The sequence below is a fragment of the Pseudomonas thermotolerans DSM 14292 genome (genome assembly GCF_000364625.1).
GTDB classification, from domain to species: Bacteria; Pseudomonadota; Gammaproteobacteria; order Pseudomonadales; family Pseudomonadaceae; genus Aquipseudomonas; species Aquipseudomonas thermotolerans.
Map to the genome: position 1 here is coordinate 1 of NZ_KB822614.1, position 54,376 is coordinate 54,376.

At 66.5% G+C, this 54,376-nt stretch carries 56 protein-coding genes and 2 pseudogenes (1 of these 58 cut by a window edge); 42 read left to right on the plus strand and 16 right to left on the minus strand.

Translation table 11 applies throughout. From position 1 onward, the window contains the following. Positions 1–626: NAD(P)/FAD-dependent oxidoreductase (locus H165_RS0112485; protein ID WP_040640643.1), on the minus strand; the 626-nt coding region annotated here is incomplete at its 3' end. Between the two features lie 318 nt (positions 627–944). Between H165_RS0112485 and H165_RS0112490 the strand changes: the two genes are divergently transcribed. After that, positions 945–1,694 carry an electron transfer flavoprotein subunit beta/FixA family protein gene (locus tag H165_RS0112490; RefSeq protein ID WP_026146598.1) on the plus strand — a complete coding sequence of 250 codons (750 nt, stop codon included), beginning with the start codon at positions 945–947 and terminating at the stop codon, positions 1,692–1,694. A gap of 1 nt (position 1,695) precedes the next feature. Then, positions 1,696–2,625: an electron transfer flavoprotein subunit alpha/FixB family protein gene (locus tag H165_RS0112495; protein WP_017939270.1), complete on the plus strand. Its 930-nt coding sequence runs from the start codon at positions 1,696–1,698 to the stop codon at positions 2,623–2,625. Positions 2,626–2,692: 67 nt separating this feature from the next. Here H165_RS0112495 and H165_RS0112500 read toward each other — a convergent pair whose 3' ends face one another. Continuing rightward, positions 2,693–3,619, minus strand: coding sequence for an alpha/beta fold hydrolase (locus H165_RS0112500; RefSeq protein ID WP_026146599.1), 927 nt, complete (start codon positions 3,617–3,619; stop codon positions 2,693–2,695). Positions 3,620–3,766: 147 nt separating this feature from the next. Between H165_RS0112500 and H165_RS0112505 the strand changes: the two genes are divergently transcribed. The 3 genes from H165_RS0112505 to H165_RS0112515 all read left to right on the plus strand — a co-directional run bounded on the left by H165_RS0112505 (position 3,767) and on the right by H165_RS0112515 (position 5,758). Then, positions 3,767–4,588, plus strand: a complete 822-nt coding sequence (locus H165_RS0112505; RefSeq protein WP_026146600.1) for a substrate-binding periplasmic protein — start codon at positions 3,767–3,769, stop codon at positions 4,586–4,588. 94 nt (positions 4,589–4,682) lie between these two features. Continuing rightward, positions 4,683–4,955, plus strand: coding sequence for a DUF4398 domain-containing protein (locus H165_RS0112510; protein WP_169333530.1), 273 nt, complete (start codon positions 4,683–4,685; stop codon positions 4,953–4,955). Beyond that, complete coding sequence (locus H165_RS0112515; RefSeq protein ID WP_017939274.1) at positions 4,952–5,758, plus strand: OmpA family protein; 807 nt, start codon at positions 4,952–4,954, stop codon at positions 5,756–5,758. Before H165_RS0112510 ends, H165_RS0112515 begins: the two co-directional genes overlap by 4 nt. A gap of 169 nt (positions 5,759–5,927) precedes the next feature. On the opposite strand, the pseudogene H165_RS19610 reads toward H165_RS0112515, so the two are convergent. The 4 genes and pseudogenes from H165_RS19610 to H165_RS0112535 all read right to left on the minus strand — a co-directional run. Beyond that, positions 5,928–6,364, minus strand: a pseudogene (locus tag H165_RS19610) (integrase core domain-containing protein); the annotation flags it as partial. A gap of 51 nt (positions 6,365–6,415) precedes the next feature. Beyond that, positions 6,416–7,636: a beta-ketoacyl-ACP synthase I gene (fabB, locus tag H165_RS0112525; protein ID WP_017939276.1), complete on the minus strand. Its 1,221-nt coding sequence runs from the start codon at positions 7,634–7,636 to the stop codon at positions 6,416–6,418. A gap of 11 nt (positions 7,637–7,647) precedes the next feature. Then, positions 7,648–8,166, minus strand: a complete 519-nt coding sequence (fabA, locus tag H165_RS0112530) for a 3-hydroxyacyl-[acyl-carrier-protein] dehydratase FabA (protein WP_017939277.1) — start codon at positions 8,164–8,166, stop codon at positions 7,648–7,650. Positions 8,167–8,382: 216 nt separating this feature from the next. Next, positions 8,383–10,299 (minus strand): response regulator, encoded by a 1,917-nt coding sequence (locus H165_RS0112535; RefSeq protein ID WP_017939278.1) that lies wholly within the window; start codon positions 10,297–10,299, stop codon positions 8,383–8,385. A 289-nt stretch (positions 10,300–10,588) separates the two neighbouring features. On the opposite strand from H165_RS0112535, the gene H165_RS0112540 reads away from it, so the two are divergent. The 10 genes from H165_RS0112540 to H165_RS0112585 all read left to right on the plus strand — a co-directional run bounded on the left by H165_RS0112540 (position 10,589) and on the right by H165_RS0112585 (position 19,224). Then, positions 10,589–11,611 (plus strand): NAD(P)H-dependent glycerol-3-phosphate dehydrogenase, encoded by a 1,023-nt coding sequence (locus H165_RS0112540; RefSeq protein WP_017939279.1) that lies wholly within the window; start codon positions 10,589–10,591, stop codon positions 11,609–11,611. A 12-nt stretch (positions 11,612–11,623) separates the two neighbouring features. Next, positions 11,624–11,968 (plus strand): DUF4389 domain-containing protein, encoded by a 345-nt coding sequence (locus H165_RS0112545; protein WP_017939280.1) that lies wholly within the window; start codon positions 11,624–11,626, stop codon positions 11,966–11,968. Beyond that, complete coding sequence (sixA, locus tag H165_RS0112550; protein WP_017939281.1) at positions 11,965–12,423, plus strand: phosphohistidine phosphatase SixA; 459 nt, start codon at positions 11,965–11,967, stop codon at positions 12,421–12,423. The genes H165_RS0112545 and sixA overlap by 4 nt, the downstream gene beginning before the upstream one ends. Positions 12,424–12,574: 151 nt before the next feature. Further along, positions 12,575–14,242 (plus strand): AMP-binding protein, encoded by a 1,668-nt coding sequence (locus H165_RS0112555; protein WP_026146601.1) that lies wholly within the window; start codon positions 12,575–12,577, stop codon positions 14,240–14,242. Positions 14,243–14,251: 9 nt separating this feature from the next. Beyond that, the gene (locus H165_RS0112560) at positions 14,252–14,692 is read left to right on the plus strand and encodes a hotdog fold thioesterase (RefSeq protein WP_017939283.1); all 441 of its coding nucleotides are present in this window, start codon (positions 14,252–14,254) and stop codon (positions 14,690–14,692) included. 135 nt (positions 14,693–14,827) lie between these two features. Next, positions 14,828–15,619, plus strand: coding sequence for an alpha/beta fold hydrolase (locus H165_RS0112565; RefSeq protein ID WP_017939284.1), 792 nt, complete (start codon positions 14,828–14,830; stop codon positions 15,617–15,619). Beyond that, entirely contained in the window at positions 15,616–16,479 is an 864-nt protein-coding gene (locus H165_RS0112570; RefSeq protein ID WP_017939285.1) for an alpha/beta fold hydrolase, read from the plus strand. The genes H165_RS0112565 and H165_RS0112570 overlap by 4 nt, the downstream gene beginning before the upstream one ends. Before the next feature lie 52 nt (positions 16,480–16,531). Next, positions 16,532–17,194, plus strand: a complete 663-nt coding sequence (locus tag H165_RS0112575) for a glutathione S-transferase family protein (RefSeq protein WP_017939286.1) — start codon at positions 16,532–16,534, stop codon at positions 17,192–17,194. 8 nt (positions 17,195–17,202) lie between these two features. After that, positions 17,203–18,009 carry a DUF4892 domain-containing protein gene (locus H165_RS0112580; RefSeq protein WP_017939287.1) on the plus strand — a complete coding sequence of 269 codons (807 nt, stop codon included), beginning with the start codon at positions 17,203–17,205 and terminating at the stop codon, positions 18,007–18,009. Positions 18,010–18,147: 138 nt separating this feature from the next. After that, a complete protein-coding gene (locus H165_RS0112585) occupies positions 18,148–19,224 on the plus strand; it encodes an AI-2E family transporter (protein WP_017939288.1) in 1,077 nt (358 codons plus the stop codon). Between the two features lie 271 nt (positions 19,225–19,495). Here H165_RS0112585 and H165_RS0112590 read toward each other — a convergent pair whose 3' ends face one another. Continuing rightward, positions 19,496–20,545 (minus strand): patatin-like phospholipase family protein, encoded by a 1,050-nt coding sequence (locus H165_RS0112590; RefSeq protein ID WP_017939289.1) that lies wholly within the window; start codon positions 20,543–20,545, stop codon positions 19,496–19,498. Positions 20,546–20,710: 165 nt separating this feature from the next. Here H165_RS0112590 and H165_RS0112595 point away from each other — a divergent pair, with 165 nt between their 5' ends. Together H165_RS0112595 and H165_RS0112600 are read left to right on the plus strand one after the other, a co-directional pair. Next, entirely contained in the window at positions 20,711–20,989 is a 279-nt protein-coding gene (locus tag H165_RS0112595) for a hypothetical protein (RefSeq protein WP_017939290.1), read from the plus strand. 7 nt (positions 20,990–20,996) lie between these two features. Then, on the plus strand, positions 20,997–21,605 hold the full coding sequence (locus H165_RS0112600) for a flavin reductase family protein (protein ID WP_017939291.1): 609 nt from the start codon (positions 20,997–20,999) through the stop codon (positions 21,603–21,605). A 10-nt stretch (positions 21,606–21,615) separates the two neighbouring features. Here H165_RS0112600 and H165_RS0112605 read toward each other — a convergent pair whose 3' ends face one another. Together H165_RS0112605 and H165_RS0112610 are read right to left on the minus strand one after the other, a co-directional pair. Then, the gene (locus H165_RS0112605; RefSeq protein ID WP_017939292.1) at positions 21,616–22,413 is read right to left on the minus strand and encodes a hypothetical protein; all 798 of its coding nucleotides are present in this window, start codon (positions 22,411–22,413) and stop codon (positions 21,616–21,618) included. A 56-nt stretch (positions 22,414–22,469) separates the two neighbouring features. Beyond that, the gene (locus tag H165_RS0112610) at positions 22,470–23,444 is read right to left on the minus strand and encodes an alpha/beta hydrolase family protein (RefSeq protein WP_017939293.1); all 975 of its coding nucleotides are present in this window, start codon (positions 23,442–23,444) and stop codon (positions 22,470–22,472) included. Positions 23,445–23,561: 117 nt separating this feature from the next. Here H165_RS0112610 and aroC point away from each other — a divergent pair, with 117 nt between their 5' ends. The 5 genes from aroC to pdxB all read left to right on the plus strand — a co-directional run bounded on the left by aroC (position 23,562) and on the right by pdxB (position 27,902). Next, on the plus strand, positions 23,562–24,653 hold the full coding sequence (gene aroC / locus H165_RS0112615; protein ID WP_017939294.1) for a chorismate synthase: 1,092 nt from the start codon (positions 23,562–23,564) through the stop codon (positions 24,651–24,653). Positions 24,654–24,723: 70 nt separating this feature from the next. Beyond that, positions 24,724–25,887 (plus strand): MFS transporter, encoded by a 1,164-nt coding sequence (locus tag H165_RS0112620; protein WP_017939295.1) that lies wholly within the window; start codon positions 24,724–24,726, stop codon positions 25,885–25,887. After that, entirely contained in the window at positions 25,884–26,429 is a 546-nt protein-coding gene (locus H165_RS0112625; RefSeq protein ID WP_017939296.1) for a 1,2-dihydroxy-3-keto-5-methylthiopentene dioxygenase, read from the plus strand. The genes H165_RS0112620 and H165_RS0112625 overlap by 4 nt, the downstream gene beginning before the upstream one ends. 77 nt (positions 26,430–26,506) lie before the next feature. After that, on the plus strand, positions 26,507–26,698 hold the full coding sequence (locus H165_RS0112630) for a PLDc N-terminal domain-containing protein (RefSeq protein ID WP_017939297.1): 192 nt from the start codon (positions 26,507–26,509) through the stop codon (positions 26,696–26,698). Between the two features lie 73 nt (positions 26,699–26,771). Continuing rightward, positions 26,772–27,902, plus strand: coding sequence for a 4-phosphoerythronate dehydrogenase PdxB (gene pdxB, locus H165_RS0112635; RefSeq protein WP_017939298.1), 1,131 nt, complete (start codon positions 26,772–26,774; stop codon positions 27,900–27,902). 24 nt (positions 27,903–27,926) lie between these two features. Here the strand turns inward: pdxB and H165_RS0112640 are convergent, their stop codons facing one another. Further along, complete coding sequence (locus H165_RS0112640) at positions 27,927–28,106, minus strand: PA1571 family protein (RefSeq protein ID WP_017939299.1); 180 nt, start codon at positions 28,104–28,106, stop codon at positions 27,927–27,929. 159 nt (positions 28,107–28,265) lie between these two features. Between H165_RS0112640 and H165_RS18585 the strand changes: the two are divergent. Both H165_RS18585 and H165_RS0112650 read left to right on the plus strand, forming a co-directional pair. Next, a pseudogene (locus tag H165_RS18585) lies at positions 28,266–29,400 on the plus strand (ATP-NAD kinase family protein). An 82-nt stretch (positions 29,401–29,482) separates the two neighbouring features. Continuing rightward, complete coding sequence (locus tag H165_RS0112650) at positions 29,483–31,246, plus strand: ABC transporter transmembrane domain-containing protein (protein ID WP_017939300.1); 1,764 nt, start codon at positions 29,483–29,485, stop codon at positions 31,244–31,246. A 4-nt stretch (positions 31,247–31,250) separates the two neighbouring features. On the opposite strand, the gene rhtA is transcribed toward H165_RS0112650, so the two are convergent. The 3 genes from rhtA to H165_RS0112665 form a co-directional block, all read right to left on the minus strand. Further along, complete coding sequence (gene rhtA / locus H165_RS0112655) at positions 31,251–32,126, minus strand: threonine/homoserine exporter RhtA (protein WP_017939301.1); 876 nt, start codon at positions 32,124–32,126, stop codon at positions 31,251–31,253. A gap of 77 nt (positions 32,127–32,203) precedes the next feature. Beyond that, complete coding sequence (ppnP, locus tag H165_RS0112660; RefSeq protein ID WP_017939302.1) at positions 32,204–32,485, minus strand: pyrimidine/purine nucleoside phosphorylase; 282 nt, start codon at positions 32,483–32,485, stop codon at positions 32,204–32,206. A gap of 73 nt (positions 32,486–32,558) precedes the next feature. Beyond that, positions 32,559–33,101, minus strand: a complete 543-nt coding sequence (locus H165_RS0112665) for a 3'-5' exonuclease (RefSeq protein WP_017939303.1) — start codon at positions 33,099–33,101, stop codon at positions 32,559–32,561. 105 nt (positions 33,102–33,206) lie between these two features. On the opposite strand from H165_RS0112665, the gene H165_RS0112670 reads away from it, so the two are divergent. Beyond that, positions 33,207–34,079, plus strand: a complete 873-nt coding sequence (locus tag H165_RS0112670; protein ID WP_017939304.1) for an NAD(P)-dependent oxidoreductase — start codon at positions 33,207–33,209, stop codon at positions 34,077–34,079. Between the two features lie 34 nt (positions 34,080–34,113). Here the strand turns inward: H165_RS0112670 and H165_RS0112675 are convergent, their stop codons facing one another. Next, positions 34,114–34,455, minus strand: coding sequence for a DMT family protein (locus H165_RS0112675; protein WP_017939305.1), 342 nt, complete (start codon positions 34,453–34,455; stop codon positions 34,114–34,116). Between the two features lie 199 nt (positions 34,456–34,654). Here H165_RS0112675 and H165_RS0112680 point away from each other — a divergent pair, with 199 nt between their 5' ends. The 3 genes from H165_RS0112680 (at position 34,655) to H165_RS0112690 (ending at position 36,604) form a co-directional block, all read left to right on the plus strand. Next, positions 34,655–34,909, plus strand: a complete 255-nt coding sequence (locus H165_RS0112680) for a zinc/iron-chelating domain-containing protein (RefSeq protein ID WP_017939306.1) — start codon at positions 34,655–34,657, stop codon at positions 34,907–34,909. Between the two features lie 34 nt (positions 34,910–34,943). After that, positions 34,944–35,552: an START domain-containing protein gene (locus H165_RS0112685; RefSeq protein WP_017939307.1), complete on the plus strand. Its 609-nt coding sequence runs from the start codon at positions 34,944–34,946 to the stop codon at positions 35,550–35,552. A 167-nt stretch (positions 35,553–35,719) separates the two neighbouring features. Next, entirely contained in the window at positions 35,720–36,604 is an 885-nt protein-coding gene (locus H165_RS0112690) for a universal stress protein (RefSeq protein ID WP_017939308.1), read from the plus strand. 57 nt (positions 36,605–36,661) lie between these two features. Here the strand turns inward: H165_RS0112690 and gltA are convergent, their stop codons facing one another. Beyond that, positions 36,662–37,948 (minus strand): citrate synthase, encoded by a 1,287-nt coding sequence (gene gltA / locus H165_RS0112695; RefSeq protein WP_017939309.1) that lies wholly within the window; start codon positions 37,946–37,948, stop codon positions 36,662–36,664. Positions 37,949–38,299: 351 nt separating this feature from the next. On the opposite strand from gltA, the gene sdhC reads away from it, so the two are divergent. The 11 genes from sdhC to H165_RS0112750 all read left to right on the plus strand — a co-directional run bounded on the left by sdhC (position 38,300) and on the right by H165_RS0112750 (position 52,290). Beyond that, on the plus strand, positions 38,300–38,686 hold the full coding sequence (sdhC, locus tag H165_RS0112700; RefSeq protein WP_197020064.1) for a succinate dehydrogenase, cytochrome b556 subunit: 387 nt from the start codon (positions 38,300–38,302) through the stop codon (positions 38,684–38,686). Beyond that, positions 38,680–39,048: a succinate dehydrogenase, hydrophobic membrane anchor protein gene (gene sdhD / locus H165_RS0112705; protein ID WP_017939311.1), complete on the plus strand. Its 369-nt coding sequence runs from the start codon at positions 38,680–38,682 to the stop codon at positions 39,046–39,048. Before sdhC ends, sdhD begins: the two co-directional genes overlap by 7 nt. 3 nt (positions 39,049–39,051) lie before the next feature. Next, complete coding sequence (sdhA, locus tag H165_RS0112710; protein ID WP_017939312.1) at positions 39,052–40,824, plus strand: succinate dehydrogenase flavoprotein subunit; 1,773 nt, start codon at positions 39,052–39,054, stop codon at positions 40,822–40,824. Between the two features lie 11 nt (positions 40,825–40,835). Then, positions 40,836–41,555 (plus strand): succinate dehydrogenase iron-sulfur subunit, encoded by a 720-nt coding sequence (locus tag H165_RS0112715; protein WP_017939313.1) that lies wholly within the window; start codon positions 40,836–40,838, stop codon positions 41,553–41,555. A gap of 238 nt (positions 41,556–41,793) precedes the next feature. After that, positions 41,794–44,625, plus strand: coding sequence for a 2-oxoglutarate dehydrogenase E1 component (locus H165_RS0112720; protein WP_026146603.1), 2,832 nt, complete (start codon positions 41,794–41,796; stop codon positions 44,623–44,625). 65 nt (positions 44,626–44,690) lie between these two features. Continuing rightward, a complete protein-coding gene (odhB, locus tag H165_RS0112725; protein ID WP_017939315.1) occupies positions 44,691–45,917 on the plus strand; it encodes a 2-oxoglutarate dehydrogenase complex dihydrolipoyllysine-residue succinyltransferase in 1,227 nt (408 codons plus the stop codon). 79 nt (positions 45,918–45,996) lie between these two features. Then, on the plus strand, positions 45,997–47,433 hold the full coding sequence (lpdA, locus tag H165_RS0112730; RefSeq protein ID WP_017939316.1) for a dihydrolipoyl dehydrogenase: 1,437 nt from the start codon (positions 45,997–45,999) through the stop codon (positions 47,431–47,433). Positions 47,434–47,659: 226 nt separating this feature from the next. Further along, a complete protein-coding gene (gene sucC / locus H165_RS0112735; RefSeq protein ID WP_017939317.1) occupies positions 47,660–48,826 on the plus strand; it encodes an ADP-forming succinate--CoA ligase subunit beta in 1,167 nt (388 codons plus the stop codon). Continuing rightward, positions 48,826–49,713, plus strand: coding sequence for a succinate--CoA ligase subunit alpha (gene sucD, locus H165_RS0112740; protein ID WP_017939318.1), 888 nt, complete (start codon positions 48,826–48,828; stop codon positions 49,711–49,713). Before sucC ends, sucD begins: the two co-directional genes overlap by 1 nt. A gap of 340 nt (positions 49,714–50,053) precedes the next feature. Next, a complete protein-coding gene (brnQ, locus tag H165_RS0112745) occupies positions 50,054–51,367 on the plus strand; it encodes a branched-chain amino acid transport system II carrier protein (protein ID WP_026146604.1) in 1,314 nt (437 codons plus the stop codon). 194 nt (positions 51,368–51,561) lie between these two features. After that, on the plus strand, positions 51,562–52,290 hold the full coding sequence (locus H165_RS0112750) for a DUF599 domain-containing protein (RefSeq protein WP_017939320.1): 729 nt from the start codon (positions 51,562–51,564) through the stop codon (positions 52,288–52,290). A gap of 146 nt (positions 52,291–52,436) precedes the next feature. On the opposite strand, the gene H165_RS0112755 is transcribed toward H165_RS0112750, so the two are convergent. Beyond that, positions 52,437–52,739, minus strand: a complete 303-nt coding sequence (locus tag H165_RS0112755) for a hypothetical protein (RefSeq protein WP_017939321.1) — start codon at positions 52,737–52,739, stop codon at positions 52,437–52,439. Between the two features lie 163 nt (positions 52,740–52,902). Between H165_RS0112755 and H165_RS0112760 the strand changes: the two genes are divergently transcribed. The 3 genes in view from H165_RS0112760 to H165_RS0112770 are tightly spaced (at most 42 nt apart) and all read left to right on the plus strand, a layout consistent with a single transcriptional unit that may run on beyond the window. After that, entirely contained in the window at positions 52,903–53,364 is a 462-nt protein-coding gene (locus H165_RS0112760) for a PaaI family thioesterase (protein ID WP_017939322.1), read from the plus strand. Beyond that, positions 53,361–53,804: a PaaI family thioesterase gene (locus tag H165_RS0112765; RefSeq protein WP_017939323.1), complete on the plus strand. Its 444-nt coding sequence runs from the start codon at positions 53,361–53,363 to the stop codon at positions 53,802–53,804. Before H165_RS0112760 ends, H165_RS0112765 begins: the two co-directional genes overlap by 4 nt. 42 nt (positions 53,805–53,846) lie before the next feature. Continuing rightward, a protein-coding gene (locus H165_RS0112770) for a hypothetical protein (protein WP_017939324.1) crosses the window boundary here: on the plus strand, positions 53,847–54,376 show its start. The gene runs 703 nt beyond the window's last position; only the first 530 of its 1,233 coding nucleotides appear in the window; the start codon lies at positions 53,847–53,849; its stop codon lies off the right edge, out of view.

The window sequence follows — 54,376 nt, forward strand, 5'->3', positions numbered from 1 at the left end:
TCGGCTTCGGCATCCAGCTTGTAGCGCTTGATCAGCTGCTTGCCGATGTGGCCGCGGCAGCCTTCGGCGAACAGGGTGTACTTGGCGCGCAGCTCCATGCCGGGGGTGTAGTAGCCCTCCTTGGGATTGCCCTCGCGGTCGACGCCGAGGTCGCCGGTGATGATCCCGCGGACGATGCCCTGCTCGTCGATCAACGCTTCCTGGGCGGCGAAGCCGGGGTAGATCTCCACGCCCAGGGCCTCGGCCTGCTGGGCCAGCCAGCGGCACAGATTGCCCAGGGAGATGATGTAGTTGCCTTCGTTGTGCATGGTCTTGGGCACGAAGGCGTTGGGGATCTTGGTGGCGGCCTGGGCGTTCTTCAGCAGATAGATGTCGTCGCGGGTGACCGGGGTGTTGAGCGGGGCGCCGAGTTCCTGCCAGTTGGGGAACAGTTCGTTGAGCGCACGGGGCTCGAAGACTGCGCCGGAGAGGATGTGGGCGCCGACTTCGGAACCTTTCTCGACGACGCAGACGCTGATTTCCTGGCCGGCCTCGGCGGCCTTCTGCTTCAGCCGACAGGCGGCGGACAGGCCGGACGGCCCGGCGCCGACGATGACGACGTCGAATTCCATAAATTCGCGTTCCACAGGCAATCTCCTACTCAGGCTTCTTTTATTCAGGGAATGGTGCATTCCAGGAGCGGTGCGCGCGGCATTATATCCACAGCCTCCGCGGGCTCCAATACAAACGTTTGTTTGAATTTTGTAGAGCCCTGCTAGAATCAGGCGTCCGAGGCTCATGAGTGGCAATTCTGTCGTATTGACCGAGGTGGGGGATGCGGTCAAGATACGGGCGGTTTTGCGCCTGCCATTTCATGGTCTGACCGCCGGTTCCGGCCGGCGAGCATCACCCGCCAGGCTCCCCCTTGGCGACATTCTTATTCACCGGAGAGTAACGAGGAATCCATGAAGGTTCTTGTAGCTGTCAAGCGAGTGGTCGACTACAACGTCAAGGTCCGGGTCAAGTCGGACAACTCTGGCGTTGACCTGGCCAACGTCAAAATGTCGATGAACCCCTTCTGCGAAATCGCCGTGGAAGAAGCGGTACGTCTGAAAGAGAAGGGTGTCGCCAGCGAAATCGTCGTGGTGTCGGTCGGCCCGAGCGCTGCTCAGGAGCAACTGCGGACCGCCCTGGCCCTGGGCGCTGATCGTGCGATTCTGGTGGAAACCAACGAGGAGCTGAACTCTCTGGCCGTGGCCAAGCTGCTCAAGGCGGTGGTCGACAAGGAGCAGCCGCAGCTGGTGATCCTTGGCAAGCAGGCCATCGACAGCGACAACAACCAGACCGGCCAGATGCTGGCGGCGCTGACCGGCTTTGCCCAGGGCACCTTCGCCTCCAAGGTGGAAGTGGCCGGCGACAAGCTCAACGTGACCCGCGAGATCGACGGCGGCCTGCAGACCGTCGCCCTGACCCTGCCGGCGATCGTCACCACCGACCTGCGCCTGAACGAGCCGCGCTACGCCTCGCTGCCGAACATCATGAAGGCCAAGAAGAAGCCGCTGGAAACCGTTACCCCGGACGCCCTGGGCGTGTCCACCGCTTCTACCGTGAAGACCCTCAAGGTCGAGGCCCCGGCCCCGCGTCAAGCCGGCATCAAGGTCAAGTCGGTAGCTGAACTGGTCGAGAAACTGAAGAACGAAGCGAAGGTGATCTGAGATGGCAATCCTGGTAATCGCTGAGCACAACAATGGCGTCCTGGCCGGTGCCACCCTGAATACCGTGGCCGCCGCCCAGAAGATCGGTGGCGACGTCGCCGTGCTGGTCGCCGGCCAGAACGTCGGCGCCGTGGCCGAGGCTGCCGCCAAGGTGGCCGGGGTGAGCAAGGTCCTGGTTGCCGACAATGCCGCCTTCGCCCACCTGCTGCCGGAAAACGTCGCGCCGCTGATCGCCGAACTGGCCAAGGACTACAGCCACGTGCTGGCGCCGGCCACCACCAACGGCAAGAACTACCTGCCGCGCGTGGCGGCCCTGCTGGACGTGGATCAGATCTCCGAAATCATCGAAGTGATCGACGCCGACACCTTCAAGCGGCCGATCTACGCCGGTAACGCCATCGCCACCGTGCAGTCCAGCGCGGCGGTGAAGGTGATCACTGTCCGGACCACCGGCTTCGACGCCGTGGCCGCCGAAGGTGGCAGCGCCACCATCGAGCCTGTCAGCATCGGTGGCGACGCCGGCAAGTCCGCCTTCGTCGGCGAGGAACTGGCCAAGAGCGACCGTCCGGAACTGACCGCCGCCAAGATCGTGGTCTCCGGTGGCCGTGGCATGCAGAACGGCGAAAACTTCAAGCTGCTCTATGCCCTGGCCGACAAACTGGGCGCCGCCGTGGGCGCGTCCCGTGCCGCGGTGGACGCCGGCTTCGTGCCCAACGACATGCAGGTCGGCCAGACCGGCAAGATCGTCGCGCCGCAGCTGTACATCGCCGTGGGTATCTCCGGTGCCATCCAGCACCTGGCTGGCATGAAGGACTCCAAGGTCATCGTCGCCATCAACAAGGACGAGGAAGCCCCGATCTTCCAGGTGGCCGACTACGGCCTGGTCGCCGACCTGTTCGAGGCCGTGCCGGAACTGGAGAAACTGGTCTAATCGACCGGTCTCGCCCGTCCATGAAGAAGCCCGCTTATCCACGGGCTTCTTTTTGTCCGGTGTTCGCTCAGTGCTGGCTGGCGAGGAAGGCCAGATAGTGCCGAGCGGTTTCCTCCGGGCGTTCGACCATGGGTGCATGGCCGCAGTTCGCCATGATCACCACGCTGGGCTTCTTCAGCAGTGGTCGCATCACCTCGATGCTGGACACGTCGAGCAGGCGGTCGCGGTCGCCCCAGAGCAGCAGGGTGGGGGCCTGGATCTTCGGCAGCTCGGGCTCCAGAGGGATATAGCGCTCGACCAGTTGCTGGAAGATCCGCCGGTTGCTGGCGCTGCTGGCCACAGCCCGCTCGGCCAGGTAGCCCTTGACCCGTTCCGGCAGGGCCGGCGGCTCGACGAAGACGAAGTCCAGCAGGCGCTGGAAGTCCTCGGCGCTGTCGACCAGCAGCGGGTTGGCCTGGCCGTTTTCCAAGCGCTGGCGCAGCTCGCTGGGTCTCGGTGAGGTGACTCCGGCATTGGCGAACAGCGCCAGGCTGAGTATCTGACTGGGGTAGCGAGCGGCGTACAGGGCACCGATGTGGCCGCCCATGGAGTTGCCCACCAGGTGCAGGCGCTGGATGCCGAGGGCCCGGATAAAGGCGGCGAGGCGTTCCACCTGGCTGCCCACGTCATAGCTGGCGTCCGGTTTGCTACTTTCGCCGAAGCCGGGCAGGTCGATGGCGATCACACGGTAGCGGTCGGTCAGGTAGCGGGCGAAGCGCGGCCAGTTGTCCTTGTTGGCGGCGAAGCCGTGGATCAGCAGTATGGTCTCGGCCTCCCGCGGGCCGCCTTCGTAGTAGTGGATGCTCAGTCCGGCCACTTCCTGCTGCCGTTCGGAGAGGCCGGCCAGTTGCAGGTCGAGGAGTCGGATGCCGGTGAGCAGGGCGGCAGGGGAGAAATACAGCACCGCAGCGACCAGAATCATGCTGGCCAGGAGTGCGGAAAGCAGTTTCCTCATGCGTCAGGCCTTATAGTGAGCAGTTATTATGTTGAGCATAGAGTGTTCGCTGTTTCGCCGCTGCGGCGACGTAACAGCGAAGGACCCTAGCATGAAGTCCGCTGTGCGGACCTGAACCGCTTCATGGACCTGTTCAGAGAGAGCCCGATGCGAAAATATTCCTCTTGGCGTAGCTGGTTGCTGGGCCTGGGGCTGCTGCCCCTGCTGGCCTCGGCGGCTGGCAAGTGCGAGCGGCTGGTGGCCACCGGCAATCCGGAATATCCGCCGTATCTGTGGCGGGACCCGGCGAATCCGGATAGGTTGATCGGCGCCAATGCCGATCTGCTCGAGGAGATCGCCAAGGCCCTCAAGATACAGATCGACGTGCTCTACACCGGCCCCTGGTCCCGCGCCCAGGACGAGGTGCGCACCGGTCGGGTCGACCTGATCGCCGGCGCCTTCATCACTCTGCCGCGTCTGGAGCAGATGGACTACGTGCATCCGGCGATCTTCCATACCGCCAGCGTGGTCTGGGTGCACAAGGACCGCGTCTTTCCTTATGCCGGCTGGGACGACCTGCGTGAGCGGCGCGGCGGAGTGGTGCTGAACAACAGCCACGGTCGGGCGTTCGATGCCTTCGCCAAGGCCAACCTGACCCTGGAGTCCGTGCCGTCGCTGACCCAGGCCTTCCAGAAGCTGATGCTCGGGCGCAGCGACTACGTGGTCTACGAGCTCTATCCCGGCCTGGCGGTGGCCGACACCCTGGGCATGCTCGGCGACCTGCAGGCGCTGGAGCCGGAGGTGTCCAGCGAGGGGCTGTACCTGACCCTGTCCCACAACTCGGCCTGCAACGACGCCTGGCTGCGCGGACAGCTGGCGAAAAAGATGACAGAATTGGTCTCCGCCGGCGTGCCAGACGCCATCCTGCAGCGCAACCTAGAGCGCTGGAAGCAGCAGCTGCTGCAGCCTTCCACGGAATCGACCCAGTAGGAACTGCCAGGTGATCGACAAACGCATTTTGGTAACCGGCCTTGCCCTGTTGGCCCTGGCCGGCTGCGCTAACGATCCCGCCCCCCACGAACAGATGCGCCTGACCGAGCAGGCCGTGGAGCAGGCGCGGGCGATAGGTGCGACCGAGGAGATCGAAGCCATGCGCCTGGCCGAGCAGAAGCTGGCCCGGGCCCACAAGAACATGGCTGAAGAGGATTACAAGCGGGCGCGGGTGCTGGCCGAGCAGGCCGAACTGGATGCGCGCCTGGCCGAGGCGCAGGTGCTGACCGGCAAGAGCGAGGAGCAGCTCGCCGAGTTGAAGGCCCGCATCACCCGCCTGCGCAAACAATTGGGGGACATGCAGTGAAGCGGATCGGTTTCGTTGGCACCCTGCTGACCCTGGGCGTGCTGAGCGGCTGCGCCACCCACCAGGGCGGCGAGAGCCTGGAAGCGGCCCGGGAGGCCTTCCAGAAGGTCAAGGAGGATCCGGACGTACTGCGCGTGGCGCCCAAGGACGTGATCCGTGCCGGCGAGTCGCTGGCCCGCGCCGACCGCCTGTCCAGCTACTGGGGCAGCGGCGATGACGTCGAACACTACGCCTACCTGAGCCGGCGCTACAGCGAGATCGCCACCCAGCACACTGCGCTGAAGCTCAACGAGGAACGCCGCGCCAAGCTGGAGCTGGAGCGCGCCCGCCTGCAACTGGCGCTGCGCGAGGCCCGCCTGCTCAACGTGCAGGAGCAGGGCAGGTGGCTGGAGGAGCAGATCGTCAGCCTGTCCACCGGTGACGAGAACCGCGGCCTGGTGATGACCCTCGGCGACGTGCTCTTCGACGCCGGCAAGGCCGAGCTCAAGCCGGCGGCCAGCCGTACCATCCTCAAGCTGGTGCAGTTCCTCCAGCTCAATCCGCAGCGCATTCTGCGCATCGAGGGTTATACCGACAGTACCGGGGAGCGCCAGGACAACCTGATCCTGTCCCGCGAGCGGGCCCAGGCGGTGGCCGACGCGCTGATCGACTTGGGTATCGATCCCAAACGTATCCAGGTGGAGGGCTACGGTCCGGACTTTCCGGTCGCCGACAACGCCTCCAGCCGCGGTCGAGCCCTGAACCGCCGGGTGGAGATCGTCTTTTCCGACGAGCAGGGCCAACTCGGCGCTGCCCGGCGCTGAGTGGACGATCTGCGATACCCGCCGGCAGGGCTCGGAGTTATGGTCTTGCACCCCGCTGGATGGAGATGAGGTCATGTCTGCACCGATTCGGGGTACTGGATCGACGACGATGCCGAGTTCTGTGGGCTGCTCCAGGACACACGGTCAAGGTGACGGTGGCCGTCGGTGTCTAGCCCTGAAATAGGTTTACACCTATCAGACCAAGCCGCAGAGCTCGAAACGCCCGATGCACCGCATCGGGCGTTTTGTATTCCAGAGTCTGGTGAGGGCGCTCCCGGTCATGGATATTCACTGCCTCGCGCTCCATCTGGCGCGCCTGCATCAGGTCTTGCGGGCAGTGGATCAGCAGTTCGTTCTTCAGGATGCTGTTGACCCGCCGGCCAGCGCGTTCTGGTAGCAGTCGTAACCGTCGCTCATCGGGCAGGTAACGCCGTGCTGCGCATGCAGCGCTGAAAGTGTGTGGAGCAGTACCGGATGCCGCGATTCGGGTGATGGAAGTGCATGACGCGTCTGGCGCTGCCGTAACGCCAGGCCGAAGGCCTGGGCCACCGACTTGGCATGCAGCCCCTCACGGACGTGGTAGCCGAGGATCTTGCCCGAGGAGGCGAATGAAAAAAGGGCGCCTTCGGGCGCCCTTTCTCTGAGTGGCGGAACGGCTTACTGGCCGGTCCAGCGCTTCAGCACCAGGGTGGCGTTGGTGCCGCCGAAGCCGAAGCTGTTGCTCATCACCAGGTCCACCTTGGCGTTCTCCTCGGTGGCACGGAGGATCGGCAGGTCGGCGACCTCCGGATCCAGCTCCTCGATGTTGGCGGAACCGGCCAGGAAGTTGCCCTGCATCATCAGCATGCAGTAGATCGCCTCGTGCACGCCGGCGGCGCCCAGGGAGTGGCCGGACAGGCTCTTGGTAGAGCTGATCTTCGGTGCCTTGTCGCCGAAGACTTCGCGTACCGCGCGGGCTTCCGCCACGTCGCCCACCGGAGTGGAGGTACCGTGGGTGTTCAGGTAGTCGATCGGCTCGCTGACGGTGGACAGCGCCTGCTGCATGCAGCGCACTGCGCCTTCGCCGCTCGGCGCGACCATGTCGTAGCCGTCCGAGGTGGCGCCGTAGCCGACGATCTCGGCGTAGATCTTGGCGCCGCGCTTGAGGGCGTGCTCCAGCTCTTCGACCACCACCATGCCGCCGCCGCCGGCGATCACGAAGCCGTCACGTTTGGCATCGTAGGCGCGCGAGGCTTTTTCCGGCGAGTCGTTGTACTGGGTGGAGAGGGCGCCCATGGCGTCGAACAGGCAGCTCTGGCTCCAGTGTTCCTCTTCTCCGCCGCCGGCGAAAACCACATCCTGCTTGCCCATCTGAATCTGTTCCATCGCATGGCCGATGCAGTGGGCGCTGGTGGCGCAAGCCGAGGAGATCGAGTAGTTGAGGCCCTTGATCTGGAACGGGGTGGCCAGGCAGGCCGACACGGTGCTGCTCATGGTGCGAGGAACGCGGTATGGGCCGATGCGCTTGACGCCCTTCTCGCGGAGGATGTCGATGGCTTCCATCTGGTTGACGGTGGAAGCGCCGCCGGAGCCGGCGATCAGGCCGGTGCGCGGGTTGGAGATCAGCTCCGGGGTCAGTCCGGAGTCCTCGATGGCCTGTTCCATGGCCAGGTAGGCGTAGGCCGCTGCGTCGCCCATGAAGCGGTAGACCTTGCGGTCGATCAGCTCTTCCAGGTTCAGGTCCACCGACCCGGATACCTGGCTGCGCAGGCCCATTTCCGCGTAGGAGGGGTTGAAGCGGATACCGGCGCGTCCGGCGCGCAGGTTGGCGGAGACGGTCTCTTTGTCATTGCCCAGGCAGGAAACGATGCCCAGGCCGGTAATCACGACGCGACGCATGCGGATAACCCTTAGAAATTGTCGGTGGAGGTGAACAGGCCGACGCGCAAGCCCTCGGCACTATAGATTTCGCGGCCATCGACGCTGACGGTGCCATCGGCGATGGCGAGAATCAGCGAACGGTTGATGGTGCGCTTGATGTGGATGTTGTAGGTGACCTTCTTGGCGCTCGGTAGGACCTGGCCGAAGAACTTCACTTCACCGGAGCCCAGCGCCCGGCCGCGCCCGGGGTAACCCTGCCAGCCGAGGAAGAAGCCGACCAACTGCCACATGGCGTCCAGGCCCAGGCAGCCCGGCATTACTGGGTCGCCCAGGAAGTGGCAGCCGAAGAACCACAGGTCGGGGTTGATGTCCAGCTCTGCGACCAGCTCGCCCTTGCCGTACTTGCCACCGTTGTCGCTGATGTAGGTGATGCGATCCACCATCAGCATGTTGGGGGCCGGCAGTTGCGCGTTCCCCGGGCCAAAGAGTTCGCCGCGGCTGCAGCGCAACAGGTCTTCCCGGGTATAGGCGGATTGTTTGGTCGTCATGCGAACTCCTCAGTAATCCCTGTTTGTGTCGCAGGGTGGGGCGGATCTTGAGGCTGCGATGTGCTTGGCGGCACTTTCGTCAGCCTGGGCTTCCGTGGGAAAACGACCTGCGCTCGGCCGTTTTCGGTGGAGAACCTAGCCATAGACTGCTGGCTGAGGCGGAAAGTCACAGCAGCAAGAGCACAGTTGTACACCATGCCGCGCCCGGATGGGCGATCATCCGTCGAAGGGTGTTGTGATTCCATCATTTCGGGCGGTAGGCAGCCAGCGCTGCAGGATGCGTTGCAAGTCGGCGCGCTTGAAGGGCTTGGCCAGGTAATCGTTCATCCCTGCCTGTAGACAGACTTCCCGGTCGCCCTGCAGGGCATTGGCGGTAAGGGCGATGATCGGCAACTGGTCTGGCCCGCGCTGCTCGCGGATGCGTCGGGTCGCCTCGTAGCCGTCCATGACCGGCAGCCGGCAGTCCATGAGAATCGCTGCAAAATGTTTCTGGGTAGCGCAGTGCACCGCCTGGGCGCCGTCGGTGACCAGGGTGACCCGGTAGCCGAGGCTGCGCAGCATGGCCTCGATGACCGTCTGGTTGACCGGGTTGTCTTCCACCAGGAGCACCTCGTGGCCGTCGGCCGGAGCGTATTCCGGTGCCTGGTGCGGCCTGGCTTCGCTGCTCTTCTCGCGGAACGGCAGGGGGATCTCCAGGGTGAACACCGAGCCCTTGCCCTCCTGGCTTTGCGCGTGCAGGGTGCCGCCCATGCGTTCAGCCAGGGTGCGGGCGATGGCCAGGCCCAGGCCGGTGCCGCCGTAGCGCCGGGAGATCGAGCTGTCGGCCTGCTGGAAGGCGTCGAACATGCCCTCCAGGCGTTCCGCGGGGATGCCGATGCCGCTGTCGTGCACCGCGCAGTTGAACCACAGCACCTCGTGATCTAGGGTCTGCCAGCGCGCCACCAGGCGGATGCCGCCCTCCTCGGTGAACTTCAAGGCGTTGCTGAGCAGGTTGACGAGGATCTGGCGGATGCGCGTCGGGTCGCCGTGCACCTCGATCCGCTCGAGTCCCGTCTGGGCCTCCAGGCTCAGCTCCAGGCCGCGCTGCTGGGCGCTGTGCTGGAAGGATTGCACCGAGCTCTGCAGCAGCTCCAGCAGGTTGAAGGGGATCTGCTCCAGCTCCAGGGCGCCGCGCTCGATACGCGAGAAGTCGAGAATGTCGTTGATCACCTTGAGCAGGTGCTCGGTGGATTCGGTGGCCAGGGCGGTGTACTCGGTCTGTTCCTGGGTCAGCTCGGTGGTCTCCAGCAGCTGCAGCATGCCCAGCACGCCGTTCATGGGGGTGCGCAGCTCGTGGCTCATCATCGCCAGGAACTCCGACTTGATGCGGCTGGCCTGCTCGGCTTCCTCGCGGGCCTTGATCAACTGGGCCATGGCCTGCTGCTGTTCGCGGCTGGCCTTGCCGAGGGCGCTGGCCAGGTCGTTGATGTGCCGGGCCAGGTCGCCCAGCTCCCCGTCCTCGTGGGCCGGCAGGCGGACCTCGTAGTCGCCGCCCTGGATGGCCTCCACCGCCTTGCCCATGGTGCTGATCGGCTGCGACAGGCGGCGCGCCAGGCGACGGGCGATCAGGAAGGTGAGTACCAGAGCGACCAGACCGAGCACCGCGGCCTTGAGCAGTATCTCCTGCTGACGGGTGCTGAAGGCGTCGCTGGACATGCCCACCACCACACGGCCCAGATAGTCGTCCGGGCTGTTCAGGCGCTCCAGGTTGTAGGGCAGGGGGGCGACGCGCTGGCGGTAGATGGGCGCATGGAAAATCTCCACCTGGCTGGTGGCCTGCTCGGCGGGGCGCTCCACGTAGGCGAGGATGGCGTCCTCGCGGTCGCGCACCTCGAGGAAGCGCACGTGGGGGGTGTTCAGGGTGGCCTTGAGCAGGTTGTCGATCACCTGCCGGTTGCCGCTGGCCACGCCGTATTCGCTGGCCGGAGCGAGCTGGCTGGCGATCAGTTGGCCGGTATGGTTGAGCTCCTCGCGCAGGTCCTGGAGACGGGCGAAGATGAAGAAGGCGGTCAGCAGCAGGGTCAGCAGCAGGGCAGGGCCGAGACCGATCAGTTGGGTCTGTGAGTGGATGTCCCAGCCTGGGCGCAGTTTCATGACCGGAATGTCCGTGCCGGGGGACACGGCGTCGGAGAGCGGCGCATCCTGTTGTCTCGTTGCGGATCGTCCGTGGGAAGTGCCTATGCTAGAGCGCTGTTTCCCGGAGCGTCCAGACTGCGGCCGGGTCGCTCCGTAGCGACCGGGAGAGCCGCAGGAAGCCAGCGGCGGACGAATTCCGCCGGATTATCAATGACTTCGGCGGGTACAGGCAAATTGTCGCCGGCCCGGTCGCGGCCCGTATAATGGCCGCCATTGGCCATTCGGATGGCCCAGCACGGATTCCTTCATGACAGAGCAGCAACCCATTGCCGTCCTCGGTGGCGGCAGCTTCGGTACGGCGATCGCCAACCTGCTGGCAGAGAACGGCCAGCAGGTGCGCCTGTGGATGCGCGACAGCGAGCAGGCGGAGGCGATCCGCACGACTCGCGAGAACCCGCGCTACCTCAAGGGGGTGAAGATCCATCCCGCCGTCGAACCGGTCACCGACCTGGCCGCCACCCTGCGCGGCAGCGCGCTGATCTTCGTCGCCCTGCCGTCTAGCGCACTGCGCAGCGCCCTGCAGCCCCACGCCGAGCTGCTCGCCGGCAAGCAGCTGATCAGCCTGACCAAGGGCATCGAGGCGCAGAGCTTCAAGCTGATGAGCCAGATCCTCGAGGAAATCGCTCCGCAGGCGCGCATCGGCGTCCTCTCCGGCCCCAACCTGGCCCGCGAGATCGCCGAGCACGCGTTGACCGCCACCGTGGTGGCCAGCGAGGACGAGGTGCTGTGCCGCAACGTGCAGGCGGTGCTGCACGGTCGCACCTTCCGCGTCTACGCCAGCGGCGACCGTTTCGGCGTGGAGCTGGGCGGTGCGCTGAAGAACGTCTACGCCATCATGTCCGGGATGGCCGCGGCTCTGGGCATGGGCGAGAACACCAAGAGCATGCTGATCACCCGTGCCCTGGCGGAGATGACCCGCTTCGCCGTCAAGCTCGGCGCCAATCCCATGACCTTCCTGGGGCTTGCCGGGGTGGGCGACCTGATCGTCACCTGCTCCTCGCCGAAGAGCCGCAACTTCCAGGTCGGCCACGCCCTCGGCGAGGGCCTGAGCCTGGAGGAGGCGGTGGCGCGTCTGGGGGAGACGGCGGAAGGGGTGAACACCCTGCGGGTGCTCAAGGCCAAGGCCGAGGAACTGCAGATCTACATGCCGCTGGTGGCTGGCCTGCACGCTATCCTCTTCGAGGGCCGCACCCTGGCCCAGGTGATCGAGGCGTTGATGCGCGGCGAGCCGAAGACGGACGTGGATTTCATTTCCCCGAAAGGCTTCTAGGAGAGCACTGACATGAGCGAGAGCAACGATCTGCAGCGCGAATCGATCCTGCTGCGCATCCTCTGGATGGCGGTATTCGTCATCGTCTGGCAGGTTGCCGAGCTGGTCCTCGGCGCGGTGGTGCTGCTACAGCTGGGCTACCGGCTGTTCTATGGCGCTCCCAACGCCACCCTGCGGGGCTTCGGCGACAGTCTCAGCCAGTACCTGCAGCAGATCGGCCGCTTCGGCACCTTCAACACCGAGGAGAAGCCCTGGCCGTTCGCCGACTGGCCGGCGCCGCGCGCCCCGGAAGGCGAGGCGCCCCACGAGGTGCCGCCGGCCGAGCATCCTGTGCGTGACGAAGAGCCGCGCCTGTGAGGCTATGGCTGCTGCGCCACGGCGAGGCGGAGCCGTGGGCACGGACTGACGCCGAGCGCCACCTGACCCTGCGCGGCCGCAAGGAAGCCGGCCAGGCGGCCGTGCAGCTGGAGGGGCGGCCGCTGCAGGCGATCCTCGCCAGCCCCTACGTGCGCGCTCAGCAGACCGCCGAGGTGGTGCGCGAGACCCTGGGCCTGCCCATGGCGATCACCACAGTGCCCTGGCTGACCCCGGACAGCGACCCGCGCGAGGCGCTGCGCCGGCTGGACGCCTACGAGGGCCGCGAGGTGCTGCTGGTCAGCCACCAGCCGTTCATCGGCGACCTCGCCGGCCTGCTGCTCCATGGCCACCTCGAGCAGCCGCTGCCGATGCGCACCGCCAGCCTCGCCGAGCTGGACGGTGAGCTGTTCGCCGCCGGTAGCATGGAGCTGCTGGCCCTGGTCCATCCACGCTGAGCCGCGCCGTCCCCGAGTGTCTTGCCGGGGAGGGGCCGCGACTACACACGGATACATTTCCTGACTTGCACCTTGCCTTGCGGCATGGAATATTCGACCAAGCAATTGCTTGGTAGGCTGTCCCCACTACAAGAATAACTAGGAGGATGTCGTGGCTGATGCAATGCGTTTGCCGCTGGAGGTGTTCTACGAGCGTGAGGCTCGCCATCCGGAGAGGCGCTACATGGTACAGCCGATGGGCGGCGGACGGATCGAGGAACTGACCTGGGCGGACGTCGGCGAACAGGCCAGACGCGCGGCCAACTGGCTGCGTTCCCGGGAGCTGCCGCCGGGCAGCCGTATCGCGATCATTTCCAAGAACTGCGCCCACTGGATCATCGCCGACCTGGCCATCTGGATGGCCGGCCATGTGTCCGTGCCCCTCTATCCCAACCTCACCGCTGAGTCCGTGCGCCAGGTGCTGGAGCATTCCGAGAGCGCGCTGGTGTTCATCGGCAAGCTGGACGACTGGCCGAGCATGGCTCCCGGGGTGCCCGAAGGGGTGCCGACCATCGCCCTGCCGCTGCATCCGCAAGGGCAGTTCGACTACCGGTGGAGCGACCTGCAGGCCAGCACGCCGATCCGCGACAACCCCACCGGCCGACTCGACCAGCTCGCCACCATCATCTACACCTCCGGTACCACCGGCACGCCCAAGGGGGTGATGCACAACTTCGCCAACTTCGCCTTCGCCGCCGAGAACGGCCAGCGTCTGTTCTCCACCAACGAGGCGGACCGGCTGATCTCCTACCTGCCGCTGTGCCACGTGGCGGAGCGGGTGTTCGTCGAGTTGAGCTCGCTGTACGGTGGCATGACGGTGTTCTTCGCCGAGAGCCTGGACACCTTCCTGGCCGACCTGCGCCGTGCCCGGCCGACGCTGATGTTCGGCGTGCCGCGGATCTGGACCAAGTTCCAGATGGGCGTCTACTCGAAGATCCCGGCGGCACGCCTGGATTTCCTCCTCAAGCTGCCGGTGATCGGCGGCATCGTCGGCCGCAAGGTGCTTGCCGGCCTGGGCATGGATGCGCTGCGCCTGGCCTTCTGCGGCGCCGCGCCGGTGCCCGATGCGCTGCTCAACTGGTACCAGCGCCTCGGCGTGGACATCATGGAGGTCTACGGCATGACCGAGAACTGCGGTTACTCGCACATCTGCCGTAAGGGCGAGTTCAAGTCCGGCTGGATCGGCCGCGCCAACCCGGGCGTGGAGGTGCGCATCAGCGAGGAGGGCGAGGTGCAGGTGCGCAGTGGCGCCACCATGATCGGCTACTACAAGGACCCGGAACGCACCGCCGAGGCCATCACCCCGGACGGCTTCCTGCGCACCGGAGACAAGGGCGAGGTGGATGCCGAGGGCTACCTGCGCCTGACCGGTCGCCTGAAAGAGATCTTCAAGACCAGCAAGGGCAAGTACGTGGCCCCGGCGCCCATCGAGAACCGTCTGGCGGTGCACCCGCTGATCGAACAGGTCTGCGTGGTCGGCGACAACCTGCCGCAGCCGCTGGCCCTCTGCGTGCTTTCCGAAACCGGCCGGCACAAGGCGATCAACGGCGCCAGGTCGGAGCTGGAGAGCAACTTCCGGCATCTGCTCGACGAGGTGAACAATACCCTCGACAAGCACGAGCGGCTGCTCACCCTGGTGCTGCTCAACGAGATGTGGACCGTGGAGAACGGCTTTCTCACGCCGACTATGAAGATCAAGCGCAGCGTGGTGGAAAGCACCTACCAGGGCCATTACCAGCACTGGCTGGAGCGTCGCGAGACGGTGCTCTGGCACGAATGAGGACTGACCATGCTGTGGCGTGAAACTCCGGACCTGGACGCCCTCAATGCCAGCCTGCGCAACACCATCGGCGAGCAGCTGGACATCCGCTTCGAGGCCTGGGACGACGACTCGCTGACCGCCAGCATGGCGGTCGACGCCCGTACCCATCAGCCCTACGGCATTCTCCACGGCGGTGCCTCGGTGGTCTTGGCGGAAACCCTCGGCTCCATGGCCAGCTATCTGTGCATCGACGGCAGTCGCTACTACTGCGTGGGGCTGGAGGTGAACGCCAATCACCTGCGCGCGCTGCGCAGCGGGCGGGTCACCGGGGTGGCCCGCGCGGTGCACCTGGGCCGAACCACCCATGTCTGGGACATCCGTCTGCATGGCGAGGACGGCAAGCCCAGCTGCATCGCCCGGCTCACCGTGGCCATAGTGCCCAGTGCCGAGCGACCACTGAAGGACTGAGCCATCGTGCGGCACCTCGGCCGCAGGCTCTGGCCGGGGTGCCATCCTCCAGCGGCCGCCCTGTCATTGCCCGGCAATGGCCCTCTGCCGGAGAATGCCGGTATCCCGTCTTCTGGAATTCTCCGATACCCGACCATGTCGCAAGCGATCTTCTTCGCCCATGCCAACGGCTTCCCCTCGGCCACTTACGGCAAGCTGTTCGCTGCCCTGGAGCCGGCCGGCTATCGGGTGCTGCACCTAGAGCAGCACGGCCATGACCCGCGCTTTCCGGTCAGCGACAACTGGGAAGCCCTGGTTGCCGAACTGATCCACCACCTTGAGCAGCAGGACGCTCCGGTCTGGGGTGTCGGCCATTCCCTCGGCGGCGTGCTGCACTACCGCGCCGCCATGCGCCGTCCGGAGCTGTACCGCGGCGTGGTGATGCTGGATTCGCCGCTGCTGCCGCTGACTTCCCGGCTGGTGATCCGCACCGCCAAGCGCTTCGGCTTCATCGACCGGATCACCCCGGCCGGCCGCACCCTGGGCCGTCGGGAAGCGTTCCGCGATCCGGACGAGGCGCGCGCCTACTTCGCCAGCAAGACGCTGTTCCGCCATTTCGACCCGGACTGCCTGGAGGACTACGTCAGACACGCCCTGCGGCCCACCGAGGAGGGCCTGCGCCTGCGTTTCGACCCGGCCACCGAGATCGGCATCTATCGCAGCGTGCCGCATACCAGTCCGGGGCGGCCACGGCAGTTCAAGGTGCCGCTGGCGGTGGTGCGCGGAGCGAACAGCCGGGTGGTGCGTGCCCAGGACCTGCGCCTGGCGCGGCGCATCCCGCGCAGCCAGTGCCTGACCGTGCCGGGCGGTCACATGTTCCCCCTGGAGCGGCCGCAGGACACCGCCGAACTGCTCAAGGGCCTGTTCGCCCGCTGGGAGGAGGCATGACGCTGCCGGTCGAGGAGGTCCGTCTGAGCCTGCCGCACATCGAGCTGGCCGCCCATCTCTACGGGCCCGAGGACGGCCGGCCGGTGCTCGCCGTGCATGGCTGGATGGACAACGCCATGAGCTTCGCGCGGCTGATCCCCAAACTGCGCGGACTGCGCATCGTCGCCGTCGACCTGGCCGGGCACGGCCATTCCGACCATCGCCCGCCAGGGGCCGGCTACAGCCTCTGGGATAACGTTTACGACCTGCTGCAGGTGGCCGAGCAGTTCGGCTGGCAGCGCTTCTCGCTGCTCGGCCACTCGATGGGCGCCATCGTCGCCACTCTACTGGCCGGCAGCCTGCCGCAGCGGGTCGAGCGCCTGGCGTTGATCGACGCCATCATCCCTCACACCGTGGCTCCGGAGGAGGCGCCTGGGGAGCTGGCCAAGGCCCTGGAGGCGCAGCTGGCCTTCGATGCCAGGCGCAAGCGCGTCCATGCGACCTTCGAGAAGGCCGTGGAGGCGCGCATGAAGGCCCGGGTGCCGGTCAACCGCGAGGCCGCCGAGCTGCTCGCCCAGCGCGGGGTGATGCCGGTGCCGGGCGGCTACATCTGGCGCACCGACAGCCGCCTCACTCTGCCCTCGCCGGTGCGCTTCACGTTGCCCCAGGCGCTGGCTTTCGTGCGGCGCCTGGCCTGCCCGGTGAAATTGATCATGCCCAGCGCGGGCATGCTGAAGAAAACCTCCGGTGCCGAGGCGTTGCTGCGCTCGCTGTCCATCGAGATCAACGAGCTGCCCGGCGGGCATCATCTGCACCTTGAGGACGAGGCCGGCGCCCAGGCGGTTGCAGACTGTTTCAATCGGTTCTTCCAGGCGACTTGACGGCAGGCGGCCGAACGGCAAGGCTGCACGGGAACCGTCACTGGAGATCACGATGATCGAGCTGTTCACCGCTGCCACGCCCAACGGGCACAAGGTGTCCATCGCCCTCGAGGAACTGGGCCTGCCCTACCAGGTGCGGGTACTGAGTTTCGACAAACGGGAGCAGAAGGCCCCCGAGTTCCTGCGCATCAATCCCAACGGACGCATCCCGGCCATCGTCGACCACGACAACGACGACTTCCCGGTGTTCGAGTCCGGGGCCATCCTCATCTACCTGGCGGAAAAGACCGGTCGGCTGATGCCCTCGGATCCCAAGGGCCGCTCCCGGGTGATCCAGTGGCTGATGTTCCAGATGGGGGGCATCGGTCCCATGCAGGGCCAGGCCAACGTCTTCTACCGCTACTTCCCGGAGAAGCTGCAGCCGGCCATCGACCGCTACCAGCACGAGACCCGCCGGCTCTATGAGGTACTCGACGGCCGCCTGGCGGAAACCGAGTACCTGGCCGGCGACTACAGCATCGCCGACATTGCCACCTTTCCCTGGGTGCGCGCGCACGACTGGGCCGGGGTCTCGGTCGACGGCCTTGAGCACCTGCAGCGCTGGCTGGCGGCCATCGAATCACGTCCGGCGGTGCAGCGCGGTCTGCAGGTGCCGCCCCGGCACGAGCCGGACGAGCGCAGCATCTCCAGCGCCCAGGCGATGCTAATGCGATGAGGGGGATAATGCGATGGGCCTCGGGCCTGGCCGTCTGGCTGGGCTTCACGGGGGTACTGGCCGCGGACCTGCCGGGCAGCCATGACCTGCCCGGCGTGCCGCGTTTTCCCAAGGCCGAGATCGTCGACTTCCGCGCGGACGCCGAGGTGCAGCGCGTCTACCCGCAGGGACCGGTGCGACGGATCAGTAACCAGGTGCGCTACGAGGCGCAGGTCGCCGTGGAGGGCAGCCTCACTGCGGTGACCTACCAATTGCCCCGCGACCAACAGGGCAGCCAGGCCTTCGAGACGACCCGCGAGGCCCTCCAGGCCCAAGGCGCCGAGCTGCTCTACTGGTGCAAGGGGCGTACCTGCGGCTCCAGCAGCCTGTGGGCCAATGCGGTGTTCGGCAACGCCGTGCTCTACGGCCCGGACGACCAGCAGAACTACCTGCTGGCGCGGCTTGCCGACGCCGGGGGCGAGCGCCTGCTGGCCTGCTACGGGATCACCCGCGGCAACCGCCGCGCCTACCTGCACGTCGAGCAGCTGCAGGCCGGCGAGCCCCTCGGCGAGCTGCTACCCGATCCGGCCACCCTGCTGCGCCAGCTGCGCAGCAGCGGCGAGCTGCGTTTGCCGCGTCTGACCGGCGAGCCGCAGCCGGCCTGGAGCGATCTGCTGGCCCGCAGCCTGAACCTCGACAGCACCCTGCGGGTCAGCCTGGCCGGGGCGCAGGCGGCGGCCTGGCGCGAGGCGCTGATCCAGCAGCGGGTGCGCGCCGCGCGCCTGGAACTGGATGGCGTAGAGGGGCCCGGTCTGGTCCTACGCCTGCTGCGCTGAACGTCTGCTTCCGGAGACGACGGCCATGGATTGCCCACCGCCCCCCTCTAGCTTGCGCCTTTGCGCCCCTTGCTCCGGCATCGCGCCTCGGTCATCTTGGGCGCGCCGCCTTCCATTCGCCGCATCTTGGAGACACTGATGCCCACTAACGACCGTCTGTTGCTGCAGATCCTGATCCTGGCGCTGCTGGGCGCCTCTCTCTGGGTACTGGCGCCGTTCTGGTCGGCGCTGTTCTGGGCCGCAGTGCTGGCCTTCGCCAGCTGGCCGCTGATGCCCCTGCTAACCCGCCTGCTCAAGGGACGGGAGAACGCCGCGGCGACCATCCTTACCCTGGGTTGGATGCTGCTGGTGGCGGTGCCGCTGGTGATACTCGGCTTCAACCTGGCCGACCACATCCGCGACGCTATGAACCTGGTCAAGGACCTGCAGCTCCGCGGCCTGCCCACCGCTCCGTCCTGGCTCGACGACGTGCCGGTGCTGGGCCCGAGACTGGTCGACCTGTGGAACACCATCGACCAGCAGGGCGCGGCCTTCTTCGCCAGCCTCAAGCCCTACATGGGCCAGGTCGGCAACTGGCTGCTGGCGCGCAGCGCGCAGATCGGCGGCGGGGTGCTGGAGCTGGCCCTGAGCCTGGTGCTGGTGTTCTTCTTCTATCGAGACGGGCCGCGTATGGCGACCTTGGTGCGCAGCGGTCTGCAGCGGCTGATCGGCGATCGTGCCGACCACTACCTGGAACTGGTGGCCGGCACCGTGCAGCGGGTGGTTAACGGGGTGATCGGCACCGCCGCCGCCCAGGCGGCTCTGGCCCTGATCGGCCTGTGGATCGCGGGTGTGCCCGGCGCCCTGGTGCTGGCGCTGCTCACCTTCGGCCTCAGCCTGATCCCCATGGGCCCGCCGCTGGTGTGGATCCCCGCCACCGCCTGGCTGGTCTGGAAGGGCGACTACGGCCTGGCGATCTTCCTCGCCATCTGGGGTACCTTCGTGATCAGCGGGGTGGACAACGTGCTGAAGCCCTACCTGATCAGCCGCGGTGGAAACCTGCCGCTGGTGGTGGTGCTGCTCGGGGTATTCGGCGGCCTGGTGGCCTTCGGCTTCATGGGCCTGTTCCTCGGCCCGACCCTGCTGGCCCTGGCCTACAGTCTGGTCGGCGACTGGATCGCCCAGGGTCAGAATCCGCCGCAGAACCCGTCCGGACCGGAGCCGCCCCCGGTCTGAACGTGCCGGTGGTTCTGAAAGCGAGCTCCGCTTTAGCCGACAGCAGCATCGGCGGCCCCGATGGCTCGTGGCCACCGGGATGCGCGTCCTGTGTTCCCGGCGTTGGCGTCGACCGTCTGCGCGCCAGCCGGAGGACGGCGGGGCGGAGCTGCACGCCGGGCGGATCGCCAGGATCCACCAACTGCTCCTGAATGCCTTCGACCAGTCCGCACCGCCAAGGTGCAGAGCGCCGCCGCGAGCATCCGACCGGCCGGGCAGTTCCGCCTCTGGCTCAGCGGTTCTCTTGCTCGTAGCGGTCCAGGCTGTCGGCGGCGATCTGCCGGCCCAGCTCGATCAGCTCCGGTGCCTTGTAGAACTCGAAGAAGCGGCAGACCCGCTTGGGGACGTTGATCAGCAGGTCCGGTGGGTAGCCGGCGATCTTGTACTGTGCCAGGGAGGTCTGCATCACCTCGAAGCTCTGGTGGATCAGGTCGAGCAGCGAGGCGGGGCCGATGTTGCCGACCACCACCGAGCCCTCGGCGGATCTCGGCGCGCCTTCGCGTTGCGGTGCGGCGGCCGGCTGCACCTCGGGCTGGCTGACGGACTCCTCCAGCCAGGGGTTGGGCTCCGGCGGCTGCAGCTCGGCGCTGCGTTCGAGGAGCAGCACCTCGTGGTCGTGCTCGTGGCCGTTGCGGCGGAACGACAGGCGCGCGCTGAGCGACGCCACCAGCTGGTCGATGCGGCTCTTGAAGGCCGGCGGGCGCTCGACCACCGGCAACTGGTAATGCTTCTGGTCGGTGGCGTTGAGGTTGACGGCGATGATCAGGTCGCAGTGGCTGGACACCACCGGGATGATCGGCAGCGGATTGAGCAGGCCGCCGTCGATCAGCATGCGGTTGCCGAGGATCACCGGGGTGAACAGGCTGGGGATCGCCGCCGAGGCGCGCATGGCCTGGTGCAGGCAGCCTTCCTGGAACCAGATCTCCTGCTGGTTGGTCAGGTCGGTGGCCACCGCGGTGTAGGGGATCGGCAGGTCCTCGATGTTGATCTCGCCGACCATCTCGCGGATGCGTCCGAACACCTTCTCGCCGCGGATCGCGCCGAGGCGGAAGCTCACGTCGAGCAGGCGCAGCACGTCCAGGTAGTCCAGGCTCTCGATCCAGGCGCGGTAGGCGTCCAGCTTGCCGGCGGCGTAGATACCGCCGACCACCGCGCCCATCGAGCAGCCGGCGATGCAGCCGATCTCGTAGCCGCGTGCTTCCAGTTCGGCGATCACGCCGATGTGCGCATATCCCCGGGCACCGCCCGAGCCGAGGACCAGGGCGACTCGCTTGCCGGTCATGGGTGTCTCCCCCCTTGCATCCCTATGGGTTGAACATACGTGCGCCATCTCCCCGCGCCAAGGCGGCGAACGGTTAAAATGCCGGCCGGCCGTCGCCCCGCGTGGCCGTTTCGTCCGCGGCCGGACCTCCGTCCACCTTCTGCAGTCGTGAATGAGGAGTCATCCATGAAAGCCCTGATCTGCCTGCCCGTGCTCGCCGTGCTGCTGGCCGGGTGCGCGGGCAAGACCGCCTACCGCGAGAGCTGTGCCAACCAGCTGAACGCCGCCTGGGAGGAGCTGGACCTGGCCAAGGCCGCGGGCTTCGCCGGCACGGTCAGCTATTCCAAGGCCCTGTCGTTGCTCACTGCGGCCAAGACCCAGCAGCAGTTCGAGGGCTATCAGGGTTGCACCGAGAAGGCCGAGCGCGCACGCTTCTACATCCGCGAATCCCGCGCCGGACGCTGAGGTCAGGATGCAGCTCGACTTTACCCGCATTGCCCCCGCCGAGGCCTACCGCTGGCTGGCCTCCACCGTCACCCCGAGGCCGATCGCCTGGGTGTCCTCCCGTGCCGCCGACGGCAGCTGCAACCTGGCGCCGTTCAGCTTCTTCCAGGTGATCAGCGACGAGCCGCCGACCCTGCTGGTCAACGTCTCCACCCGCGACGACGGCAGCCTCAAGGACACCCTGCGCAACGTGCGGGAAACCGGCGAGTTGGTGATCCAGCTGGTCAGCGCGGAGCAGGCCGCGGCCATGAACGCCTCGGCGGCGGTGCTGCCCCACGGGGTCAGCGAGTTCGCCCACTGCAACATCCCCAGCCAGCCCGGCGTGCGGGTCAACGTGCCGCGGGTGGCCGGCGTGGCGGTGGCCTTCGAATGCCAGGTGGCGGAGATCCAGCCCTATCCGCGGGAGACGCCCAACTGCCACTTGGTGTTCGCGCGCATCCTGCTCGCGCACATCGCCGACGAGGTGCTGGTCGACGGCGGCCGTCACGTGGACCCGGCGCGCCTCGACCTGATCGGCCGCCTGGGCGGCAGCAACTACTGCACCACCCGCGACCGCTTCGCGATGGTCCGTCCCTGAGCCACCGTCCCTAGCGGGTGGCGATCCAGATCAAGATGCCGGCCTGGAACAGGGCGAAGGCGATCAGGCAGGTGATGGTGAAGCGCAGGGTGCCGTCCTCGCGCTTGTAGAGGGCGATGCGCTCCTCCAGCTTGCGGATCTGGCCTTCCTGCTCCAGCAGGGTGGCATGCGCCTGTTCCAGCATGGCCCCGGCATCCAGCAGGCCGACCACCTGCACCTTCTCGCGATTCCACTCCGGCTGCAGCTCGCCGACCCGCTCGGCGCCGTACAGAGCCTTGGACTGCAGGGGATCGGGATAGTCCACGGTGAAGCCCTGGGCACGCAGAACGTGGTCGCGGCGCGCGCGGGCCTCGTCGCTGAGGGCGTCCTTGATCCCCAGGACGCCGCCCTCGACCTTGTAATGCGTCCAGCGCTGGCGTGCCCAGGCGATGCCTTGGGCAAGCAGGAATCGGCCCAGGCCACGGTTTGCCGGCTCGATCAGCAGACCGGCGTCGGGGCCGAAGCGCACCTCCTTGCTGCGGTGGTCGGCCCAGACTTCCAGCAGGTTGGTCTCGCGACGCAGATGCTGGCCGGGCAGCTGGATGCTCAGGCGCAGCAGGCTCTGCACCTGACTGTGGCGTTCCGCGCGGCCGAGCTGCACGAAGCGCAGCGGGCGCGGGCGCAGGCCGGTGACCCGGTCGGCGGGCAGGGGCGCCAGGCGCAGCAGGTGGAATTCCTCCGGTCCGAGCTCGGCCCAGGGATGGGGCTGTGGTGCGGGTTCCGGGGTCTCCGGCGCCGGGCGGTCGGTCGAAGCAGCGGTTTCGGTCATGGTCGTGGTCTGGGCATGGGACGCAGGGCGATACCCCTGTATCGGCCGCCTGCCGCTCAACTGGAGGGCGAGTCAGACAGATGGCGGCGCAGGAAGTCGAGGATGCCGTCGATCAACTGGCGGGCCAGCGGTAGTTCGGGCTGGTCGTAGGAGGCGAGCTGCTTCCGGAGATCCGCCGGGACGATGCGCAGCACGTGGTTCATGCCGGGGATCAGCAGCAGCTCGGCGTCCGGGCGGGCGGCCTTGAGCGCTTCGGCGTCGGCCACACTGACCTGGATGTCATGGTTGCCTTGGACGATCAGCGCGGGGATGCGCAGGCGCGCGAAGGCGGCCGCCGGGTCGTTGCGGAACAGGGAGATCAGGTAGGGCTGCACGCTGGGGCGGAACAGCACCTCCAGCTCGACCGGTACCCTGTCCACGGTCCGACCGGCCTGGAGGCTGGCGATCAGCGCCTCGCTCTGCGCCAGCAGGAGCGGTGGCAGGCGGCTGCGCAGCTGCTCGCGGAGCACCTGGTCGATGGGCCGCGCGGCGCCGGCAATGGACACCAGTGCGGTGGCGCCGGCGCGCTCGGCGGCCAGGGTGGCGATCAGCGCGCCCTCGCTGTGGCCAATCAGCACCAGCGGCCCGAAGCGAGGGTCGGCGGCCAACAGGCGGCTCCAGGCCACCACGTCGTCCACGTAGCCATCCACCGACAGCTGGCGCTCGTCCGGCTCGGCGGCGCGGCTGGCGGCGATGCCGCGCTTGTCGTAGCGCAGCGTGGCGATGCCCTGGGTGGCCAGCGCCCGAGCCAGGCGTTTGAGGCTGTCGTTGCGTCCAGCGAAGGGATTGTTGCCGTCGCGGTCGGTGGGCCCGGAGCCGGCCACCAGCAGGGCTATCGGCACCGGCTGGTCGCTCTGCGGCAGCAGCAGGGTGCCGTGCAGCACGCCGTTGCCGGTGTCCAGGTCGAGCGGCCGGTTGAGGACGGTGAGCGGAGCGGCGCTGGCCAGGCCGGAAAGGAGGAAGGAAAGGCTCAAGAGGAATGCTCGCAGCATGCTGGGGAAACCTGCCTTGGATGGCGGGGCGGGCCCAAGGTTCGTGGATGAACTGCCTCGGCGCCACGGGTATACTCCGAGCCCCTGAGATCCTGGCTGATTTTGCGGAGCGTTTCGATGTCCGGCAACACTTACGGCAAGCTGTTCACTGTCACCACCGCCGGCGAGAGCCACGGCCCGGCCTTGGTCGCCATCGTCGACGGCTGTCCGCCGGGGCTGGAACTAAGCGCCGCGGACCTGCAGCGCGACCTCGACCGCCGCAAGCCGGGCACCAGCCGCCACACCACCCAGCGCCAGGAGCCGGACGAGGTGGAGATTCTCTCCGGGGTGTTCGAGGGGCGGACCACCGGTACGCCCATCGGCCTGCTGATCCGCAACACCGACCAGAAGTCCAAGGACTACTCGGCGATCAAGGATCTGTTCCGTCCGGCCCACGCCGACTACACCTACCACCACAAGTACGGCATCCGCGACTACCGCGGCGGCGGTCGCAGCTCGGCCCGCGAGACCGCCATGCGGGTGGCTGCCGGGGCCATCGCCAAGAAGTACCTGGCCAGCCAGGGGATCGTCGTGCGCGGCTACATGAGCCAGCTCGGCCCCATCGAGATTCCCTTCAAGACCTGGGACAGCGTCGAGCAGAACGCCTTCTTCAGCCCCGACCCGGACAAGGTGGCGGAGCTGGAGGCCTACATGGACCAGCTGCGCCGCGACCAGGATTCGGTGGGGGCGAAGATCACCGTGGTCGCCGAGGGTGTGCCGCCGGGGCTCGGCGAACCGATCTTCGACCGCCTGGACGCCGAGCTGGCCCATGCGCTGATGAGCATCAACGCGGTCAAGGGCGTGGAGATCGGCGCCGGCTTCGCCAGCGTCGCCCAGCGTGGCACCGAGCACCGCGACGAGCTGACCCCGGAGGGATTCCTGTCCAATAACGCCGGCGGCATTCTCGGCGGCATCTCCAGCGGTCAGCCGATCGTCGCCCATCTGGCGCTCAAGCCCACCTCCAGCATCACCACCCCGGGGCGTTCCATCGATGTCCACGGCAACCCGGTGGAGGTGATCACCAAGGGCCGTCACGACCCTTGCGTGGGCATCCGTGCCACCCCCATCGCCGAGGCCATGATGGCCATCGTGCTGATGGATCACCTGCTGCGCCACCGCGCGCAGAACGCCGAGGTGCGCGTCGCCACGCCGGTGCTGGGCCAGCTGTGAGCCCGGTGCTGCCATTTCCGGCCAGCCGCTGGGTGGGGCATCATGAGCTGACCCGCGTGGCCTGACGCCCATGCACCGGCTTCCCTACTGGCGGCTGTCCAGCTTCTACCTGTTCTACTTCTCCCTGCTTGGGGCCACCGCGCCCTTTCTGGCGCTGTACTTCGACCATCTGGGCTTCTCCAGCGCGCGCATCGGCGAGCTGTTGGCCATCCCCATGCTGATGCGCTGCCTGGCGCCCAACCTGTGGGGCTGGCTGGGCGACCGCAGCGGCCGGCGCCTGGCCATCGTGCGCCTGGGCGCGCTGGGCACCCTGGCCTGTTTCGCCGGGATCTTCCTCAGCCACGACTACCTTTGGCTGGCCCTGGTGATGGCTAGCCACGCCTTCTTCTGGCACGCCGTACTGCCGCAGTTCGAGGTGATCACCCTGGCCCACCTGCGCGAGCAGGCGGCGCGCTACAGCCAGATCCGCCTGTGGGGCAGCATCGGCTTCATCCTCACGGTGATCGGCCTCGGCCAACTGTTCGAACGGTTCAGTCTGGACGTCTACCCCGGGGTGCTGCTGGGCATCATGGCAGGCATCCTGGTCAGCAGCCTCTGGGTGCCCAACGCCCAGCCGGAAGCCCGTGGCGCCGTGGAAGGCGAGGGCGGCTTCCTCGCCCAGCTGCGCCGCCCCGGGGTGCCGGCCTTCTACCTGAGCGTGGTGCTGATGCAGCTCGGCCACGGGCCCTACTACACCTTCCTGAGCCTGCACCTGGAGAGCCTCGGCTATGTCCGCGGGCTGATCGGTCAGCTGTGGGCCCTGGGGGTGGTCGCCGAGGTGCTGCTGTTCCTGGTGATGAACCGCCTGCTGACGCGCTTCTCGCTGCGCCAGGTGCTGCTCGCCAGCTTCCTGCTCGCCGCCCTGCGCTGGCTGCTCCTGGGCAACCTCGCCGAGTACCTGGCCGTACTGCTGTTCGCCCAGCTGCTGCATGCGGCCACCTTCGGCAGCTTCCATGCCGCGGCCATCCACTTCGTGCAGGGCAGCTTCGGCGCACGCCAGCAGGGCCAGGGCCAGGCGCTCTACGCAGCCACCGCCGGCATCGGCGGCGCGCTCGGCGCGCTCTATGCCGGCTACAGCTGGAGCAGCCTGGGCCCGGCCTGGACCTTCGCCATCGCCAGTCTCACCGCCCTGGCCGCAGCCGTTATCATCGCCAATCGCCTTCCCCGATCCGCGTCCCGAGAGCCACGCCCATGAGCCGCCTGTCCGTCTACCATGTCTCCGCCCTCGACCTGCCCAACAAGGTGCTCGGCCACCTCGAGGACATCGCCGCCACCCTGGCCGAGGTGGGCGTGCACTTCGCCCGCCGCCAGCCGACGCAGGCGGTGGCGCCGAGTGTCGGCGTGGACGAGCTGCTTGCCGCCTACCGCCCGGCCATCGACGCCCTGCTGGGTGAGCGCGGCGCCAGCGGCTTCGAGCTGGACAGCCTGACCCGCGAGCATCCGCAGCGCGACGAGCTGCGCGACGAGCTCCTCGCCGAGCGGCAGGGCGACCGGGACGAGGTGCGCCTGGTGCTCGCCGGCCGCGGGCAGTTCGCCCTGCACATCGAAGATCACGTCTACGCGGTGCTTTGCGAGCGCAACGACCTGCTGGTGATCCCCGCCGGCACCCGCTACTGGCTTGACTTGGGCGAACGGCCGCATTTCGTCGCGGTGCGCCTGCTCGACGCCGCCGCTGCCGGGCAGCTGCAGCTCACCGGCGACGACATCGCCAGCCGCTTGCCGCGCCTCGACGACTGAGCCGGATCCGGTCGGCCGAACGTGCAGCGGGACAGGGCGGTCTATGCTGGGGTGAAAACCGCGACAGGAGCATCACCATGTTGGACTTCGGCGGCAGCCTGGTCGGTCTGATCATCCTGGCCCTGGACATCTGGGCCATCCTCCACGTGCTGAAGAGCTCCTCGGAGACCGGCATCAAGGTGCTGTGGATCCTGCTAATCGTGCTGCTGCCGCTGCTCGGCCTGGTGCTCTGGGCGGTGGCCGGTCCGCGCGGCAACCTGCGCTTCTGAGGAAGGGCCCGGCCGGCACTCGCGGCGAGGGTCCGGAAGCCCCTAGAATGGGGCTTCTTTCCGGGAGACTGCGATGCGAATCCTTGCCGACGAAAACATTCCCTTGGTCGATGCCTTCTTCGCGGGCTTCGGCGACATCCGCCGGCTGCCGGGCCGCTCCATCGACCGTGCGGCGCTGGAGGGCGTCGACGTCTTGCTGGTGCGCTCGGTGACGCGCGTCGACCGCAACCTGCTGGCCGGCAGCCCGGTGCGCTTCGTCGGCACCTGCACCATCGGTACCGACCACCTGGATCTCGACTATTTCGCCGAGGCCGGCATCGCCTGGTCCAGCGCGCCGGGCTGCAATGCCCGTGGCGTGGTGGACTACGTGCTGGGCAGCCTGCTGGCGCTGGCCGAGCGCTGTGGCGCGGACCTGTCCAAACGCCACTACGGGGTGGTCGGCGCCGGGCAGGTCGGTGGCCGCCTGGTGGAGGTGCTCAAGGGACTGGGCTGGCAGGTGCTGGTCTGCGACCCGCCGCGCCAGGCCGCCGAGGGCGGCGACTTCGTCAGCCTCGAGACGATCCTCGCCGAGTGCGACACCATCAGCCTGCACACTCCGCTGGACGCCGGCACCCGCCACCTGCTGGACGCCGAGCGCCTAGCCCGCCTGCGCCCCGGCGCCTGGCTGATCAACGCTAGCCGCGGTGCGGTGGTGGATAACCGGGCGCTGCGCACGCTGCTGGAAAGCCGCGACGACGTGCAGGCGGTGCTGGACGTCTGGGAAGGCGAGCCGGAGGTGGACGTCGCCCTGGCCCGGCTGTGCCGCCTGGCCACCCCGCATATCGCCGGTTACAGCCTGGAGGGCAAGCTGCGCGGCACCGCGCAGATCTACCAGGCGTTCTGCTCCCACCTCGGACAGTCCCCGCAGGTGCAGCTGGACGAACTGCTGCCGCCGGCCTGGCTGTCCGCCATCGAGCTGGATGCTGGCACGCCGCCGGACTGGGCGCTGGCCACCCTGTGCCGGGCGGTCTACGATCCGCGCCGCGACGACGCCGACTTCCGCCGCTCGCTGTACGACGATCCGGAAACCCGCCGCCTGGCCTTCGACGCCCTGCGCAAGGGCTACCCGGTGCGCCGCGAGATCGACGGCCTGCGCGTGCGGCTGAACGGCGACGCGCCGGAGCTGGCGCGGCTGGTCCGGGCGCTGGGCGCGACCCTGCTGTAGCGGGCCGCGCCCTCGGGGGGCGGCTCAGCGCCGTTCGCGAGGCGCCCCCATGGAGTTCTTGTCCAGCTTGCGGCAGGCGCGCCGCACCATCTGCTCGGTGATGGGGATTTCCCGGCCCTGGGCGTCGATGATCGCGCCACCGGTGTCCTTGTCCTGTGGGCGGGAAGCAGCGTCGGGGCCGCTGCTGGCAGTGCGCTTGCTCATGGCCGGTCTCCTTTCTCATCAGGCGATGGCTTCAGTCTAGGGCCTGCGGATGACCGCCGGGTGACAGGTGACGGCGCGCGGGGCGCGACGGGCAGTCAGGGCGACGAACGGCGTCGCGCGACGAGGGTGCGGTCCGGTGCCGCTGATCACGAGGGAGACATGACTTTTCATCTGGGCCTGATCATCAATCCGCTGGCCGGCCTCGGCGGGCCGGCGGCGCTCAAGGGCAGCGACGGGGTGGTCGCCGAGGCACTGGCGCGCGGCGCCGCACCGCGAGCCGCGGAACGCACGCGCATCGCCCTGGAGTGCCTGCGGGCAGTGGCCGAGCGCATCGAGTTTCTGACCTTTCCCGGAGCCATGGGTGGCGACCTGCTCGCCGAACTGGGCTTTCGCCACCGCCTGGTCGGCTCTCTGCACGGCGCCACCACCAGTGCCGCGGACACCCGCCGCGCGGTGGCCTGCCTGCAGGACGCAGGGGTGGCGCTGATTCTCTTCGCCGGCGGCGACGGCACCGCCCGCGACGTCTGCGCCGCGGTCCGCGAGGGGCAGCCGGTGCTTGGCATCCCGGCCGGCGTGAAGATCCATTCCGGGGTCTACGCGATCAGTCCGCGGGCCGCCGGCGAGCTGACCCGCCGTCTGGTGGAGGGCGGCCTGGTGCGCCTGGCCAGCGGCGAGGTGCGCGACCTCGACGAGACGGCTTTGCGCGACGGGCGGGTCGCCGCGCGCTGGTACGGCGAGCTGACCGTGCCGGAGGAGGGCGACTTCGTCCAGCAGGTCAAGCAGGGCGGGGTGGAGTCCGAGGAGTTGGTGCTTGCCGACCTGGCCGCCTGGTTGGAGGACAGCTGGGAGCCGGGCGTGCGCTACGTGTTCGGCCCCGGTTCGACCCTGCACGGGCTGGCCGCCAGTCTCGGGCTTGAAACCACCCTGCTGGGCGTCGACGTGATCGAGGATGGCCGGGTGCTCGCCCGGGACGTCACCGAGGCGCAGCTGTTCGAACTGGTCGACGGTCACCCCGGCCTGGCTCCTGGTCACCGCCATTGGCGGCCAGGGCCACATCATCGGCCGTGGCAACCAGCAGATTAGCCCGCGGGTGCTGCGCGCCATCGGCCTCGACCGACTGCGGGTAGTGGCCACCAAACGCAAACTGAAGACCCTGGAGGGCCGGCCGCTGCTGGTGGACAGTGGCGATCCCGCGTTGGATGCCGCTTTCCCCGATGCAGTACGGGTCTGGACCGGGTATAAGGAGGAACTGCTGTATCCGGTGGGGCATCTGGACGGCCCGCCCGGGAACTGATACCCGCCACACGGAAAGCCAGCCGCCGGGAGGGCCGCCGCTTGCGCACACTCGCTGTTTGCCTGGCCGCCGGGGGCGGCCGATGAGCCTGCTGTCACCCCGCCTGCGCAGCGCTCTGCGCCTGGCCCGGCGCTTCGCCGCGCCGTACCGCTGGCAGCTGGCCGGCGCCCTGCTGGCGCTGCTGTTCACCGCGGGCGTCACCCTGTCCATCGGCCAGGGCATCCGCCTCCTGGTGGACCAGGGCCTGCTGACTCAGTCGCCAGCGATGCTAGAGCGTTCCATCGGGGTGTTCATGTTGTTGGTGCTGCTCCTGGCGGCGGGTACCTTCAGCCGCTTCTACCTGGTGTCCTGGCTCGGCGAGCGCTTCGTCGCGGACATCCGCAAGCGGGTCTTCGACCATCTGATCGAACTGCACCCCGGCTTCTACGAGCACAACCGCGCCTCGGAGATCCAGTCGCGGCTGACCGCCGACACCACCCTGCTGCAGACGGTGATCGGCTCGTCGCTGTCCATGGCGCTGCGCAACGCGCTGATGCTGGTCGGTGGGGTGATCCTGCTGTTCGTCACCAACCCCAAGCTGTCGGCCATCGTGCTCGCCGCGCTGCCGCTGGTGATCGCTCCCATCCTGCTGTTCGGCCGGCGGGTGAGGCGTCTGTCGCGGCAGAGCCAGGACCGGGTCGCCGACGTCGGTAGCTACGTCGGCGAAACCCTCGGGCAAATCAAGACGGTGCAGGCCTACAACCACCAGGCCGAGGACCGATCACGCTTCGCCGCCACCGTGGAACGGGCCTTCGAGACCGCACGCCAGCGCATCGCCCAGCGCGCCTGGCTGATCACCTTGGTCATAGTGCTGGTCCTAGGCGCGGTGGCGGTGATGCTCTGGGTCGGCGGCATGGATGTGATCGCCGGGCGGATTTCCGGCGGCGAGCTGGCGGCCTTCGTGTTCTACAGCCTGATCGTCGGCATGGCCTTCGGTACCCTGAGCGAGGTGATCGGCGAGCTGCAGCGCGCCGCCGGGGCGGCCGAGCGCATCGCCGAGCTGCTGCGGGCGCGCAACGAGATAGCCGCCCCGGCGGACTGCCTGCACCTGCCTGAGCAGGTGGCCGGGCGGCTGGACATCGAGGCGCTGCGCTTCGCCTATCCGACCCGTCCGGAACGGCTGGTGCTCGACGGCCTGGAGCTGCACGTGGCGGCCGGCGAGACCCTGGCCCTGGTCGGCCCGTCCGGGGCCGGCAAGTCCACCCTGTTCGACCTGCTGCTGCGCTTCTTCGACCCGCTGTCCGGGCGCATTCTCCTCGATGGCCTGCCCATCGAGCGCCTCGATCCGCGCGACCTGCGCCGCTGCTTCGCGCTGGTCTCCCAGCAGCCGGCGCTGTTCTACGGCAGCGTCGAGGACAACATCCGCTATGGGCGGCCCGAGGCGTCGGCTGAGGAAGTGGAGGCGGCGGCGCGGGCGGCCCATGCCCACGAGTTCATCCTGCAGCTGCCGGAGGGCTATCGCAGCTGCCTGGGCGAGGGTGGCCTGGGCCTTTCCGGCGGACAGCGCCAGCGCCTGGCCATCGCCCGCGCCCTGCTGGTGGATGCGCCCATCCTGCTGCTCGACGAGGCCACCAGCGCCCTGGATGCGCAGAGCGAGCACCTGATCCAGCAGGCCCTGCCGGCGCTGATGGCCGGGCGCACCACCCTGGTGATCGCCCACCGTCTGGCCACGGTGCAGAACGCCGACCGTATCGCGGTGCTCGATCAGGGCCGGCTGGTGGCTCTAGGTACTCACGCCGAGTTGGTAGCCGGCAACTCGCTGTACCGGCGCCTGGCCGAACTGCAGTTCGGCGTGGTGGAGGAATAGCCGCTCAGTTCGCCGGCTGCGGAGCCTTGCCGCGGGCGGTGGCCGCCGCGCCGGCGGAGGCGATGATGATGGCGCCGACTGCCAGCCACTGCTCCAGGGTCAGCCGCTCGCCCAGGTAGACCAGGCCGGAGAGCGCTGCGATGGCCGGCTCGATGCTCATCAGGATGCTGAAGGTGCGCGTCGGCATGCGGGTCATGGCGACCATCTCCAGGCTGTAGGGCAGGGCCGAGGACAGCACCGCCACGCCCAGGGCCAGCGGCAGGATGCCCCAGGTGAACATGCTGGTCCCGGCCTCGACCAGCCCCACCGGGAACACCACCAGGGTGGCGATCAGCATTCCCAGCGTCACCGTCTGCACGCCGTGTTCGGCGCCGGCTTTCTGGCCGAAGACGATGTACAGCGCCCAGCACAGTCCGGCACCCAGGGCCAGGGCCATCCCCAGCGGGTCGAGTGGTGCCTTGCTGGCGGCGGTGGGCAGCAGCAGCCAGAGGCCCAGTGCGGCCAGGCCGACCCACAGGAAGTCCAGCCAGCGCCGCGAGGCCAGCAGCGCCAGGCCCAGCGGGCCGGTGAACTCGAGGGACACGGCGATGCCCAGCGGGATGGTCCGCAGGGACATGTAGTACAGCAGGTTCATGCAGCCCAGCACGGCGCCGTAGGCCAGCAGGGCGGGCCAGGCGCGTAGGCTGAGCCGGGCCCGCCAGGGACGCAGCACCAGCAGCATGATCAGCGAGGCCAGCCCCAGGCGCAGTGCGGTGGTGCCCTCGGCGCCGATCACCGGGAACAACCCCTTGGCCAGCGCGGCACCGCCCTGGATGGAGACCATGGCCACCAGCAGCAGGGCGATCGGCAGGACGAGGGAAGTGGTCGGGGTACGAGGCATGGGGGACATCCGAAAACTCAGGGGGGCGGAATGAAAAAACCGGCCACGAAGGCCGGTTTCAGGGCCTTCGCGCCGTTTCAGCGGTATTCGCAGAGGTAGGCGGTGTCGCAGGCGACCTTGAGCTGGAACTTGCTGTTGGCCGGCACGGTGAACTGGCTGCCCGCCTCGAAGGTCTGCCACTCGTCGCTGCCCGGCAGCTTGACGGTCAGGGCGCCGGCGACCACGTGCATCACTTCCAGCTTGCCGGTGCCGAATTCGTACTCGCCGGCGGCCATCACGCCGATGGTGGCGGGACCTTCGGCCATCTCGAAGGCGATGGATTTGACGGTGCCGTCGAAGTATTCGTTGACCTTGAACATGCAGACATCCTCGAAAGGGGCGGAAAAAGGCGCAACAGTATGCCCAAGCTACGTATGGGCGTCATCCGCTTTGTCAGGGCAGCACCAGCGGCAGCAGGCGTGCGGTGTTGCGGGCGTCTTCCAGGGCACGGTGTTGCTGGCCCTGGAAGCTCAGGCCGGCCAGCTGCAGGGCCATGTTCAGGCCCACCGGGCGGGGCAGTTGGCGGGCCCGGGCGAAGCGCTGCTTGAGGTTGTGGTGCGGCAGGCCGGCGAGCAGGCTATCCAGGCTGTGCTGATGCCATTCCTGGAGCAACTGCTGGCGATCGTAGTCGCCCCAGCTGGCCCAGCCGGCGAGGCGCTCGCGATGGGGGCCGAGCCAGCGCTCGCACTGCGCCCAGACGGTCGGGAAGGGCTGTGCGCTGTCTATGTTCGCCTGGCTGATGTGGGTGAGCTCGCGGCAGAAGGCCGTCAGGTGCGGGCGGCGCAGCGGCCGCACGAAACGCTGGAAGTGGTCCAGCTCGTGCCCCGAGGCGTCCACCAGGGTCGCCCCGATCTCGATGATCTCCATTTCCGCCAGGGGCCAGCCGCCTTCCTCGGTGGTGGCTTCAAGGTCGATGACCAGCCAGAGTGCTGTCATGTTGCCTCCTTCCTCTGCCGGCAGTATGGAGGGCGCTGCCGGGCTCGGCAAACCCCGTGTTAGGCTGTCGGCTCATCCAGACAGTGGTAGCGGAAGGAGAGAACAATGGCGAAGGTGGCATTCATCGGGCTCGGTACCATGGGTTTCCACATGGCCGGACACCTGGCCTGCGAGGGCCACGAGGTGCGCGTGTACAACCGCACGGCGGCCAGGGCCGAGCTGTGGTGCGAGCAGTTCGCCGGCGAGTCCGCACCGACCCCGCGGGAGGCGGCCGTGGGTGCGGAACTGGTGATGACCTGCGTGGGAAACGACGATGATCTGCGCTGCGTGGTGCTCGGCCCGGACGGCGCCTTCGCCGGCATGGCGCCAGGCAGCATCCTGGTCGATCACACCACCGCCTCGGCAACGGTAGCTCGCGAGCTGGCCGCGCTGGCCGCGGAGCGCGAGCTGGGTTTCCTCGATGCGCCGGTGTCCGGCGGCCAGGCGGGGGCCGAGGCGGGCATGCTCTCGGTGATGGTCGGCGGCGACCCGGCCTTCTACGAGCGCGCCGCACCGGTGATCGAAAGCTACGCCAAGCTGGTCAAGCGCATGGGCCCGGTGGGCAGCGGTCAGCTGACCAAGATGGTCAACCAGATCTGCGTCGGCGGGCTGATCCAGGCCCTCGCCGAGGGCCTGCACTTCGCCCAGGCTGCCGGCCTCGACGCCCAGGCGGCGATGCAGGTGATCAGCCAGGGGGCGGCGCAGTCCTGGCAGCTGGATCACCGCCATCAGAGCATGCTGGAAGGCAAATTTGACTTCGGATTCGCCGTAGACTGGATGCGCAAGGACCTGGCCATCGTCCTTGACGAGGCCCGCCGCAACGGAGCCCAGCTGCCGGTCACCGCGCTGGTCGACCAGTTCTATGCCGAGGTGCAGCGGATGGGGGGCGGGCGCTGGGATACCTCCAGCCTGATCACCCGCTTGAAGCCGGTGCGCTGAGGCACTCCAGGGCGCAGACGGCGCGCCGTCGGGTTCAGGCGCGGAAGATGAAGTACACCGCGCCGAGCAGGCAGAGGCCCGCCCACAGGTAGTCGAGCTTCAGCGGCTGCTGCATGAACAGCACGCTGAACGGCACGAAGATCGCCAGGGTGATGACTTCCTGCATGATCTTCAGCTGGCCGACCGACAGTTCGGTGTAGCCGATGCGGTTGGCCGGCACCATGATCAGGTACTCGAACAGGGCGATGCCCCAGCTCACCAGGGCAGCGATGAACCAGGGCTTGCTGTTCATGGTCTTCAGGTGGCCATACCAGGCGAAGGTCATGAACAGGTTGGACAGGCTGAGCAGGGCAGCGGTCTGCATCCAGATCGGCATGGCGTACGACTCGAGGGAAAGAGGGTAAGATCGTGGCGCAGCTTAAGCCTTGCGCGGCGCGACGCCAAGTGAGCCGGGAGCGGCTCCGGAGCCCGCCCGGAGAGGCCGGTACGGGGCAAGGGAGACGGCTGACGAACGCTCCGCCCGGCAGTAGAATCGCGCGCGTTCTACCCAGCGAAACGCCGAGGCCGCCCCTCAAATGGACTGTCGCGCCGGTTGCGGTGCCTGCTGCATCGCCCCCAGCATCAGCTCGCCGATCCCCGGCTTGCCGCAGGGCAAGCCGGCCGGCGAACGTTGTCCGCACCTGACGGTCGAACACCTCTGCGGTTTGTTCGGCAGGCCCGAGCGGCCCGCCGTATGTGATGCCTTCCAGGCCGATCCGGCGGTCTGCGGGGACAGTCGCGAGGAGGCGATCCGCCTGCTCGGCTGGCTGGAAGAGGCGACTGCCGCCTGAAGGCTCTTTTCGCCGGATCATCGGGAGCAAAGCAATGAAGAATCTGTGGGGCATCGCCCTGAGCGTCGCCATCGGCCTGTCGGGTAACTTGGCCCATGCTGAGGATTGGCAACTGGCCAAGGACGAGCAGGGGGTCAAGGTCTACCTGAGCAGTGTGCCAGGCTCCAAGTACAAGGCCTACCGTGGGGTGGTGGAAATCAAGGCCGACGTACAGACCATCAATGCCTTGCAGGAGGACGTAAGCGGTTCCTGCGCCTGGATCCACGCCTGTGCGGAGATGAGGCTACTCAAGCGCGAAGGCGACCAGGCCTGGACGTATTCGCGGATCGACATGCCCTGGCCGGTCAGTGGCCGCGATCTGGTGCTGCACGTCTCCACCGAGCGCGCGACCGACGGTAGCGTCGTCCGCCGCCTCGAGGCGACGCCCGACTACGTGCCAGAGGTGAAGGGCCTGGTGCGCATTCCGCGGCTACTCGGCGAGTGGCGGATGACCCCGAAAGGGCAGGGCGTCACCGAGGTGGTCTACCAAGTGCAGACCGAGCCGGGCGGCAGCATTCCGTCCTGGCTGGCCAACAGCTTCGTGGTGGATGCTCCCTTCAACACCCTGAGCGCCCTGCGCGACCAGGCCGAGCGCCGCCGCTGAGCCCGGTCCGCCGTCGCGAGGGAAATTGCCGCCGCATTGATCTGGCTCATGGAGCGCCGGCTGCCCCGAGCTAGGCTCGCTCCATGGACAGGGCGATACGGCTGCCCTGTCCCGTGAGTAGTTGCCGCGAGCGGATCCGCGGCCCTTGCAACGGACGGAGCGTGGTTATGGCGAATCTCAGGCAAATACTGGCGGCTACCGATCTTTCCTCGCCCTCCCGACAGGCGGTGCGCCGCGCTGCGCTGCAGGCGAAGGAGTGCGGCGCGCGACTCGACCTGCTGCACGTGCTGAGTCGGGCGCCCTTCGAGAAGCTGCGCAACCTGGTGACGGATGTCCCGCCGGGGCTCGAGGAGCGGCTGGAGGCCGATGCCCGCGACGAGCTGGTCCGGCTGGCCGAGCGGCTGCATCAGGACTATGGGGTTTCCGCCGGCGTCCATGTGGTGACCGGCTCGCTGCTGGCCGAGATCGAGAATCAGGCCGATGCGCTGCGCGCCGATCTGCTGGCGGTCGGAGGGCGTGGGGAGGGCTTCATGCGCCATCGTGTGCTGGGTTCCACGGCCGAACGGCTGGTCAGCAAGACCCGCAGCCCGCTGCTGGTGGTCAAGCAGCCGGCGCGCCAGGCTTACCGGACCCTGCTGGTGCCGGTGGACTTCTCCTCGGTTTCGGCGGCCACCCTACGGCTGGCCAGGGACGTCGCCCCGGGCGCGGAAATCGTCCTTCTGCATGTCTTTGAGGTCCCCTTCGAGGGCAGGCTGCGCCTGGCCGGAGTGAAGGACGAGGTGCTCAACGGCTACCGCGTCGCCGCCCGCCAGGAAGCCCTGAGCAAGCTGCAGGCGCTGGCCGAACAGGCCCGCTTGGCCTCCGGCAGCGTGCGTTTTCTGGTCCTGCAGGGCAATCCAGAGCGGCGCATCCTCGAGCAGGAGCAGGACCAGGCCTGCGACCTGATCGTGATCGGCAAGCACGGCGAGGGACAGCTGGAGGAGCTGCTGCTGGGCAGCACCACGCGGCAGGTGCTCGCGGAGTCGCAGTGCGACGTGCTGGTCGTCGTTTGAGCCGGGCCTCATAACGAAAAAAGGCTGCCGAGGCAGCCTTTTTTCCGGGATGGATGCTTATTTGCGCTGTTCCAGTGGAACGTAGTCGCGCTTCTCGTAGCCGGTGTACAGCTGGCGCGGACGGCCGATCTTGTACGGGCCGGAGAGCATTTCCTTCCAGTGCGAGATCCAGCCCACGGTGCGCGCCAGGGCGAAGATCACGGTGAACATGCTGGTCGGGATGCCGATGGCCTTGAGGATGATGCCCGAGTAGAAGTCCACGTTCGGGTAGAGGTTGCGCTCCACGAAGTAGGAGTCGCTGCGGGCGATCTCTTCCAGCTTCATGGCCAGTTCCAGCTGCGGGTCGTTGATGCCCAGCTCGGCCAGCACCTCGTCGCAGGTCTGCTTCATGACCTTGGCGCGCGGGTCGAAGTTCTTGTACACGCGGTGACCGAAGCCCATCAGTTTGAACGGGTCGTTCTTGTCCTTGGCCTTGGCGATGTACTTGTCGATGTTCTCGACGCTGCCGATTTCGTCCAGCATGTTCAGCACCGCCTCGTTGGCGCCGCCGTGGGCCGGGCCCCACAGCGCGGCGATGCCAGCGGCGATGCAGGCGAACGGGTTGGCGCCGGAGGAGCCGGCCAGACGAACGGTCGAAGTAGAAGCGTTCTGCTCATGGTCGGCATGCAGGATGAAGATGCGATCCATGGCCTTGGCGAGCACCGGGCTGATCGGTTTGATCTCGCACGGGGTGTTGAACATCATGTGCAGGAAGTTTTCCGCGTAGGACAGGTCGTTACGCGGGTACATCATGGGCTGGCCCATGGAGTACTTGTAGGTCATCGCCGCGATGGTCGGCATCTTGGCGATCAGACGCATCGCCGAGACTTCGCGGTGCTTGGGATTATTGATGTCCAGGGAGTCGTGGTAGAAGGCCGACAGGGCGCCGACCACGCCGCACATCACTGCCATCGGGTGGGCGTCGCGGCGGAAGCCGTTGAAGAAGGTCTTCAGCTGCTCGTGAACCATGGTGTGGTTCTTGATGATGCCGACGAACTTGGCCTTCTCCTCGGCGGTTGGCAGCTCACCGTTCAGCAGCAGGTAGCAGGTCTCCAGGTAGTCGGATTTCTCGGCCAGCTGCTCGATCGGGTAGCCACGGTGCAGCAGAATGCCCTTGTCACCATCGATGTAGGTGATCTTCGACTCGCAAGAGGCGGTGGACATGAAGCCAGGATCAAAGGTGAAACGACCCGTGGAGGACAGTCCCCGCACGTCGATGACATCGGGTCCTACGGTGCCGCTCAGGATTGGCAGCTCGACGGGGGCTGCGCCCTCGATGATCAACTGCGCTTTCTTGTCAGCCATTGTGAGGCCTCCTATTAATGCTTGAAATCACCAGACTGCCCCCCACGCAGGGCCCGCAACACTATAGAGAGATAAATCCGAAAGTCAATTTGAGAAAACCCAGACGGCAGAGGGGTTTGCGCGGCTTTTGAGGCGGAAAAGGGAGCCTATTTACGCCTTTTATATAGGAGGCGCAATCGACCTTTTGGGGATGGCGGTCGCATTGTCATTAGTTTCCTAACTGTCTATACTCTGCGCCCGGCCGCCAGGGGCTTTAGGGCCTGTATTCTGGAGGTTGACACTCCCTGGGTAGTGGTACCTGACCAGCGCTTCCCGACAACATTTGCCCTGATCGTTTAGGGGCCCTTCAGTGTGAAAAAAGCCGTGAATAGCCAAAGACCTGTAAACCTCGACTTAAGGACGATCAAACTCCCAGTCACTGCTTACACGTCCATCCTGCACCGGATTTCCGGTGTCATCCTCTTCCTGGGTATTGCCGTGCTGCTCTTCGCGCTCGACAAGTCCCTGGACTCCGAGGAAGGCTTCGAGCAGGTGAAAGCGTGTTTGACCAGCCCGCTGGCCAAACTGGTGATCTGGGGTCTGCTGTCCGCGCTGCTGTATCACCTGGTGGCAGGCATTCGCCACCTGATCATGGATCTGGGTATCGGCGAGACGCTGGAAGGCGGCAAGCTGGGCTCGAAAATCGTCATCGCCATTTCCGTGGTGCTGATCGTCCTGGCGGGGGTGTGGGTATGGTAACCAACGTAACTAACTTTTCGCGCTCCGGCCTCTACGACTGGATGGCGCAGCGTGTTTCTGCGGTCGTTCTCGCGGCCTACTTCATTTTCCTGCTCGGCTTTCTGTTGACCCATCCGGGTCTGGGCTTCGCCGAATGGAAGGCCTTGTTCTCCCACAGTGCGATGCGCATCTTCAGCCTGCTGGCTCTAGCGGCTCTCATCGTTCACGCCTGGGTCGGCATGTGGACCATCACTACCGACTACCTGACTCCCATGGCCATCGGCCGTTGGGCGACCGGCGTGCGTTTCCTTGTCCAGGCGGCTTGCGGCGTGCTTCAGTTCGTCCTGTTCGTCTGGGGTGTGCAGATTCTGTGGGGTTTCTGATTCATGGCTAACATCCGTACTCTTTCCTACGACGCGATCATCGTCGGTGGCGGCGGCGCCGGTATGCGCGCCGCGCTGCAGTTGGCTCAGGGTGGTCATAAGACTGCCGTGGTGACCAAGGTCTTCCCGACCCGTTCGCACACCGTTTCCGCCCAGGGCGGCATCACCTGCGCCATCGCTTCGGCCGACCCGAACGACGACTGGCGCTGGCACATGTACGACACCGTCAAGGGTTCCGACTACATCGGTGACCAGGACGCCATCGAATACATGTGCTCGGTAGGCCCGGAAGCCGTGTTCGAGCTGGAGCACATGGGGCTGCCGTTCTCCCGTACCGAAACCGGCCGCATCTACCAGCGCCCGTTCGGCGGCCAGTCCAAGGACTACGGTCGTGGCGGTCAGGCGGCCCGTACCTGTGCTGCGGCCGACCGTACCGGTCACGCCCTGCTGCACACCCTGTACCAGAACAACGTCAAGAACGGCACCTCCTTCCTCAACGAGTGGTATGCCGTTGACCTCGTGAAGAATCAGGATGGCGCCGTGGTCGGCATCATCGCCATCTGCATCGAAACCGGCGAGACCGTCTACATCCGCTCCAAGGCCGTGGTGCTGGCTACCGGCGGTGCCGGTCGCATCTATGCGTCCACCACCAACGCCCTGATCAACACCGGTGACGGCGTGGGCATGGCGCTGCGTGCCGGTGTGCCGGTGCAGGACATCGAGATGTGGCAGTTCCATCCGACCGGCATCGCGGGCGCCGGTGTGCTGGTCACCGAAGGCTGCCGTGGTGAGGGTGGCTACCTGATCAATGCTCACGGCGAGCGCTTCATGGAGCGCTACGCGCCGAACGCCAAGGACCTCGCTAGCCGCGACGTGGTGGCTCGCTCCATGGTCAAGGAAGTGCTGGCCGGCAACGGCTGCGGTCCGAACAAGGACCACGTGATGCTGAAGCTCGACCACCTCGGCGAGGAAGTGCTGCACAGCCGCCTGCCCGGCATCTGCGAGCTGTCCAAAACCTTTGCCCACGTCGACCCGGTGGTCGCGCCGATTCCGGTCATTCCGACTTGCCACTACATGATGGGCGGCATTGCCACCAACATTCATGGCCAGGCCATCACTCAGGACGCCAACGGCAACGACCAGATCGTCGAAGGCCTGTTCGCGGTGGGCGAGGTCGCCTGCGTGTCCGTGCACGGTGCCAACCGCCTGGGCGGCAACTCGCTGCTCGACCTGGTGGTGTTCGGTCGTGCTGCTGGCCTGCACCTGGAACGCGCCCTCAAGGAAGGCATCGAGACCCGCGGTGCCAGCGATTCGGACATCGAGGCCTCCCTCAAGCGCCTGTCCGGCCTGAACGAGCGCACCAGTGGCGAAGACGTCGCACCGCTGCGCAAGGAACTCCAGCAGTGCATGCAGAACTACTTCGGTGTGTTCCGTACCGGCGAATACATGCAGAAGGGCATCAAGCAGCTGGCCGAACTGCGCGAGCGCATCGCCAACGTGAAGATCGCCGACAAGAGCCAGGCGTTCAACACCGCGCGCATCGAAGCGCTGGAGCTGCAGAACCTTCTGGAGGTCGCCGAGGCTACCGCGATTGCTGCCGAGGCCCGCAAGGAGTCCCGTGGTGCGCATGCCCGCGAGGACTACGAAGAGCGCGACGACCAGAACTGGCTGTGCCACACCCTGTACTTCCCGGGTGAGAAGCGTGTCGCCAAGCGTGCCGTCAACTTCGCGCCGAAGACCGTTCCTGCGTTTGAACCCAAAGTTCGTACTTATTAAGGGTGGCCGATATGTCCCTAGCCAAAACTCTCAATGTCAGCGTTTACCGCTACAACCCGGAGAAGGACGCTGCCCCCTACATGCAGGACTTTCAGGTCGATATCGACGGCAAGGACCTGATGGTGCTCGACGTCCTGGCCCTGATCAAGGAACAGGACGTGACCTTCTCCTATCGTCGTTCCTGTCGCGAAGGCGTGTGCGGTTCCGATGGCATGAACATCAGCGGCAAGAACGGCCTGGCTTGCATCACCCCGCTGTCCAGCGTGGTGAAGAACAACACGCTGGTCATCCGCCCGCTGCCCGGTCTGCCGGTCATTCGTGACTTGGTCGTCGATATGAGCATCTTCTACAAACAGTACGAGAAGGTGCAGCCCTACCTGCAGAACGACACTCCGGCTCCGGCCATCGAGCGTCTGCAGTCGCCGGAAGAGCGCGAGAAGCTGGACGGTCTGTACGAGTGCATCCTGTGCGCTTGCTGCTCGACCTCCTGCCCGTCCTTCTGGTGGAACCCGGATAAGTTCCTCGGTCCCGCCGCGCTGTTGCAGGCCTACCGTTTCCTGGCTGACAGCCGCGATACCAAGACCGAGGAGCGTCTGGCCTCGCTGGATGACCCGTTCAGCGTGTTCCGTTGCCGCGGCATCATGAACTGCGTGAACGTCTGCCCGAAAGGCCTGAACCCGACCAAGGCAATCGGTCACATCCGCAACATGCTGCTGCAGAGCGGTACCTGATCGACCGCAAGAGCTGTACCCGCGGCGTCGGCCTAAACCGGCGCCGTGGTTTTAGGCGAACCGCGGCCCACAAAGCGGCGGTTCCAACTTGAAAAACGAAGACCAGCAGGGGCATCCGGGCTGGTACCCGGACTATCTGCGGGATCCGAAGTGGCTTTACCCGAGTCGCTGACCAAGGACTTCTAAAGCTGATGCGGTTTCCACGCCGGTGGTGGCCCCTTATCGAGGGTGACCAAGCATGCAAGAAAGCGTGATGCAGCGCATGTGGAAAAGCGCCCACCTTTCGGGTGGCAACGCTGCATATGTGGAAGAGCTCTACGAGCTCTACCTGCACGATCCGAACGCTGTGCCAGAAGAATGGCGGACCTACTTCCAGAAACTGCCCGCCGACGGCAACGTGGCGAACGATGTTTCCCACTCCACCATCCGCGATCACTTCGTCCTGCTGGCCAAGAACCAGCGTCGTGCCCAGCCCGTCTCCGCCAGTAGCGTCAGCACCGAGCACGAGAAGAAGCAGGTCGAGGTTCTCCGCCTGATCCAGGCGTTCCGCATGCGTGGCCATCAGGCCGCCCAACTCGACCCCCTCGGCCTCTGGCAGCGTCCTGTGCCGGATGATCTGAGCATCCATCACTACGGCCTGACCGACGCAGACCTCGACACCACCTTCCGCACCGGTGAACTCTACATCGGCAAGGAGGAGGCGACTCTGCGGGAAATCCACCAGGCCCTGCAAGAGACATACTGTCGCACCATCGGTGCCGAGTTCACCCACATCGTCGATTCCGAGCAGCGCAAGTGGTTCCAGCAGCGCTTGGAAAGCGTGCGCGGCCGTCCGGCGTTCTCTCCTGAGGTGCAGGTCCACGTCCTCGAGCGCCTGACCGCGGCCGAGGGCCTGGAGAAGTACCTGGGGACCAAGTACCCGGGCACCAAGCGCTTCGGTCTCGAAGGCGGCGAAAGCCTGATCCCGATGCTCGACGAGATCATCCAGCGCAGCGGCTCCTACGGCACCCAGGAGATCGTCATCGGCATGGCCCACCGCGGCCGTCTGAACGTGCTGGTCAACACTTTCGGCAAGAACCCGCGCGACCTGTTCGACGAGTTCGAGGGCAAGAAGGTCGAGGGTCTGTCCTCCGGTGACGTGAAGTATCACCAGGGCTTCTCCTCCAACGTCATGACCCGCGGTGGGGAAGTCCACCTGGCGCTGGCCTTCAACCCGTCCCACCTGGAAATCGTTTCCCCGGTGGTCGAGGGGTCGGTGCGCGCCCGTCAGGACCGCCGCAACGATGCCACCGGCGACAAGGTGGTGCCGATCTCTATCCACGGCGACGCGGCCTTCGCCGGCCAGGGCGTTGTGATGGAAACCTTCCAGATGTCGCAGACCCGCGGCTACCGGACCGGCGGTACCATCCACATCGTGATCAACAACCAGGTCGGCTTCACCACCAGCAACCCGCAGGACTCGCGTTCCACCGAGTACTGCACCGACGTGGCGAAGATGATCCAGGCGCCGATCTTCCACGTGAACGGCGACGACCCGGAAGCCGTGCTGTTCGTCACCCAGCTGGCCGTCGACTACCGCATGCAGTTCAAGCGTGACGTGGTGATCGACCTGGTCTGCTACCGCCGTCGCGGCCACAACGAGGCCGACGAGCCGAGCGGCACCCAGCCGCTGATGTATCAGAAGATCGCCAAGCAGCGCACCACCCGCGAGCTGTACGCCGACCTGCTGATCCAGCGCGGCACCCTGAGCCAGGCGGACGTCGAGGCCAAGGTCAACGAGTACCGCGACGCTCTGGACAACGGCCTGCACGTGGTGAAGAGCCTGGTCAAGGAGCCGAACAAGGCGCTGTTCGTCGACTGGCGTCCCTACCTGGGGCACACCTGGACCGCGCGCCACGATACCCGCTTCGACCTGAAGACTCTGCAGGATCTGGCCGGCAAGCTGTTGGAAATCCCGGAAGGCTTCGTGCTGCAGCGCCAGGTCGCCAAGGTGATGGAAGACCGCGCCAAGATGACCGCCGGCGGCATGCCGATCAACTGGGGCTATGCCGAGAACCTGGCCTACGCGACCCTGCTGTTCGAAGGCCACCCGGTGCGCATGACCGGCCAGGACATCGGCCGCGGCACCTTCTCGCATCGCCATGCCCAGCTGCACAACCAGAAGGACGGCAGTACCTACATTCCGCTGAAGAACCTGTTCCCGGGGCAGCCGAAGTTCGAGCTGTACGACTCCTTCCTCTCCGAAGAAGCCGTGTTGGCCTTCGAATACGGCTACGCGACCACCACTCCGAACGCGCTGGTGATCTGGGAAGCCCAGTTCGGCGACTTCGCCAACGGCGCTCAAGTGGTGATCGACCAGTTCATCTCCAGCGGTGAGCACAAGTGGGGGCGTCTGTGCGGCCTGACCATGCTGCTGCCGCACGGCTATGAAGGGCAGGGCCCGGAACACAGCTCGGCCCGTCTGGAGCGCTATCTGCAGCTGTGCGCCGAGCACAACATGCAGGTTTGCGTGCCGACCACCCCGGCGCAGGTCTACCACATGCTGCGTCGCCAGGTGATCCGCCCGCTGCGCAAACCTCTGGTGGTGCTGTCGCCGAAGTCGCTGCTGCGCCACCCGCTGGCCGTGTCGACCCTGGAGGATCTGGCCGAGGGTTCGTTCCAGACCGTCATCGGCGAGATCGATCCGGTCGATCCGAAGAAGGTCGAGCGTCTGATCCTGTGCAGCGGCAAGGTCTACTACGACCTGCTGGCCAAGCGCCGTGCCGAGGGGCGCGACGACGTCGCCATCGTGCGCATCGAGCAGCTCTATCCGTTCCCGGAAGAGGACCTCGCCGAAGCGCTGGCGCCGTACAAGAACCTCAAGCACATCGTCTGGTGTCAGGAAGAGCCGATGAACCAGGGCGCCTGGTACTGCAGCCAGCACCACATGCGGCGTGTCGCCACCGCGCACAAGAAGGATCTGCTCCTGCAGTACGCCGGTCGCGAGGCTTCGGCGGCGCCGGCTTGCGGTTACCCCTCGATGCACGCGGAGCAGCAGGAAAAACTCCTGCAGGACGCCTTTACTGTTTAACGCCTTCACTTGGGGGAGGGCAGGTGCCGTCCCCCGGTCAGAACCGAATTTAAGGAACCCACATAATGGCTATCGAGATCAAAGCCCCGACCTTCCCCGAATCGGTTGCCGACGGCACCGTTGCCACTTGGCACAAGAAGCCGGGCGACGCAGTCAAGCGCGACGAACTGATCGTCGACATCGAAACTGACAAGGTGGTGATGGAGGTTCTCGCTGAGGCCGACGGCGTGCTCGCCGAGATCATCAAGAACGAAGGCGATACCGTGCTCAGCGGCGAACTGCTGGGCCGTCTGAACGAAGGCGCGGTCGCCGCCGCTGCTCCGGCTGCCGCCCCGGCCGCTGCTGCCGCTCCGGCTGCCCCGGCGGCGGCTCCCGCGGCCGCGGCTGAAGACGCCATCCTCTCGCCGGCCGCCCGCAAGTTGGCCGAGGAGAGCGGTATCGACCCGAACAGCATCGCCGGCACTGGCAAGGGTGGCCGGGTGACCAAGGAAGACGTGCTGGCTGCCATCGAAGCCAAGAAGGCCGCCCCGGCCCCGGCCGCCAAGCCGGTCACCCCGGCTGCCGAGGCTCCGGTGTTCGCCGCCGGCGACCGTGTCGAGAAGCGCGTGCCGATGACCCGTCTGCGCGCCAAGATCGCCGAGCGCCTGGTGGAGGCCCAGTCCTCCATGGCCATGCTGACCACCTTCAACGAGGTCAACATGAAGCCGATCATGGACTTGCGCGCCAAGTACAAGGATCTCTTCGAGAAGACCCACAACGGCGTGCGCCTGGGCTTCATGTCCTTCTTCGTCAAGGCCGCGGTGGAAGCGCTGAAGCGTCAGCCGGGGGTGAACGCCTCGATCGATGGCAACGACATCGTCTACCACGGCTACCAGGATATCGGTGTGGCCGTGTCCAGCGACCGTGGCCTGGTGGTGCCGGTACTGCGCAACGCCGAGCTCATGAGCCTGGCCGAGATCGAAGCAGGCATCGCCAACTTCGGCAAGAAGGCCCGTGAAGGCAAGCTGACCATTGAGGACATGACCGGCGGTACCTTCACCATCTCCAATGGCGGCGTGTTCGGTTCGCTGCTTTCCACCCCGATCGTCAACCCGCCGCAGACCGCCATCCTAGGCATGCACAAAATCCAGGAGCGCCCGATGGCCGTGAACGGCCAGGTGGTGATCCTGCCGATGATGTATCTGGCGCTGTCCTACGACCACCGCCTGATCGATGGTAAGGAAGCCGTGACCTTCCTGGTTACCATGAAAGACCTGCTGGAAGATCCGGCTCGTCTGCTGCTGGATATCTAAGAAGCTTCGCTTCCATCCGGCGTTTCTCCACGGCGGCCCCCACGAGGGGCCGTCCGCTCCATTCGAGAAGGAATCAGTTATGACCCAGAAATTCGACGTGGTAGTCATCGGTGCCGGCCCAGGCGGCTATGTGGCCGCGATCAAGGCTGCCCAACTCGGCCTGAAGACCGCCTGTATCGAGAAGTACCAGGGCAAGGATGGCAAGGTCGCCCTGGGTGGTACCTGTCTGAACGTGGGCTGCATCCCCTCCAAGGCGTTGCTGGACAGCTCCTACAAGTACCACGAGGCCATCGAGGGCTTCAAAGTCCACGGCATCGAAGCCAAGGGCGTGAGCATCGACGTGCCGGCGATGATCGCCCGCAAGGCGCAGATCGTTAAGAACCTGACCGGCGGCATCGGCGCGCTGTTCAAGGCCAACGGCGTGACCCTGGTGGAAGGCCACGGCAAGCTGCTGGCCAACAAGCAGGTGGAAGTCACCGGCCTGGATGGCAAGACCCAGATCCTTGAGGCCGAGAACGTGATCATCGCCTCCGGCTCCAAGCCGGTGGAAATCCCGCCGGCTCCGGTTGACCAGGACGTGATCGTCGACTCCACCGGTGCCCTGGAATTCCAGAGCGTTCCGAAGAAGCTGGGCGTCATCGGCGCCGGCGTGATCGGCCTGGAGCTGGGTTCCGTGTGGGCCCGCCTGGGTGCCGAGGTGACCGTCATCGAGGCCCTGGACAAGTTCCTGCCGGCCGCCGACGAGCAGATCGCCAAGGAAGCCTTGAAGATCCTCAGCAAGCAGGGGCTGGACATCCGCCTGGGAGCCCGCGTCACCGCCACCGAGGTGAAGAAAAAGCAGGTCACCGTCACCTTCAGCGACGCCAACGGCGAGCAGAAGATGACCTTCGACAAGCTGATCGTCGCTGTCGGTCGTCGTCCGGTGACCACCGACCTGCTGGCTGCAGACAGCGGTGTTACCCTCGACGAGCGCGGCTACATCTACGTCGATGACTACTGCGCCACTAGCGTGCCGGGCGTCTACGCCATCGGTGACGTGGTGCGCGGCGCCATGCTGGCCCACAAGGCCTCGGAAGAGGGCGTGATGGTTGCCGAGCGCATCGCCGGCCACAAGGCCCAGATGAACTACGACCTGATCCCGGCGGTCATCTACACCCACCCGGAAATCGCCTGGGTCGGCAAGACCGAGCAGCAGCTCAAGGCCGAAGGTGTCGAGATCAACGTCGGTACCTTCCCGTTCGCAGCCAGCGGCCGTGCCATGGCAGCCAACGACACCAGTGGCTTCGTCAAGGTCATCGCCGATGCCAAGACCGACCGCGTGCTGGGCGTCCATGTGATCGGCCCGAGCGCTGCCGAACTGGTCCAGCAGGGCGCCATCGCCATGGAATTCGGTACCAGTGCCGAAGACCTCGGCATGATGGTGTTCTCGCACCCGACGCTGTCCGAAGCGCTGCATGAAGCAGCACTGGCTGTGAATGGCCAGGCCATCCACATTGCCAACCGCAAGAAGCGCTAAAAGAAGCCGCCGTGGCGCGGCGCCGACGGCGGGCCCTGTGGCCCGCCCGTGACTACCGTCCACGAGCGACTCGACATAAAGAAGAAAACCACGGCGGGGTGCCCGTCGTGGGCCGGTTGGCCCACCGCGGAAAGTCCGCCGGACTGCGCTCAGCAGTCACAGGTGGCGCGGCATTCCCAATGCAGCGTCGAAATGCGCAATACCTAAACGAAGACGGTAGACAAGCATGAATCTCCACGAGTATCAGGGTAAGCAGCTGTTCGCTGAATACGGCCTGCCCGTATCCAAGGGCTTTGCCGTGGACACCCCGGAAGAAGCAGCGGAAGCCTGCGACAAGATCGGCGGCAGCGAATGGGTCGTGAAGGCCCAGGTCCACGCCGGTGGCCGCGGCAAGGCGGGCGGCGTGAAGCTGGTCAAGAGCCGGGAAGAGGCCAAGGCCTTTGCCGCCAACTGGCTGGGCAAGCGCCTGGTGACCTACCAGACCGACGCCAACGGCCAGCCGGTCAGCAAGATCCTGGTGGAGGCCTGCACCGACATCGACAAGGAGCTGTACCTCGGCGCCGTGGTCGACCGCTCCAGCCGTCGCATCGTGTTCATGGCATCCACCGAGGGCGGCGTGGAGATCGAGAAGGTCGCTCACGAAACCCCCGAGAAGATTCTCAAGGCCACCATCGACCCGCTGGTCGGCGCCCAGCCGTTCCAGGGCCGCGAGCTGGCCTTCAAGCTGGGCCTGAAGGGCGACCAGGTGAAGCAGTTCGTGCACATCTTCACCGGCCTGGCCAAGCTGTTCCAGGACTATGACCTGGCGCTGCTCGAGATCAACCCGCTGGTGATCAAGAAGGACGGCAACCTGCACTGCCTGGATGCCAAGATCAACATCGACGGCAACGCCCTGTACCGTCAGCCCAAGCTGCGCGCCATGCACGACCCGTCCCAGGACGACCCGCGCGAAGCCCACGCCCAGAAGTGGGAGCTGAACTACGTGGCGCTGGACGGCAACATCGGTTGCATGGTCAACGGTGCCGGCCTGGCCATGGGCACCATGGACATCGTCAACCTGCACGGCGGCAAGCCGGCCAACTTCCTCGACGTGGGCGGCGGCGCTACCAAGGAGCGTGTGACCGAAGCGTTCAAGATCATCCTCTCCGACAGCAACGTTAAGGCCGTTCTGGTGAACATCTTCGGCGGCATCGTCCGCTGCGACATGATCGCCGAAGGCATCATCGGCGCTGTTAAGGAAGTCGGCGTCAAGGTGCCGGTGGTGGTCCGTCTGGAAGGCAACAACGCCGACCTGGGCGCCAAGGTCCTGGCCGAAAGTGGTCTGAACATCATCGCGGCGACCAGCCTGACCGACGCTGCCCAGCAGGTCGTCAAGGCCGCGGAGGGCAAGTAATGAGCATCCTGATCAACAAAGACACCAAGGTCATCTGCCAGGGCTTCACCGGTTCCCAGGGCACCTTCCACAGCGAACAGGCCATCGCCTACGGCACCAAGATGGTTGGCGGCGTGACTCCCGGCAAGGGCGGCACCACCCATCTGGGCCTGCCGGTGTTCGACACCGTCAAGGAAGCCGTCGAAGCCACCGGCGCCGATGCTTCGGTGATCTACGTACCGGCTCCGTTCTGCAAGGATTCCATCCTGGAAGCGGCGTTCGGCGGCATCAAGCTGATCGTCTGCATCACCGAGGGCATCCCGACCCTCGACATGCTAGAAGCCAAGATCAAGTGCGACGAGCTGGGTGTACGCCTGATCGGCCCGAACTGCCCGGGCGTGATCACTCCCGGCGAATGCAAGATCGGCATCATGCCCGGTCACATCCATCTGCCGGGCAAGGTCGGCATCGTGTCGCGTTCCGGCACCCTGACCTACGAAGCCGTGAAGCAGACCACCGACGCTGGCTTCGGCCAGTCCACCTGCGTGGGTATCGGTGGCGACCCGATCCCGGGCTCCAACTTCATCGACATCCTCAAGCTGTTCCAGGAAGACCCGGCTACCGAAGCCATCGTGATGATCGGCGAGATCGGTGGCAGCGCCGAGGAAGAGGCTGCGGCCTTCATCAAGGCCAACGTGACCAAGCCGGTGGTGTCCTACATCGCTGGCGTCACCGCCCCGCCCGGCAAGCGCATGGGCCACGCCGGTGCGATCATCTCCGGTGGCAAGGGGACTGCGGACGAGAAGTTCGCCGCCCTGCAGGACGCCGGCGTGAAGACCGTGCGCTCCCTGGCCGACATCGGCAAGGCGCTGGCCGAAGTTACCGGCTGGCAAGTCAAGAACGCCTGAGGCGGCTTGATGTAAGAAACCACGAAGGCCACCCCCAGGGGTGGCCTTCGTCTTCCTGCGCAACGGTTCGCTGACCACCGACCTGCGGTCGGGCCATTCATGGGCGGGGTAGGGTGGGCTTGCGTTTAGGCGACACAACCTTGCCGTTATCGGACAGACGGACTGCCGTCAGTGTTGCGTGACCTGCGCGTTTGGTTACTCTGCCCGAATTTCGCGTCGAAACCTCAAAAGGGTGGGTACGCGCTTTCAGAGATTCGCTCCACACGAGCGGTCGACGTTTTTCCCCAACCCACAGGGAAATTCCAACCTCAATGTCCTTCTGCAAGCGGTATTCCCCTCTATGACTCGTTTGAAAAGCCTGGACCTGCTGGCTCTGGGGTTCATGACCTTTGCCCTCTTCCTGGGGGCGGGCAACATCATCTTCCCGCCCAGCGCCGGTATGGCCGCGGGCGACAATCTTGGCCAGGCGGCCTTCGGCTTCCTGCTTACCGGCGTCGGCCTGCCTCTGCTCACCGTGGTGGCCTTGGCCCGGGTCGGCGGCGGCATGCCGGCGCTCACCGCGCCGATCGGCAAGGTTGCCGGCATCGTCCTGGCGGTGGCGGTCTACCTGGCCATCGGTCCGCTGTTCGCCACCCCGCGCACCGCCGTGGTGTCCTTCGAGATCGGCATAGTGCCCTTCACTGGCCAGGACCCGCTGGTGATGTTCATCTACACCCTGGTCTATTTCGCCGCGGTGCTGTTTCTGGTGCTCAATCCCGGCCGCCTGCTCGACCGGGTCGGCAAGGTGATCACCCCGGTACTCATCGCCGCGCTTCTGGTGCTCGGTTTCGCCGCGCTGTTCGCCCCGGCCGGCGAGATCGGTGCGGCGGTCGGCGACTACCAGGCCGACCCTCTGACCCAGGGCTTCCTGCAGGGCTATCTGACCATGGATGCGCTAGGTGCGCTGGTGTTCGGCATCGTGATCGCCGCCGCGATTCGTGACCGTGGCGTGACGGAGCCGGGCCTGATCACCCGTTACTCGGTGATCGCCGGGATCATCGCCGCCATTGGCCTGTCGCTGGTCTACCTGTCGCTGTTCTACCTCGGCGCCACCAGCCAGGAGCTGGCCGCCGGGGCGCAGAACGGCGGGCAGATACTCACCATCTACGTACAGCACACCTTCGGTAGCGTCGGCCTGGTGCTGCTGGCCATCGTCATCACCCTGGCCTGCCTGACCACCGGCGTGGGGTTGATGGCGGCCTGCGGCGAGTTCTTCAGCGCGTTGCTGAACGTCTCCTACAAGAGCGTGGTGATCGTCCTGACCCTGTTCAGTATGGCGGTGGCCAACCAGGGCCTGACCCAGCTGATCGCCGTCTCGGTTCCGGTGCTGGTCGGCCTCTATCCGCTAGCCATCGTGCTGGTGGCGCTGAGCCTGGCGGACCGCCTGTGGGTGTCCACGCCGCGGATCTTCGTCCCAGTGATGGCGGTGACCCTAGTGTTCGGTATCGCCGATGGCCTCTCCGCCGCCGGCTTCTCGCAACTGGTGCCGGAAGCCTTCGGTCGTCTGCCGCTGGCCGGCCAGAGCCTCGGCTGGCTGGTGCCGGTGCTGCTGACGCTGGGCGTGGCTGCGATGGTCGATCGCGCCCTGGGTAAGCCCCAGGCTCGTCTGGTCTGAGTCATGGCCTTTTGCCTGGCGGCTGCCTACGTGGTGGCGGCCAGGCCAGCACACCCTGGGCGGGGGTTCCCTGCGCAGGGTGTCGCGTTTTCAGGGGAGGAAAACGTGCCGGTCGAACGGTGGTGACCGCAGCGCTCATACGGCCTTCATAGAGCTGCTGGCTATAATCGCCTGGATCTTTGCAAGGAGTGGGTATGATCGCGTTTGACGAGAATCTTCTGGCAGCGCTGTGGTTCTTGGCCTGGTGGCTCGGCTATACCCGCTACGCGATCTGGAAGGGCCGGGACACCCCCTGTCTGGCCAGCGTCCTGCACCTCTACCGCGAGGACTGGATGCGCCGCCTGATGCTGCGTGACAACCGCATCGCCGACGCCAACGTGATCGGCAACCTGGAGCGTAACGCTTCCTTCTTCGCCTCCAGCACCCTGATCATTCTCGCCGGCATCCTGACCCTGCTGGGCGCCTCGGAGCGTGCGGTGTCGCTGCTCGCCGACCTACCGTTCGTGCAGCCGGCCTCGCGCAGCCTCTCGGAGATCAAGCTGCTCTGTCTGGCGGTGGTGTTCGTCTATGCCTTCTTCACCTTCAGCTGGTGCATGCGCCAGTACAACTTCGCCGCGGTGCTGGTGGGTTCGGCGCCGATGATCGGCGAGCGCCACGTCACCGAGCAGGAACGCCGGGCCTTCGCCGAGCGCGCTGCGCGGGTCATCTCGATGGCTGCCAACCAGTTCAACCTGGGCCTGCGCTCCTACTATTTCGGCATGGCGATCCTCGCCTGGTTCATCAGCCCCTGGCTGTTCATGCTGGCCACCACCGGGGTGGTGCTGGTGCTCTACCGCCGCGAGTTTCATTCCGCGGTACTGGAGGTGATGGTCTATTCGCCTACGACACAGGCCGAGCCGGCTCGCGAGAAAGTCGAGAACTAGCAGCGTCGCCCGGGGATGGCGCGCGGGGCACCCGGTAGTTCTTGGGCTGTAGGAACACCCTGCCGTTTACGGGATAGGGGCGGGGGAGATGGAAAGTACAAGGCCCGCGCTGGCGGGCCTTGTCTTGTCCTTGGAGAGCGGCAGGATCACTCTTTTTGCATGGCCTCCTGGGCGTCCTGAACGGCCTCCCGGGTCGCGTCGGCGGCGTCGGAGGCCTTCTCGCGGATGGCCTGGCCAGTTTCTTCGGCCTTCTGCGAAAGGCTCGAGCCGGCTTCCTGGGCTTTTTCCTGGATGGCTTCGCCAGCCTCACGGGCGGCGTCGCCGGCGGATTCGATGGCTTGCGAGGCGGATTCCTTGGCGGATTCCATCTTCTCTTCCGGGCTCTTCTCGCAGGCGGCGAGGCCCAGGCCGGCAGTCAGAATCAGGGCATAGCTGAGGGATTTGCGCATCTATCACTCTCCGGTGGTAACGATCCAAATGGTGTTCGTTGGAGCGGCACGTCGGAGGGAAGTTCCGAAAAAAGCGTGACCGTGCGGAGCCTGCCGGTGCCGGTTTCGACTCCGACAGGTATCATGCGCAGTCTCTCGCAACCCACCAGTTAGGGAAAAGCTCATGAGCGACAACGCCATCGCCGAACGAGCGCAGCGCTTTCTTGTCGCCCTGCGGCACTGCCAGGTGCTCGGCCTGAGCGTGCACCACGCCGACGCCGGTGGCCTGACCCTGCGCCTGCCGTACAGCGCGCAGATCGTCGGCAATCCGGAGAGCGGGGTGATCCACGGCGGCGCCATCACCACCCTCATGGACACCACCTGCGGCATCTCCACGGTCTGCGTGCTGCCGGACTTCGAAGTCTGCCCGACCCTGGACCTGCGCATCGACTACATGCACCCGGCCGAGCCGCACAAGGACGTCTACGGCTTCGCCGAGTGCTACCGGGTGACCCCCAACGTGATCTTCACCCGCGGCTATGCCTACCAGGATGATCCAGCGCAGCCGATCGCCCACGTGGTCGGCACCTTCATGCGCATGGGCAAGCCGGGCGCCCAGCTGAGCGGCAAGGGAGGCGCGCAATGAACGTGGATCTCAACAAGCTGGTGGCCGAGGCCCACGCGAAGAACGACTACGACGCGCTGCTCAGCCTGACACCCTATGCCCGGCTGATCGGCATCGAGTGCCTGCGCCTCGGCGACGACATGGTGTTCCGTCTGCCGGCCAACCGCGACAACATCGGCAACCCCATGCTCCCGGCGCTGCACGGCGGGGTGATCGCCGGCTTCATGGAGCATGCGGCGATGCTCCACCTGCTGATGTTCATGGGTATCCCGCATTTGCCGAAAATCATCGACTTCTCGATAGATTACCTGCGAGCCGGCCATTATCGTGACACCTATGCCCAGTGCCAGGTCTGGCGTCAGGGCCGGCGGGTCGCCAACGTGGCGATCACCGCCTGGCAGACCAACCAGACCGAGCCCATAGCCACGGCCCGCGCCCACTTCAAGGTCGACGAACCCTGAGGAAGCGCCTGGAGCGGCGCTTCGTGCGAAGAAGGATGTTCCATGGATGCCTTGCTGATTCTCGGTGGTTTGCTGCTGATCCTCGCCGGTCTGGTCTGGCTGGTCATGCTGGCCTTCGACACCGCCCTGCTGTGGGGGATCGCCAGCCTGCTGCCGCCCCTCAACCTGGTCTTCGCCCTGCGCCACTGGCGGGTGGCGCGCAAGGCGGTGGTCCTCGGTGCGCTGGGCTTCATCCCCCTGGTGGTCGGTCTGACCCTCCTGGCCAGCCGTGACAGCCAGCGCCTGGAAGCGATCCTCAACCTCAGCTGGCTGCATCCCGAGGCGCAGGCGACGGCCGAGCTGAACTTCCGCCTGCACGGCGAACTCAATGGCCAGCCCTTCGTGCCGCAGTACGGCGAGCTGATCGACGGCGTGCTCAGTCTGCGCGAGGGCCAGGACTTCTTCGCTCGCCGCGAGATCAGCATCCGCCTGCCGAACCCGGTGGATGGCCCGGTCAGCGTCGACGTGATGCCTCAGGACCCCGGCCCGCAGCCGGAGGTGCGGATCAGCTGGCTGCTGCCCGAGCAGGACCT

Excerpts from the sequence above, each read along its gene's own strand:
- H165_RS0112490 (WP_026146598.1), top strand. The coding sequence starts at position 945 with ATGAAGGTTCTTGTAGCTGTCAAGCGAGTGGTCGACTACAACGTCAAG.
- H165_RS0112495 (WP_017939270.1), top strand. The coding sequence starts at position 1,696 with ATGGCAATCCTGGTAATCGCTGAGCACAACAATGGCGTCCTGGCCGGT.
- H165_RS0112500 (WP_026146599.1), bottom strand. The coding sequence starts at position 3,619 with ATGAGGAAACTGCTTTCCGCACTCCTGGCCAGCATGATTCTGGTCGCT.
- H165_RS0112505 (WP_026146600.1), top strand. The coding sequence starts at position 3,767 with ATGCGAAAATATTCCTCTTGGCGTAGCTGGTTGCTGGGCCTGGGGCTG.
- H165_RS0112510 (WP_169333530.1), top strand. The coding sequence starts at position 4,683 with ATGCGCCTGACCGAGCAGGCCGTGGAGCAGGCGCGGGCGATAGGTGCG.
- fabB (WP_017939276.1), bottom strand. The coding sequence starts at position 7,636 with ATGCGTCGCGTCGTGATTACCGGCCTGGGCATCGTTTCCTGCCTGGGC.
- fabA (WP_017939277.1), bottom strand. The coding sequence starts at position 8,166 with ATGACGACCAAACAATCCGCCTATACCCGGGAAGACCTGTTGCGCTGC.
- H165_RS0112535 (WP_017939278.1), bottom strand. The coding sequence starts at position 10,299 with ATGAAACTGCGCCCAGGCTGGGACATCCACTCACAGACCCAACTGATC.
- H165_RS0112540 (WP_017939279.1), top strand. The coding sequence starts at position 10,589 with ATGACAGAGCAGCAACCCATTGCCGTCCTCGGTGGCGGCAGCTTCGGT.
- H165_RS0112545 (WP_017939280.1), top strand. The coding sequence starts at position 11,624 with ATGAGCGAGAGCAACGATCTGCAGCGCGAATCGATCCTGCTGCGCATC.
- H165_RS0112560 (WP_017939283.1), top strand. The coding sequence starts at position 14,252 with ATGCTGTGGCGTGAAACTCCGGACCTGGACGCCCTCAATGCCAGCCTG.
- H165_RS0112565 (WP_017939284.1), top strand. The coding sequence starts at position 14,828 with ATGTCGCAAGCGATCTTCTTCGCCCATGCCAACGGCTTCCCCTCGGCC.
- H165_RS0112570 (WP_017939285.1), top strand. The coding sequence starts at position 15,616 with ATGACGCTGCCGGTCGAGGAGGTCCGTCTGAGCCTGCCGCACATCGAG.
- H165_RS0112575 (WP_017939286.1), top strand. The coding sequence starts at position 16,532 with ATGATCGAGCTGTTCACCGCTGCCACGCCCAACGGGCACAAGGTGTCC.
- H165_RS0112580 (WP_017939287.1), top strand. The coding sequence starts at position 17,203 with ATGCGATGGGCCTCGGGCCTGGCCGTCTGGCTGGGCTTCACGGGGGTA.
- H165_RS0112585 (WP_017939288.1), top strand. The coding sequence starts at position 18,148 with ATGCCCACTAACGACCGTCTGTTGCTGCAGATCCTGATCCTGGCGCTG.
- H165_RS0112590 (WP_017939289.1), bottom strand. The coding sequence starts at position 20,545 with ATGACCGGCAAGCGAGTCGCCCTGGTCCTCGGCTCGGGCGGTGCCCGG.
- H165_RS0112595 (WP_017939290.1), top strand. The coding sequence starts at position 20,711 with ATGAAAGCCCTGATCTGCCTGCCCGTGCTCGCCGTGCTGCTGGCCGGG.
- H165_RS0112600 (WP_017939291.1), top strand. The coding sequence starts at position 20,997 with ATGCAGCTCGACTTTACCCGCATTGCCCCCGCCGAGGCCTACCGCTGG.
- H165_RS0112605 (WP_017939292.1), bottom strand. The coding sequence starts at position 22,413 with ATGACCGAAACCGCTGCTTCGACCGACCGCCCGGCGCCGGAGACCCCG.
- H165_RS0112610 (WP_017939293.1), bottom strand. The coding sequence starts at position 23,444 with ATGCTGCGAGCATTCCTCTTGAGCCTTTCCTTCCTCCTTTCCGGCCTG.
- aroC (WP_017939294.1), top strand. The coding sequence starts at position 23,562 with ATGTCCGGCAACACTTACGGCAAGCTGTTCACTGTCACCACCGCCGGC.
- H165_RS0112620 (WP_017939295.1), top strand. The coding sequence starts at position 24,724 with ATGCACCGGCTTCCCTACTGGCGGCTGTCCAGCTTCTACCTGTTCTAC.
- H165_RS0112625 (WP_017939296.1), top strand. The coding sequence starts at position 25,884 with ATGAGCCGCCTGTCCGTCTACCATGTCTCCGCCCTCGACCTGCCCAAC.
- H165_RS0112630 (WP_017939297.1), top strand. The coding sequence starts at position 26,507 with ATGTTGGACTTCGGCGGCAGCCTGGTCGGTCTGATCATCCTGGCCCTG.
- pdxB (WP_017939298.1), top strand. The coding sequence starts at position 26,772 with ATGCGAATCCTTGCCGACGAAAACATTCCCTTGGTCGATGCCTTCTTC.
- H165_RS0112640 (WP_017939299.1), bottom strand. The coding sequence starts at position 28,106 with ATGAGCAAGCGCACTGCCAGCAGCGGCCCCGACGCTGCTTCCCGCCCA.
- H165_RS0112650 (WP_017939300.1), top strand. The coding sequence starts at position 29,483 with ATGAGCCTGCTGTCACCCCGCCTGCGCAGCGCTCTGCGCCTGGCCCGG.
- rhtA (WP_017939301.1), bottom strand. The coding sequence starts at position 32,126 with ATGCCTCGTACCCCGACCACTTCCCTCGTCCTGCCGATCGCCCTGCTG.
- ppnP (WP_017939302.1), bottom strand. The coding sequence starts at position 32,485 with ATGTTCAAGGTCAACGAATACTTCGACGGCACCGTCAAATCCATCGCC.
- H165_RS0112665 (WP_017939303.1), bottom strand. The coding sequence starts at position 33,101 with ATGACAGCACTCTGGCTGGTCATCGACCTTGAAGCCACCACCGAGGAA.
- H165_RS0112670 (WP_017939304.1), top strand. The coding sequence starts at position 33,207 with ATGGCGAAGGTGGCATTCATCGGGCTCGGTACCATGGGTTTCCACATG.
- H165_RS0112675 (WP_017939305.1), bottom strand. The coding sequence starts at position 34,455 with ATGCCGATCTGGATGCAGACCGCTGCCCTGCTCAGCCTGTCCAACCTG.
- H165_RS0112680 (WP_017939306.1), top strand. The coding sequence starts at position 34,655 with ATGGACTGTCGCGCCGGTTGCGGTGCCTGCTGCATCGCCCCCAGCATC.
- H165_RS0112685 (WP_017939307.1), top strand. The coding sequence starts at position 34,944 with ATGAAGAATCTGTGGGGCATCGCCCTGAGCGTCGCCATCGGCCTGTCG.
- H165_RS0112690 (WP_017939308.1), top strand. The coding sequence starts at position 35,720 with ATGGCGAATCTCAGGCAAATACTGGCGGCTACCGATCTTTCCTCGCCC.
- gltA (WP_017939309.1), bottom strand. The coding sequence starts at position 37,948 with ATGGCTGACAAGAAAGCGCAGTTGATCATCGAGGGCGCAGCCCCCGTC.
- sdhD (WP_017939311.1), top strand. The coding sequence starts at position 38,680 with ATGGTAACCAACGTAACTAACTTTTCGCGCTCCGGCCTCTACGACTGG.
- sdhA (WP_017939312.1), top strand. The coding sequence starts at position 39,052 with ATGGCTAACATCCGTACTCTTTCCTACGACGCGATCATCGTCGGTGGC.
- H165_RS0112715 (WP_017939313.1), top strand. The coding sequence starts at position 40,836 with ATGTCCCTAGCCAAAACTCTCAATGTCAGCGTTTACCGCTACAACCCG.
- H165_RS0112720 (WP_026146603.1), top strand. The coding sequence starts at position 41,794 with ATGCAAGAAAGCGTGATGCAGCGCATGTGGAAAAGCGCCCACCTTTCG.
- odhB (WP_017939315.1), top strand. The coding sequence starts at position 44,691 with ATGGCTATCGAGATCAAAGCCCCGACCTTCCCCGAATCGGTTGCCGAC.
- lpdA (WP_017939316.1), top strand. The coding sequence starts at position 45,997 with ATGACCCAGAAATTCGACGTGGTAGTCATCGGTGCCGGCCCAGGCGGC.
- sucC (WP_017939317.1), top strand. The coding sequence starts at position 47,660 with ATGAATCTCCACGAGTATCAGGGTAAGCAGCTGTTCGCTGAATACGGC.
- sucD (WP_017939318.1), top strand. The coding sequence starts at position 48,826 with ATGAGCATCCTGATCAACAAAGACACCAAGGTCATCTGCCAGGGCTTC.
- brnQ (WP_026146604.1), top strand. The coding sequence starts at position 50,054 with ATGACTCGTTTGAAAAGCCTGGACCTGCTGGCTCTGGGGTTCATGACC.
- H165_RS0112750 (WP_017939320.1), top strand. The coding sequence starts at position 51,562 with ATGATCGCGTTTGACGAGAATCTTCTGGCAGCGCTGTGGTTCTTGGCC.
- H165_RS0112755 (WP_017939321.1), bottom strand. The coding sequence starts at position 52,739 with ATGCGCAAATCCCTCAGCTATGCCCTGATTCTGACTGCCGGCCTGGGC.
- H165_RS0112760 (WP_017939322.1), top strand. The coding sequence starts at position 52,903 with ATGAGCGACAACGCCATCGCCGAACGAGCGCAGCGCTTTCTTGTCGCC.
- H165_RS0112765 (WP_017939323.1), top strand. The coding sequence starts at position 53,361 with ATGAACGTGGATCTCAACAAGCTGGTGGCCGAGGCCCACGCGAAGAAC.